Below are 57671 nucleotides of genomic sequence, written 5' to 3'. Positions count from 1 at the left end.
TTTTGTAGCTTTTAAATTGCCTAATCTTTTTAGGAGAATTTTTGGTGAAGGGGCATTCAATCAAGCTTTTTTGCCTAGTTTTTTTCAAGCACGATTCCGCGGTGGATTTGCTTTAAAGATTCTTGCAGTTTTTTGCGGAATCTTATTTGTTTTATCAATGCTAGTTTGGGGCTTTCAAAAAGAAGTTACTAAGGTTTTGGCTTATGGGTTTAGTGATGAGAATATCGTGCTTGCAGCACCTTTGGTAGCGATTAATTTTTGGTATTTACTTTTGGTTTTTGTGGTAACTTTTTTGGGGGCAATGTTACAATATAAGCAAAATTTCACCGCGTGGGCGTATTCTCCGGCACTTTTAAATTTGGCAATGATTGTGGCTTTGTTTTTAGCACGCAATAGTCCTGCTTATGAAGCAGTTTTGTGGCTTAGTTATGGAGTTTTAGCCGGTGGAGTGGCACAGATTTTATTGCATTTTTATCCGATGTGGAGATTGAAGTTTTTTAGGCTTTTGTGTGTTGGATTTAGGGAATTAGAGAGTAAAAAAGAAGCAGTCAATGCTAGTGTGAAATCCTTTTATAAGCAATTTTTTCCTGCAATGGTTGGGAGTTCTAGTGCACAACTAGCTTCTTTTATTGATACGCTTTTGGCATCTTTTTTGACAAGTGGGTCGATTTCGTATTTGTATTATGCAAATAGAATCTTTCAGCTTCCCCTAGCGATTTTTGCCATAGCAACTTCCACAGCACTTTTTCCCTTGGTTGCTAAATATCTCAAAGAAAAGGAAGAATCAAAAGCCCTAAGGGAGCTTTCTCGTTCTTTTTGGCTTTTGTGCTTTTTGCTTGGGGCTTGTGTGATTGGCGGGGTTTTGTTGCAAAATGAAATTATTTGGCTTTTGTTTGAGAGGGGGCAGTTTGGGCGTGAGGATACGCTAGAGACAGCGGCGGTTTTTAGCGCTTATATGCTTGGGCTTTTGCCTTTTGGGCTTTCTAGAATCTTTTCTTTGTGGCTTTATTCACAAAACAAACAAGCCCTAGCAGCGAAAATCACCGCATTTTCTTTGGGTGTTGGGACAATTTGTTCGCTTGTGTTAATGCGGTTTTATGGCGCGGTTGGTTTGGCAATAGCGGGAAGTATTAGTGGTTTTTTTGTGTTTTTTCTAACCTTGCATTATTTTGGTTGGGGGAGATTTGTAGAGATTCTAAAGAAGCCTCGATGGGCTTTTTATATTTTTGTTTTATTGTCTTTGGAATCTATGCTTATTTGGCTTTTTAAATCTTATGTGTTTGCATTATGATTTTGTAGTGTGTTGATTTTTTTGAAGGTGAAAAAAGCGATCAATATAAGAATTGCACCAACTCCAAAAAGGATTAATGTAAGATCCTCGATAGAAAATAATTTATTTTTATTTGCAATCAAAAATAATTTAAGCAAGTTTATTGTAGCTCCAAAAAGGCTTAAATTTATTTATTTTTGATGCTGAAAAATTCCACTCCATTAATGTTGGTTAGAGAAAGAATCCCTTGTTGTTGTAATTCTAAAAGCCTTTGAATGCTTGTTTCATTCCACAGGCTTTGTATGTCTGCTTTACTCATAGGACGCAGGGCTAGGGTTTTTAGAATCTCATCTTTTGAGAGTTCTAAATTGTCTTTTTTGGGGCTTGTGATTCGCTTGGGTAAAAACACAGGTATGCCATAGCTTTTAAAAATTGCTTCAAAGTTTTCTAGCGATTCTTGTGAAATAGGATTAACTCTGTAAGCAGGTGGTCTATCAATACTGCCTATGTCTAGTCTTTTTAGTTGCATTGGTGCTAGGAATCTTGCCATTTTTTGCACTTCTTTTGGATCATCATTCACGCCTTTGACAAAAAGAATTTCTGCATAAAGTTCTCCGCTAAAGTCTGCACTAAATTGGTAGATTCCTTGCAAGATTTGCTCTAGGGAAATATTTTTAATGGGTCTGTCAATTTTTTTAAAGATTTCTTGGGAGATGGCATCAAGAGAGAATTTGACTTTATCAAATAGCAAACAAGCCCTAGAAACACTTAAATCCCAAAGTAAAGAGCCATTGGTTAGCAATAGGGTTTGTGTGTCGCCTTTTATGTCTTCTAGTCGCAACATTAATTCATATAAGTTAGGATAGAGTGTAGGTTCCCCATTTGCAGTAATAGTTAGGGATTGAATATTTTTAAATTTATCTAAAGCTTCTTTTATGGCAGTTAGGATGGTATCAACTTCTAAAATTTCTTGCATAGAATCTTGAGCTTTTTTACCCTCTAGTTCGCAATAGAGACAGTCATAATTGCATTGTTTAGTTTGGGGTGAGAGATCTACACCTAGCGATTCTCCAAACCTTCTTGAAGCAACGGGTCCAAAAATGATATTCATAGCTTTTCCTAATAATTAAGGGATTTTTTGAGATTATAGCATAAAGGTATTAATGTAGATTGATAAAGTAGATTCTAAAGCAAATAAAACTTTAGAGAAAACTCTAAAGTTATTGTGGATTAGCAGTGAGTGTGAGTAGGATTTTAACTTCATCGCCTACAAGGCTATTTTTTAGATTAGATTCCCATACTACACCAAAATCAGAACGCTTAATAGTTGCACTAGCTTGAATTTGCAGAGTCGCACCATTAAGTGTTTCTGTGCTTTGAAGCACGATAGGCTTTGTAGTGTTTTTGATGGTTAAATCCCCATAAATTTTGCCTGCTTCAAACTTAGTCATTTTAAAAGTCATATTTGGATATTTTTTAGAATCAAAAATATCTGCCGCGTTTAAATGCTCATCGCGTTTGGCGTTGGCTGTATCAACAGAGGCAATTTCAACGCTACCTTCTAGCGAATTTAGGACTTTTGTGGTTGTATCATAGTCAATATTGGCACTAAATTTATCAAATTTTCCATCTACTTTAGTGAGTTTGAGATGAGAAATTTCAAAATTCACTTGAGAGTTGTTTGGGTCTAGGACATAAGGTTGAGCCAAAAGTGGGCAGCTAAGTAAAGCAACAAGAGCTGAGATAGAAAGAAATTTTTTCATCAAACAATCCTTTTTTGAGATAAGATGCAAGGATTATAGCATATATTTTAGAAATTATTCTCATTTTTATTTAAAAAGGTTTGGCGGTTTTTTTGTGGGTGTTTAGTTTTGTGTAGAGTGGGGGTTAATTAAGAATTATTTTGTGTAGTAGAATCTTTGCAGGATAGGGCTGAGTGTGTCAAATGTAGCATCTTATAGCCACGATTTGACCTATTTTTTTACTTTGAGATAGGCTCTTTGTGGAGCAGGGTAGCCTTCTATGGTTTTTGTTTTGTCGGGAGTTAGAAAATCTTCCAAACTCTCTGCATTGCTCCAAGGCGTTTTTCTTTGTTCATCAATGCCTGTTTTTAAGGTCGCAATATGCGTAATTTCTTTAAAGCCGCAAAATTCTAGCCAGTTTATAAAGGTTTTTAAGGTTGGGATAAAATAGACATTGGGCATTTTGGCATAGCGCTTGTTGCGTGGGCAAAGGGCGATTTCCTCATCCCCTTCTATGATAATACTATCAAAAATTGCTTCTCCACCTTGTTTTAGGGAATTGTAGATAATCTTAATCGAATCAATGGGGCTTTTGCGATGATAAAGCACTCCAAGGCAAAATAAAATATCAAAGTTAATATCCAAAAAAGGCAAATCTTCAATGCCCAAAAGTTCAAAATCAAGCCTTGAATCTTGGATAAAAAATTGCATAAAGTCAAATTGTAACTTGCATAAGGGCATAGGATCTAAGCCGATGATTTTTTTAGGATTTTCTTTAAGCATTCTAAACATATAATAGCCATTATTGCAGCCAATATCTCCTATAATTTTGCCTTGTAAATTTAGATGAGGTTCTAGGAGATTGTATTTAATGGCACTATTCCACTCGCTAAGAATCTCCAAAGAGTTAATTTTAAAAGGTCCCTTTCTCCAAGGGATAAGGGTTTTTGCTACTTCTGTAATGTGGTGGAGTGAAGATTCTGTGAGATTGGGCAAAGAGAGATTAATAAAATCATCAAAGCTAAAAGTGGCGTTTTCTAGCTCATTTTGGGGAAGGCTTTGCAAGGAGTTTAGGGATTCAAATAAGGGTGCAATGTGTTTGTGATTTAATACTAGATTGCGTTTTGCTTGGATTTCTTTTAGGCTTTGCATCAAAAAGCTTCTTCTCTCATTTGGGGTTGTTTGCCATCTTTGTAGATGAGATTATCAGGGCAGGTCTCCACATAATTCCCTTGAGAATCATAATAATATCCCTTTTCATCCCAATAAGAATTAGAATATCCACATTCATTGCGATAGAGACAACCGCTTAAAAAAGTGGAAATAATTAGGCTTTGAAGTATCAAAAGTTTCATTTTTGCTCCTTTGTTTTAGATTCTAGCAAATAAGATTCCCAAAAAGATTCTAAGCTAAAGTTTTGAATATACCATTTTCCAACCCTTGCATACTCTAAAAAGGGCTGTAACTTAAAGGCTTTCACGCTGCTCTTCTAATTCAAAATATTGCAAAGTTTTTTCCTCGCAAAGGGTTTGTTTAGATTGGAGCTCTAAAGAGAGTTCTTGGAGCTCAGCTGTGCTTAGAGTGTTTGAATAAAGCTTGGATTCAAGCTCTTTAATTTGGGATTCAAGCTCTTCAATTTCTTGGGGTAGAATCTCTAAAAGACGCATTTGGTGATAAGAAAGTTTTGTTTTTTGTTTCTCGGTTTTAGGCTTGTCTTTTGGAGTCTGCAAAGAGTTTTTAAAAATTTGGTAATCTTTAAGTTCCTTTTCTATTTCAAGGTATTCACTAAAGCTTTTGTGGGTTTCTTCAATGTTTCCATTGCCCTTAAAAACAAGCAGTTTTTGAGCGATTTTATCCACAAAATACCGATCGTGGCTCACAAAAATAATCGCTCCATCAAAGCTTTGTAAATATTCTTCTAAAATATTAATCGTAGGAATATCTAAATCATTAGTGGGTTCATCTAAAATCAAGCAATCATATTCCTTGGTAAAAAGCAAGGCTAAAGCAACACGATTTTTCTCTCCACCACTTAGCGTGCCGATTTTTTTGTCTAGGAATTCTTTAGGAAAAAGGAAGTTTTTAAGATAGCCAAAGACATGCATATTTTTTCCTTTGACATCGATTCTATCTCCGCCAAAGGGGCAAAAGGTTTCTAGCAAATCCTTAGAATCATCTAGCATTTCTCTGTGCTGATCAAAATATCCTATTTTCACTTCTCCGCATTCTATTTTCCCTTTTTGAGGTTTTAAGCGACCTAACATTAATTTTAAAAGCGTTGATTTACCGGCACCATTTTTGCCTACAATGGCTATTTTATCGCGTTGTAAAATGCGTGTTGAAAAGTCTTTGATGAGAAGTTTTTTATCAAGACTAAAGGAAATATTTTGCAAATCAAAAAGCATTTTTTTGCGATTCACCCCTTCTTCTTGATTAAAATGCTTTTTTTCGCGTTCTAACTCTAAAGTCATTTTTCGGATAATAGAGGGATTGTTTTTGGCGGTTTGTCGCATTTGCATAATACGCTCTTTTCTGCCCTCATTGCGTTTAACTCTTGCCCTTACTCCACGCGCTAACCATTCTTCTTCGGCTTTTAAGTGTTTAAGTAGCGTCTCATGGCTTTTAGCAAGGCTTTTTAGGAGTTCTTCTTTGGCTCTTAGATAGTCTCCATAGCCGCCTTTGAAACTTCGAATCTTGCAGTCTTCTACTTCAATGACGCGTGTGGCGATTCTATCAATAAAATACCGATCGTGGCTAATAAAAATAAGTGTCCATTTCTCTCTTAAAAGCAAGTCTTCTAAAAATTCCACCATTTCAACATCAAGGTGGTTTGTAGGTTCATCAAGCAGTAAAATATCAGGCTTTCTTAAAAGCAAACAAGCTAAAGCTACGCGTTTTTGCTCTCCACCACTTAAGAGATTGGCGAAGTTGTCTTGAAGCTCTTTGAGAGCAAAAGTTTCTAGAATCTGGTTGATTTTATTTTCCAAATCCCAAGCATTGTGATGATCAATAAAATTGCTTAAAAGCGAATGTTCTTTGATAAGTGATTCATCATCTGGGTGATTTTGGAGTTTTTGAGCGATTTCATCTAGCCTTTTTCTAGCTTGTGTAAGCTCTTCTAAAGAATGCAAAATAACTTCCTTGACACTCTGCCCCTCTTGAAAAACAGGCTTTTGGATTAAATGTTTAATTTCTAAATTGCCTTGGAGGATTCGGTTTCCCTCATCGGCTTCCACTTCTCCGCTAAGAATCTTTAAAAGCGTGGATTTTCCTGCACCATTTTTGCCGACAATAGCCATTCTCTCTCCCTCTTGCACACTAAGGGAAATATCGCTTAAAATGGGCTTGTAGTCGTATTGTTTGGAGATATTTTGCAAAGAAAGATTAGCCATTTTTTTCCTTAGGTTTAAAAAGTAATGCAAAGCATAGGGCACCAATGATTAGTGAGAGAAGTTGCCCTTGTGTTAGCCAATTAAAGGCTACAAAGCCAAGCTGTGAATCGGGTTCTCTAAAGAATTCTGCAATAAAACGCATCAGCGAATAAAGCACACCATATAAGATTCCAATCTGTCCTATAAAATGCGCCTTTTTTCTCCATAAAAAGAGAATCACAAAAACAACAATACCCTCTAAAAAGGCTTCATAAAGCTGACTTGGGTGGCGTAAGATCCCATTTACATAAATCCCTAAGGCACTTGAAGTTTCTCTACCAATTAGCTCTTGATTAAGGAAGTTTCCAATCCTGCCAAATACATAGCCTAAAGGAATGCTAAGTCCAGCCAAATCCATAAAAAGCCAAAAATTGATTTTTTTAACCCTTGCAAAGATTAAAGAAGCAATCAAAAAGCCAATGACTGCCCCATGATAGCTCATTCCGCGAATCCCAACAAAATTCCCATCTTTATCTAAGGGGTTGAAAATTTGCCAAGGATGAGTGAGATAATAAGTGGTAAAAGGATCATAAAAAATGATATATCCAAGCCTAGCACCTAGAATAACGCCAATTTCCACCCATAAAAAATAACTCTCTAAAAGTGCATTTGAAATAGGATAAGAATCTTTTTTGGCAATCCATTTTGCTACACCAAGTGCTACAAGTAAAGCTAAGACATACATTATCCCATACCAATGCACACTAATGCCAAAAAGATTGAAAGCAACGGGGTCAAAAGTGCTATAAATATTATTCCATTTTTCCATTAATAACCTCAAAAAATTCATGTAATCCCAAGTATAAAAAGCGTTCATACAAAAGATCATCAGAAAGATAAAAATGAAATTTAAATCCATCTTCCTTGGCAAGTTTTAGCCAATATCCTAAAATATATAAACTAATATCTTTTGCTTGTGGAATGCTAAAAGAGATTTCATTTATTTGGGTTTTTCGTATTTTTTCTAAAAGTAATTTCATATCTTGATAATCGCTAATATCTTTTAATTTTCCATGCAAGACATAAATATTTTCTTGAATTTCTTCAATTCGCAAGCCTAAACCTTCTTATTGGAATTTGCTAAAAGCAGATTCTAACAAAATAAAAGTAAAATTCAAAAAGTAACTTTTAGATTTTTTTGGGATTTAGTTGAATTATTTTTAAGAAAAACCTAAAGGCAGATTTCTTAATGATAGAAAATTTATAAAGATTTTTTGTGATTCTTTTGGGTAGAATTCTTATTTTAGAAAATTAAATAGTTATGGCAATATTTTTAGCTTTCTTAAAATAAGGAAGCAAAGGGCTTTGATGGAGAAATTTGCAATTGTTGGTGCTGGTGGGCATGGAAGAGTAGTAGCTGATATTATTTTGGCGTGTGGAGGCGAAATTGCTTTTGTGCTTGATGATTCTCCGCAAGGTAAAATTTTGGCACATAAAAATGCCATTTCTCCCAAAGAATTTTTAATATTGGCTTTACAAAAAAAGGTTAAGATTGCATTGGCTATTGGGAATTGCCAAGCAAGAAGAGCCTTTTTTGAAGTTTTTAAACAGCAGGGTTTTGAGATACCAAGCCTTATTCATCCAAGTGCAATTATTTCTAAAAACGCTAAAATAAGTGAGGCTTGTGTGGTGATGCCAAATGTCGTAGTGAATGCAGGAAGCACCATAGAATCAGGTGTGATTTTAAACACAGGTTGTGTGGTAGAGCACGATTGCAAGGTGGGAGAATTTTCTCATCTAGCTCCCAAAAGCACACTTTGTGGTGGTGTTAGTATTGGCAAAGATTCGCATATTGGAGCAGGAAGCGTTGTGATTGAGGGCAAAAGTGTGGGTGATGGTTGTATGATTGGAGCAGGAAGCGTTGTGATTAATGACATTCAATCTTTTAAAAAGGTTGTAGGAAATCCAGCAAAAAAGGAGTTACAATGAGTTTTAGAATTTTTTTATCCCCGCCACAAATGGGAAAAAATGAACAAAAGTATGTTGATGAAGCTTTTAGAAGTAATTATATTGCACCACTAGGAGAGTTTGTTAATTCCTTTGAATTAGCAATGCAAGACTACACTAAAAGCCCTAATGCACTTGCACTTAGTAGCGGGACAGCAGCTTTGCATTTGGCTTTAAGAGTAGCAGGAATCACCAAGGGTGATTTAGTTTTGGCAAGCACTTTTACTTTTATAGGTTCGATTGTGCCAATCTTGTATCAAGGAGCAACTCCGATTTTTATTGATAGTGATTCTTCGTGGAATCTCTCTCCGAAACTTTTAAGAGAAGCACTAGAGAGTTTAAAAACAAAACCCAAAGCTTTGATTTTGACACATCTTTATGGGCAGTGTGCTAAGATTTCTGAAATTGCAGAAATTTGCAAGGAATATGGGGTTTTATTGATTGAAGATGCAGCAGAATCTTTAGGGGCATTTTATAAGGGGCAACATACTGGAACTTTTGGAGAGTTTGGCGCATTGTCTTTTAATGGTAATAAAATTATTACAACAAGTGGTGGAGGAATGCTGCTAGGTAAAGATTCAAGCCAAATGCAAAAGGCAAGGTATTATTCCACTCAAGCAAGAGAGAATCTGCCTTATTATGAGCATTTAGACTATGGTTATAATTACCGCCTTAGCAATATTTGTGCGGCAATTGGTTTGGGGCAGTTAGAAGAAATAGAAGATAAGGTTGCAAAACGACGAAAAATTTTTGATTGGTATCAAGAAAATCTTTCTAGTGAATTTGTAGAATTTATGCCGGAGATTCCTGATTCAAGAGGAAATCGTTGGCTAAGCACTTTGATTTTTAAAGAGAAAAAAGTCAATGTAATGGATCTTGTGCAGATTCTAGCTAGTAAAGACATTGAATCACGCCCATTATGGAAGCCTATGCATTTACAGCCTTTATTTAGAGATTCTTTAAATTTTTGTGATGGCACTTCTCAAAATCTCTTTAATAATGGAATTTGTTTGCCTAGCGGTGGAGCCTTAGAACGCAGAGAGATTGATGAGGTATCAGGCTATATTTTGGATTATTTAAAGAGTCTTTAAGTGATAAAATCTGCTATTTTTCGCCCAAGTAATCTCAAAAGAATCCTATTCTTTTTGGTAATTGATATAGTTGTTTCATACTTTGCTTTAGTTTTGTCATATGATTTGCGTTTTAGCTTTCAGGTGCCCTTAGAATTTAATAGTGGAGTGATTCTTGCTTTTTTGGTTTTAATTGTCTTAAAAATTGGGGCTTTGTGGGTTTTTAAAATTTACTTAGTGCCGTGGCGATTTTTTGGATTAAGCGAAGCTTTAAAAATCATTTATGCCCATATTTTAGCTTATGGAATCTTTACGCTTTTATTCTTTTTGGGTTTTTTTGATAAATTTCCTTTGAGTGTGGTAATAATTGATTTTGTTATATCAGGGATTTTGATTGGGGGGATTAGAATCTCTAAGCGAATTTATTTAGAGAATTCTCCTAAAAATTCTCCTAAACCTGCTTTGATTTTTGGGGCTAATACACAGGCAGCCACACTCATTAAAAGTTCCCTTAATAGCGAAATTCCCTTTTATCCTTTGGCAATCATTGATGAAGATAAAAAGGAGCAAGGCAACTATATTTCAAATCTCAAAGTCTATCCTAAAACAGCGCTAAAAGAGCTTTTAGAGAAGCATAAGATTAAAAGTGTGATTTTAACCAAACCTTATGCCAAACCGCCCTTAGAAAAGCTTTTTAATGAATTAACGCAAATGGGGATTGAAGAGATTAAAATCGCTTCAATGCTTAAAGAGGACAAACCGCTAGAAGATATTTCAATTGAGGATTTACTCTCGCGACCTAGTAAGGATTTAGATAAAGAAGTGATTGGAGAGTTTATTGCTAATAAAACGATTCTAATTACAGGAGCAGGTGGGAGCATTGGCAGTGAGATTGTGCGGCAGTGCGTGGAATTTGGAGCAAAGCGATTAATTTTGTTAGATCATAGCGAATACAATCTTTATGCGATTACAGAGGAGCTCACAAGAAAAATTTCCTCTAAAAATGATAAAAAAAGTTTATTACGAACAGCAATGTTTTCAATCTTAGAAAAAGATCGACTTTTAGAGCTTATGCAAGAAGAAAAGCCTGATATTGTGGTGCATGCTGCAGCTTATAAGCATGTTCCGCTTTGTGAATATAATCAAAAAAGTGCTATTGAAAATAACATTTTAGGAAGTAAAAATGTGATTGATTCTGCTATAGAGATAAAAGTCCCTAAAATCGTGATTATCTCAACAGATAAAGCAGTGCGTCCAACAAATGTAATGGGAGCAACTAAGCGAGTTGTCGAGCTATATGCACAAAATGTCGATTCAAAACAAAGTGAGATTGTGGCAGTGCGGTTTGGAAATGTGCTTGGGAGTAGCGGATCGGTGGTGCCAAAGTTTAAAGCACAGATTCAAAGTGGAGGACCAATCACCGTAACTCATCCAGAAATTACGCGATATTTTATGCTTATTCCTGAAGCGTGTCGGCTTGTTTTACAGGCTTCTGCAATTGCTAAGGGTGGAGAGATTTTTATTTTGGATATGGGAGAGCCTGTTAAGATTGTGGATTTAGCTAAAAATATGCTAAAACTCTATGGCAAGGAAGAGGAAATAGAGATTGTCTTTAGCGGATTGCGACCAGGAGAGAAGCTCTATGAGGAGCTTTTGATTGGCGAGAGTGAAGGCAAGACAAAATACCCTTCAATTCAAGTAGCTCGTCCTACAAGTTATGATATTAATAAGCTTAATCAAGATATTAGCGAACTTTTAGAAACACAAGAAGTGGTAGCAAAATTAAAAGAAATTGTAGTGGAGTTTAACCATAATGCACACGGACAATAAACCAACTCTTGCTTTGGTGGTGTCTTCGCTTAGAATGGGTGGGGCTGAGAAAGTGGCGAGTTTTTTGGCAAATGCCTTAGTTGATTCTTATCGAATTGTTTTGATATTGTGGAGCGATAAAGATCGTTTTTTTAGCTTAGATGAACGCATAGAAGTGGTGGTGATTGCAACAAAAATGCGTGGAATGCTTGGAAATATAGAGCGTATTTTTAGACTTGGGCGTTGTTTTAGAGAGTATAAGGTGGATTTGGTAGTTAGCTTTATTCATCAAACTAATGTTTTGGCGATTTTAGCTGCTAGAGCAAATAAGATTCCAATTATTGCAACAGAACATAGTATTTATGCGAGTTTGGATCATCTTAAGATTTGGAAGTTTTTACGCCAAAGAGTGTATCCTCTAGCTAATCACATCACCACACTGACCCAAAAAGATTTGAAGCATTATAAATTTTTAAAAAATGTTAGCGTGATGCCTAATCCGGTTGTTATCCATAAAGCCCTAAAAGCAGATCAGCAAGATTTTAGTGTCCATAAGCCTTATATTTTGAGTGCAGGGAGAATGATAGAATCAAAGCATTTTGAAGATCTATTAGAAGTTTTTGGGCGATTTTCTAAAAAAAATCCTCAATTTTCATTGCTTTTAGCAGGTGATGGAAAGTGTCGCGATTCTTTAGAAAAACAAGCCCAGAATCTAAAGGCAAAAATTGTCTTTTTGGGGAAAGTTGAGAATCTTTATAATGCCTATCAAAATGCGGAATTTTTTGCATTAACTAGTCATAGGGAAGGCTTGAGTAATGTTTTAATTGAATCTTTAATGTGTGGAGTGCCTGTGATTAGCTATGATTGCCCTTATGGACCTAGTGAGATTATAAATGATGGAAAAAATGGAATCTTGGTTAAAATGGGCGATAAAAACGCCTTATTAGAAAGCTTTGAAGTGATGCTAACTAAAAGGCAAGAATTTGCCAAAAATACACAGGTAATTTATGAAAAATTTGGAGAAGAAGTGGTTTTGAAAAAATGGCAAAAGCTTATTGCACTAACGCTTTATAAAAAGAACTAAAGAGCCAAAGAGTATCAAAAATCCTCCAAAATATTGCAATAAATTAAGATTTTCTCCTAAAAGCCACAAAGAAAGCAAAACTCCCACAAGAGGTTCTATCATCCCTAGAATTGCCGTTTTGGTTACATTGATTCTAGGCATTCCAAGGAAATATGCCATCATAGGAAAGAGCGTGGAAATAAAGGTGAGCCCAAGAAGAGAAAGGATGCCATTAATATTAAAATTATCAAATTGCGGTGGATTTGGAATCATAAAGCCAAGAATCATCAAAGCTGCAAAAAGACAAATATAAAAGCTATAAACAACAGAGGAAAGATTGCTCGTATAGGATTTGCTAAAAACCACATAAAGCCCATAAAACAACGCACCAATAAGTGATAAAATCACACCATAAACGCTAAGCTCAAGATCTTTTGGGGGTTGAAGTATGATTGCCAATCCTGCAAAACACAAAAAGAGCGAGAAAAGTGTCTTGGCTTGTAACTTTTGTCTCAAAAAAATAAGAGCAATAAGTGCGACAATAATAGGATAAATATGATAAATAAGCACAGAAAGTGAGGCAGGAATATAACGCAAAGAATCAAGGTAGGCAAAAGATTGAATGATGTATAAAATACCACCAAGGAAGAAAAATTGCAAATATTGCAATTTCGTGAGTTTAAGAGAGATTTGCCTATAAAGTGCCCACAAAAATAGCAAAAAGGCGCTACAAAGGAAGCGAAAAAATAAAATAAAATCTGTTGAGATTCCGTTATTTTGAGATATTACACTCCATATAGGCATAATCCCATAGGCAATACTTGCGCTAATGATCCATAAGATTCCAATTTGTTCGTTACTTAATTTTTGCATTAAAAAATTCTCAAAAATAAATTGTATTATTGTAATATCTTTAGAATAAATTTTTGAAGTCTTGTGTAAAAATTTTTTAAAGTGATTGATTTATATCTATGAATATAGTATTTGTATAAAGATATATCCATAGTAATCAAGCTTTATTTTTAAAAAATTGATTAATGGATTCTAATAAGATTCCAATTTGTTCGTTACTTAATTTTTGCATTAAAAAATTCTCAAAAATAAATTGTATTATTGTAATATCTTTAGAATAAATTTTTGAAGTCTTGTGTAAAAATTTTTTAAAGTGATTGATTTATATCTATGAATATAGTATTTGTATAAAGATATATCCATAGTAATCAAGCTTTATTTTTAAAAAATTGATTAATGGATTCTAATTTAATCTCCCCTTAAGCTTAAGCTGCTATAATTCCACTTCCTTTTTTGCATAAAAAAAGTGTTCTTTTGGCTTTATATACATAAACATTGATTTAAAGTTAAAATGATCTTTGACAACTAAGCAGGAATATAAAAAAGACAACCTAGAAATTATTTCTATTCTTTTTATATTTCTAAAATCATACAACATAAACTCATTTATGACTTTGTAGTTTTATAACCACAAATCTATAAAACAGAGATTTTGAGATTTTAGGACAAACAATCCAATTTATTTTTATGGAGAGTTTAAGTCTTTTTATTAAGATTTTTAACTCCCCATTTTCTATGGAGAGTTTGATCCTGGCTCAGAGTGAACGCTGGCGGCGTGCCTAATACATGCAAGTCGAACGATGAAGCTTCTAGCTTGCTAGAAGTGGATTAGTGGCGCACGGGTGAGTAATGCATAGGTTATGTGCCCTTTAGTCTGGGATAGCCACTGGAAACGGTGATTAATACTAGATACTCCCTACGGGGGAAAGTTTTTCGCTAAAGGATCAGCCTATGTCCTATCAGCTTGTTGGTGAGGTAATGGCTCACCAAGGCTATGACGGGTATCCGGCCTGAGAGGGTGATCGGACACACTGGAACTGAGACACGGTCCAGACTCCTACGGGAGGCAGCAGTAGGGAATATTGCTCAATGGGGGAAACCCTGAAGCAGCAACGCCGCGTGGAGGATGAAGGTTTTCGGATTGTAAACTCCTTTTGTTAGAGAAGATTATGACGGTATCTAACGAATAAGCACCGGCTAACTCCGTGCCAGCAGCCGCGGTAATACGGAGGGTGCAAGCGTTACTCGGAATCACTGGGCGTAAAGAGCGCGTAGGCGGGGTAGCAAGTCAGATGTGAAATCCTATGGCTTAACCATAGAACTGCATTTGAAACTGTTACTCTAGAGTATGGGAGAGGTAGGTGGAATTCTTGGTGTAGGGGTAAAATCCGTAGAGATCAAGAGGAATACTCATTGCGAAGGCGACCTGCTGGAACATTACTGACGCTGATGCGCGAAAGCGTGGGGAGCAAACAGGATTAGATACCCTGGTAGTCCACGCCCTAAACGATGAATGCTAGTTGTTGTGAGGCTTGTCCTTGCAGTAATGCAGCTAACGCATTAAGCATTCCGCCTGGGGAGTACGGTCGCAAGATTAAAACTCAAAGGAATAGACGGGGACCCGCACAAGCGGTGGAGCATGTGGTTTAATTCGAAGATACGCGAAGAACCTTACCTAGGCTTGACATTGATAGAATCTACTAGAGATAGTGGAGTGCCCTTTTAGGGAGCTTGAAAACAGGTGCTGCACGGCTGTCGTCAGCTCGTGTCGTGAGATGTTGGGTTAAGTCCCGCAACGAGCGCAACCCTCGTCCTTAGTTGCTAGCAGTTTGGCTGAGCACTCTAAGGAGACTGCCTTCGTAAGGAGGAGGAAGGTGAGGATGACGTCAAGTCATCATGGCCCTTACGCCTAGGGCTACACACGTGCTACAATGGGGTGCACAAAGAGAAGCAATACTGCGAAGTGGAGCCAATCTCTAAAACATCTCTCAGTTCGGATTGTAGTCTGCAACTCGACTACATGAAGCTGGAATCGCTAGTAATCGTGAATCAGCCATGTCACGGTGAATACGTTCCCGGGTCTTGTACTCACCGCCCGTCACACCATGGGAGTTGTATTCGCCTTAAGTCGGAATACTAAACTAGTTACCGCCCACGGCGGATGCAGCGACTGGGGTGAAGTCGTAACAAGGTAACCGTAGGTGAACCTGCGGTTGGATCACCTCCTTTCAAGAGACATCACTAAATATTCATTTATTTAGTTGAATAAGGAAGTCTTTTTTCCTGCTTAGTTTTCAGAGATCATCCAAGCTTTAGAGTAGGGGCTTATAGCTCAGGTGGTTAGAGCGCACCCCTGATAAGGGTGAGGTCGGAGGTTCAAGTCCTCCTAAGCCCACCATTGGGGAATTAGCTCAGCTGGGAGAGCGCCTGCTTTGCACGCAGGAGGTCAGCGGTTCGATCCCGCTATTCTCCACCATTAAAAGGTTTAATGTGAGTTTTTTTAATCTTAAGATTCACATTAGACTTTTTAAGTCTAAAAGTTATTTAAAAACTCATTGTTAAAGCCTATATAAGTAAATAACTACAATCACGCAAACAAATAACTAAAGATTTGCCTAAAGATTGTTAATCTTAGAGATTTACATTCTTTAAGGCAGTGGCGTTAGAATAAAGTCAGTTAAGCTTGTGAAGGGCAAATGGTGGATGCCTTGGGTAGTAGAGGCGATGAAGGACGTACTAGACTGCGATAAGCTAGGGGGAGTTGTCAAGAAACTTTGATCCCTAGATTTCCGAATGGGGCAACCCAATATGTAGCAATACATATTACCTTAAATGGAGCGAACCTAGTGAAGTGAAACATCTCAGTAACTAGAGGAAAAGAAATCAAACGAGATTCTCTTAGTAGCGGCGAGCGAAAGGGGAATAGGGCAAACCGAATGCTTGCATTCGGGGTTGAGGACTGCAATATCCACTAAAATACTCTAATAGAACATTCTGGAAAGGATAGCCATAGAGGGTGATAGTCCCGTATATGAAAGAGTATTTTTAGGTAGCAGGATCCAGAGTAGGTCAGGACACGTGAAATCCGGGCTGAAGCTGGGGGGACCACCCTCCAACCCTAAATACTACTACTACACCGATAGCGAACCAGTACCGTGAGGGAAAGGTGAAAAGAACCGCAGTGAGCGGAGTGAAATAGAACCTGAAACCATTTGCCTACAATCATTCAGAGCCCTATGATTTATCAGGGTGATGGACTGCCTTTTGCATAATGATCCTGCGAGTTGTGGTATCTGGCAAGGTTAAACTAATGTGAAGCCGTAGCGAAAGCGAGTCTGAAAGGGCGCTTAAGTCAGATGCTGCAGACCCGAAGCTGAGTGATCTATCCATGGCCAAGTTGAAAGTGGGGTAACACCCACCGGAGGACTGAACTCGTACCCATTGAAACGGGTTGGGATGAGCTGTGGATAGGGGTGAAAGGCCAATCAAACTCAGTGATAGCTGGTTCTCTTCGAAATATATTTAGGTATAGCCTCAAGTGATAGTAATAGGGGGTAGAGCTCTGATTGGGCTAGGGCTGCTCACCGCGGTACCAACCCCTGTCAAACTACGAATACCTATTACCGTATCTTGGGAGTCAGGCGGTGGGTGATAAAATCAATCGTCTAAAGGGGAACAACCCAGACTACCAACTAAGGTCCCAAAGTTCTATTCTAAGTGGAAAAAGATGTGAAGTTACTTAGACAACCAGGAGGTTGGCTTAGAAGCAGCCATCCTTTAAAGATAGCGTAACAGCTCACTGGTCTAGTGATTTTGCGCTGAAAATATAACGGGGCTAAGATAGACACCGAAGTTGTAGATTGTGCTGATGCACAGTGGTAGAAGAGCGTTCACATCAGCGTTGAAGCCATACCGGTAAGGAGTGGTGGAGCGGTGTGAAGTGAGCATGCAGGAATGAGTAGCGATAAAAGTGGTGAGAATCCACTTCGCCGTAAATCTAAGGTTTCCTACGCTATGCTCGTCATCGTAGGGTTAGTCGGGTCCTAAGACAAGTCCGAAAGGGGTAGTCGATGGAAAATTGGTTAATATTCCAATACCAACATTAGTGTGCGATGGAGGGACGCATAGGGTCAAGACAAGCTAGCCGATAGAAATGCTAGCCGAAGGGTGCAAGTTAGGAGATTGGCAAATCCGCTCCCGTATCCCAAACCCAACAGGCTTTCTGAAGTCTTCGGATGGATGAGAGAATTGTTAAGATCGTCGTGCCAAGAAAAGCTTCTAAGTTTAGCTAATGTTGCCCGTACCGCAAACCGACACAGGTAGATGAGATGAGTATTCTAAGGCGCGTGAAAGAACTCTCTTTAAGGAACTCTGCAAACTAACACCGTAAGTTCGCGATAAGGTGTGCCTAAGCAATTAGGTCTCAGCAAAGAGTCCCTCCCGACTGTTTACCAAAAACACAGCACTTTGCCAACTCGTAAGAGGAAGTATAAGGTGTGACGCCTGCCCGGTGCTCGAAGGTTAAGAGGATTAGTCAGCCGCAAGGCGAAGCTTTGAATTGAAGCCCGAGTAAACGGCGGCCGTAACTATAACGGTCCTAAGGTAGCGAAATTCCTTGTCGGTTAAATACCGACCTGCATGAATGGCGTAACGAGATGGGAGCTGTCTCAAAGAGTGATTCAGTGAAATTGTAGTGGAGGTGAAAATTCCTCCTACCCGCGGCAAGACGGAAAGACCCCGTGGACCTTTACTACAGCTTGGCACTGCCGATGGGAGCATTATGCGCAGCATAGGTGGGAGGCTATGAAATCTTTACTCTGGTAGAGATGGAGCCATCGTTGAGATACCACCCTTAATGTTTCTGTCTGCTAACTAGCTAGAGTTATCCTCTAGTAGGACAATGCCTGGTGGGTAGTTTGACTGGGGCGGTCGCCTCCTAAAAAGTAACGGAGGCTTGCAAAGGTTGGCTCAAAATGGTTGGAAATCATTTGTAGAGTGTAATGGCATAAGCCAGCCTGACTGTAAGACAAACAAGTCAAGCAGAGACGAAAGTCGGTCATAGTGATCCGGTGATTCTGTGTGGAAGGGTCATCGCTCAAAGGATAAAAGGTACCCCGGGGATAACAGGCTGATCTCCCCCAAGAGCTCACATCGACGGGGAGGTTTGGCACCTCGATGTCGGCTCATCGCATCCTGGGGCTGGAGCAGGTCCCAAGGGTATGGCTGTTCGCCATTTAAAGCGGTACGCGAGCTGGGTTCAGAACGTCGTGAGACAGTTCGGTCCCTATCTGCCGTGGGCGTAGGATTGTTGAGGAGATCTGTCCCTAGTACGAGAGGACCGGGATGGACATACCACTGGTGTAGCTGTTGTCCTGCTATGGGCATCGCAGCGTAGCTACGTATGGATGTGATAAACGCTGAAAGCATCTAAGCGTGAAGCCAACTCCAAGATGAACAATCCCTGAAGGTCGCAGGAAGACTACCTGCTTGATAGGGTAGGGGTGTAAGCATAGTAATATGTTTAGCTGACTACTACTAATAGACCGATTGGCTTAATATAAAGACTTTAAGCCACTGCCTTAATGAGTGTAAAGCACTCTTAAATCTTAGTTAGTGATTGATACTAATAGGCTTTTTTTACATTGTCATCTTCGTGCTAATAGAGAAGAGGTTCCACCTAGCTCCATTCCGAACCTAGAAGTTAAGCTCTTCTTCGCTGATGATACTGCAACTTTCAGATGTGGTAAAGTAGGACGGTGCGGAGATGAGAGTGTAAAAGAAAATGAGTTAAACTGCTTTTTATTTCTCCCTTGTAAAACTTATATTAACTAAATCATTGAATAGATAGAAAAGAATTATAAGATAATATAGATAATAAGTGTGTGAATGGATATAAGAAATATAAGATTTAGATAATAAAAATAAAAATACTTGAAAACTATTAAAGAAAAAAGTTATTTTAATATAAGAGATATTGCTTATTGTTAGCGGTAAATTTGTCTTAAAAAAGAGAAATAGTATTTGGTTTAAAGATAATAATATTATTTTATATTTTTAAATAGTCTTATTATATGCAAATAGGTTGCTTAATCAATAATGTGTGAGTTGTGTATTGGAAGGTAATAGAATAAAATATAAATATTTTAAAATGGTAAATTTAAGGTTTGTATAGGTTTTTGTATAGGTTTGTGGGTGTTTGATGATGAGCTTTGTAATTTTTAACATTAGGATTGTTGGGGAGAAACTGAAAAAATAAAAGATAGAAATTCTAGTGTAAAAGGGAAAGGGTGGGATAATAAAGAGTTGCTAGAGATTGAAAGACTTAATAAATAAGGTTCAATAAATAAAGATCTAGATTATTGATGATTGGTGTTGATGTGATTCTGCTAAAGGGGTGTAAAAGGGTTTAAATAGGTTGGAATTGGTGCGTTTGTTTGAATGATTGTTGGGTTTAAATTTATTATTGAAAGACTTAATAAATAAGGTTCAATAAATAAAGATCTAGATTATTGATGATTGGTGTTGATGTGATTCTGCTAAAGGGGTGTAAAAGGGTTTAAATAGGTTGGAATTGGTGCGTTTGTTTGAATGATTGTTGGGTTTAAATTTATTTGGATTATTGGTGGCTAAAGAAATTGAAATAGCATTAGTTCTATTAAAAGTGTTTGTAAAATCTTAATGGTGTAAATTTTTACTCAATAAATCTATTGGATTCTTTGTTTAAATAAGTAATTGTGGTTTAATTACATTATTTTTAGGAAATACTTTTTAAATGGAGCGAGAAATACAAAAGATTATAAATATTCTAAAGAAAGCATAAAATAAAGATTCGGTTTTAAAAGGAATTTTAATCCTGCGTGGCTTACCGAAAACCACTTATTTTAGTCCCTTTTTAAATTTCTTTAGAAAAATTTTAGCATATTTTTCACTAATTTTTCTACTTAAATCCCTAAATTTCTTGGTTTTTTAGGTATAAATTTTACCATAAAGAAATTTAAGAAGGAACTAAAACCTTATTCTTTCATTTACTAAATCATCTAGAATTTTACCATAAAGAAATTTAAGAAGGAACTAAAACATCAAAATGTTCCTCTCTTTGAATAACTCCACCTTGTAGGGTAACTTGTGGGACAAAAATACCTCCGATAGTATCCCCTGTATAAATTCCACCAATCCATAAAGAATCAAAATCAAAACTTCTCTCACTTTCAAAAGAAAAACCAAAATTGCTTACATATTCGTTTTGTTTATAGCTTCCATTACCAGCTACAAGAATATCAAATTTAGGTGTAAGAGTGTAAATAAAAGTTTGACTAATAGAGACTTGTTTTGTATCTGTCCAAGTTTTTGTGTCAGGCTGTGCCACAAGTGTGGGATACATATTATAAATGTAGGCATTACCACTACTTAGATAACTTACGCTTGTAATACTTCTTAAGCCAATTTGTTTTTTAAAAAGCGAATCCAAAGTAATGGGGTCAGAAGCGAAACTAATTGAAATTAATCCAAAAAAAGAGACTAAAATCCTTTTTAACATTGTAATCCTTTATAAAAAAATTATAGCTAAGGATTAGCAATGAGTATTCCATATTTGGTTTTAAAGCGATAAATTTTAGAATGGAATTGTAAATTACTTGAAAAATGCTTCGTTAGGAAATTCTAAATCTTTTATCATAGGTTTGGAGTTTTCATTTTTAGCAATTACAAGAGCAAATCCACCTGTATGATTCCTATCCCATACAGAATAAAACTCTTTTTTGGTTGCTTTATATTGTCCAAAATTAGGGTCAAAAACTTGAATAAAATCGCCTTTGTGATTGATAATTACAACAAAATGAGGGAATCTAGGGTCATTTTCTATTCTTACAAGCAAAGGATAAGAAGTTTGTTCTAATATTTCTCTTTGGAGTTGAAAGCCTTTAGTTGCATAACCTAGAGTATTTGCCACTTCTTGCAATTCTTTGAAGCTTAACATATCGGTTTTTTGATTTAAAAAAGCAAGTATATCTTGTTCGCTATATTGTCTAAATTCAAAGAAATTAAGTAAAGTAGCTAAAGCAGAAGCCCCACAAGATTCCTCATATTGCTGCCTTATAACATTTTGATTGTGGAGTTCTTGTAGAGATTTAACGCTAAAAGCAAAAGCAAAGTTTGTTATAAAAACAAGCAAAAAAATGCGCAATAAAAGCATTTTTTGCATTATGCTTTTGCTTCCTTGATCATTTGATTAATGAAACTATCTATTTCTTTAGAAGTTTTAGAAGTTAAAGTGCTAGAATATCCATTGCCATAACTATATGCCTCTATGGCTTGTTTGTTTTTCAAGTCTTGATTTTCCTTTTCTAGTTTTTCTTTTTGATTGAGTATATCAAAAATGCTTTGGGTAGTATCAAAGTTAGAGGTAAGAGAGGCAAGGAAATCATTAGATGTGGATTGTGAAGCAATAGAGATTTTAGAGCCATTGAGGTAAGCATTAAATAGAGTGCTATTACCCTCCCAAGAAATAGTGAAATTTTCAATTTTAAAAGAATTTCCAATATTGCCACCCTGAGAGCCTAGATAGATAGCACTTGTTTGTAATTCTTGATAAATCTTGTTTTCTTTGTCTTTGGAGATAAATCCAAAATCATTAGCCATAGTGAAAAAGTCTTGTAAATAGCTAGATATTAGAGTGGCATTGACATTATAATCTCTCAAAAAACCTTGCTCTTCATTAATTTTTGAAAGTCTATCAATCTCTTCTAAGGTTTGTGTGTTAGAACCATTAGCTTTTGTAAAAAGCTTATGATAAAACTCATCGCTTGTGGCATATTCTAGGCTACTTTGCCCTTGTTTTAACAGGTTTAACAATTTTTGTTTATTGTTACTAAAATCATTAATAGAATCTTGTGCGAATGAAAAAATTCCAAGTAAATTTCTAAATTCCTCGCTATTAGGTTGTTTGTTATAAGCAACGCTTAAAATTTCTTCTGCTTCTTGCATAAGGAATTGTATTGATTGTTTGGCTTCCAATTCTGTTGGAAGCACTCCATTATATGTTTCAATAAATTGAAGATGAGCTTGTGCTAGATTCTGTAATTTTTCTATATTGTCAATATTTTGATGATAAGAATGACTTATATAAGCTGGCAATTCCTCTTTGTTGGAAAGAATTTCGGATATTATTTGTTTGGTATCTCTTTCTACATTATTTTTATTATTCTGTGATAAATTTTCTGTGGTATTAAAATTTTGACTTATGGATTGCGTAGATTCTTTAGAATTGATATTATAGGAATTAGAATAAAGGTTCAAGTAATTAGAGGTGTTAATTTGCATAGCTTACCTTTGATGATTCTACTGCAATTTGTTTGGGATTTTGCATCAAATCATTTTTATAAAAAGGTAAGCAAAAATAATTCCAAGTTATTTGAAATATTTAATATTGATTTTATCTTGTTTTATCCAGCTTTCAACCGCTTTATAATTTTTAATTCTGCCTATTACATTATTTTGAAAATCTAAAGTTTTAACATTGCTAGGATTATTTTTGTTAATTTTTACCACTTCCGATGTAATTTTGTTAGTTTTGAAATTATAAGTTGTGGCAATAGCAGCGTAATAATCTGAACCAAGATTAAAATAAGCAGAATCTCCCGTTTCCAATCTAACTTCATAATATGCAGTGTAATAAATATTATTTCCAAAATTATCTACAACTCCATATTGCTTTCTAATTGCTTGTTGTGCATAAGCTCCGCCCAAAATCTCACTCATCTCTTGATTATTGAGTGTTTTAACACCCAAAGAATTTTCATTAGATTTTCCATTAGTAGCCACAGAAATTAAATCAATAGCAAAAGCATTGCTTAAAAGACCAGCAATTACAGATAAATACTAATTTTTTATTTAGTTTTTTATTATATTCCTTGTTTTACCAAAATTTATTTATAGATTGAATATTTTGTATGAATCAGTAACACATAATCTAAAATTGTAGCTAAATAAGTGTTTTGAAAACGAGCAACTCCTATTTTACGAATCTAGAGAGCCTTATTTTTTCTCAAAAAAGGCTTATCAATAGCGTTGAAATAGTCGTTTAAGGTTTTTCACATTAAAAAAGTTACCTTTAGCCATTTTTACACCTCTCAAATGCCCTAAAATACGACATCGATTTTTTTCTAAACAAGATATATTAAACAAGAATCTATATTAAACAAGGGAAAATGGTTTAAGGTTTAAATCCTAAAAAAGATGAATTTTTGCTATAATTATACTTAGGGCGAGGTTACTCTTTGTAGCTACAAATGCTAACGCTTTTGGTTTTAGTCCCTTCTTAAATTTCTTTATGGTAAAATTAAACATTGTTATAAGTAGGTCTATGAATGGTTTTAGTCCCTTCTTAAATTTCTTTATGGTAAAATTAAAGATATTCTAAAACCTGCTATCAAGGAGTTTTAGTCCCTTCTTAAATTTCTTTATGGTAAAATTTATACCTAAAAAACCAAGAAATTTAGGGATTTAAGTAGAAAAATTAGTGAAAAATATGCTAAAATTTTTCTAAAGAAATTTAAAAAGGGACTAAAATAAGTGGTTTTCGGTAAGCCACGCAGGATTAAAATTCCTTTTAAAACCGAATCTTTATTTTATGCTTTCTTTGGAATATTTATAATCTTGTGTATTTTCACTCCATTCAAAAAGTGTTAAATTCTTGCTATTATTTATCTGTTCATTAAAGGATGCTTCTCCCAAAAGTATTTGCATATTATCAAATTGCTTCTCTGTTATTATTAAAACCCTTATATTTCCACAAGGTGGTAAAATCTTTTCTATAGATTTTATGGTGCTTTTGGCAGACATTAGCCCTTTGCAGATTCTTACATAAACGCTAAATTGCATCATAAAAAAACCAAGCTTTATTAATGCGTTTCTAAATTTTGTAGCATTTTTTTGATCTTTTTTGCTTTTTGTTGGCATATCAAACATTAGTAATATCCGCATAAATTTATCCTTCACCATTAGAATTTAACCTTTATGAGATTTTCATTTTCTAATAAAGCATTTTTAAAATTTTGAACATAGAAATTTATAGCTCTATTTAATGGGTAGGTTTTATTTTCTAATATTACTTCTTTTTGCAATATGTTGATTAGTTTTTGCTTATTTTCTTTGTCTAAAAATTCACAATCTTTTGGGGCTTTTAAATGCAATACATAAAAATCTACCAATGGTCTAAAAACTTCAATTAAATCATCACAAAGATTAAAATCATTATAGATATTATCGTGTTTTATTCCATACCAAGGTAGAAGCCCACTTATACAAACTGCTCTAATAATATTAGCCCTTACAATGGCGTAACCATAATTAAGTGCAAAATTAATAAAACATATCTTTTCTCTTGTAAAGTCTTTTCCAAATAAAGTTTTAAAATATAAAATTGCAGCTTTTGCTTCTGTATTCTTAGCATCATTTAGAGTAACATCTTTTGCTAGTTTAAAAAGATCATTAGATTCTGTTGTGTGATGAGCTTGTCTTAGGATATGGGCTTGATTGGAGATTTTATTTTTGATAATTTTTTGCCATAAAATCGCTTTTCTCTGCAAACTGACTTGTATTTGCATCTTGGCGATTTTTGCACTCATAAAATGTCCTAAAAATGGAGAAAATATCCCATTTATATGATGAAATTCATCACAAGTTAAAAGGATAATTTTATGTTTTGCTAAAGTGCTAAGTAGTTTTGAAGTAAGGGTTGCTTGGAGTGATTCTAATATAATGAAATTAATATCTTTAAGAAAAATTTTGGCTATATTTTTATCTTGTTGAATCACAAGATGTTCAAGTTCAAGGCTCAATTTAACCTTGCTTGAAACCAAAATGCTCTTAAAAGCCTCATCGTAAGCCATGTTTTTTTCTTGGTTGGATATTTTGTCTTGCTTCAGTTCTTGTTTCTTGAATCTCTCCTAGCGGTGTTACCATATATTTTTTAAAGACTTTTAAGCCTTGTATTCCTATACCTCTTACTTCGACATCCCCTTCTTTGGCTTTTGGGAATAGGAGTTTTTGATTTTCTGTTAAATTTTCAAATTTATTGTCGTGTTTTTCTAGGGAGATACTTGCACTTGAAATATCAAAACCATTATAATAAGCAAATTCTGACTCTTGCATTTCCTTTTTTTGAATCAATACCAAATCTCCTTTGTATAAAGAAAAGCAAAATTCATAGGTTTCATCTATGGTTTTCCATTCTTTTTTGATTTTGTCTTTGTCTGTTCCAATGGTAACTACCTTATTGGGTAACACTCCTAAAGCAAAGTCCATTGTGTAGATAGGTATTCCATAGAATTTATTATCCTTTTTGAAAATATCTAGCCTTACCATTCTGTCATTAACGACATATTTTGTCCCTATTTTTCTTACTTTGCCACATTCTAAGGCTCTTTTTAGTCCTTCTTGTGTTTTGTATTCCTCTAAAATATCCTGATAACTATAAAAAGTTTGTTCATGCAATGCACCTTTTGTGTTTTTATTAGGCGGTTTGGAGACAAAGATTGAATCAAGCTTTTCTAGTATCTTGGAGCGATATTTTTCAAATCCAGTAAATTTGGATTGATTTTTGTATTCTTCGCTTGTAAGCTTTTTGGCATACAATTTTGCTTTTAGGATTTCTTGATTTTTCTTAAAGTCTGAAAATGCTTTGATAATGGAGTTTGTGCTATAAGCAATAATGATGGCATCTAAGGCGTGATGAAGGTGGTTGTTTCTATCTTTTTGTGAAAATCCCCAAGCGTGTCTTAGCACAGAAGTAAGCATTCCATTCATAGTTTGCACATGTGTTTTGCTTCCTTTTTCTCCACTTTTTAAGCTTATATCTTCATCATCACTTAGGGGTAAAAACTCTAAATACTCTTTTGTGTATTTAGCAATAAGGGAAGTGGCGTATCTTGTATCATTTAAATTTCTGCTGATAAATTCAATTTGATCTTTGTTTTTAAAATTTTCATCTAAGATTCTGTTTTTCTTTTTGTAGGGAAGTTTTTGAGCTAAGACTTGAATCTTGCTCCATTTTTCTTGATTAGATCCAAAAGCTTCATAAGGGGTTTGATTTAATTTGAGTTGATTCTCTTTTATAAAAACTAAGACTTTGTTGTTATAAGAATCATCATAGCTTCTTGAATAAGGATAAATATGATCGACTTCTAATGCCTTATCTTCTTTTAAATCATCAATGGTAATTTTTTTGCCACTATAGGCACAAATTTCACCTTGTTCTCTCCAAAGTTTGATTTTTAGGATATTTTTTGCATTGGGTTTTAAGCCAAATTCTTTGCAGGTTTTTTCTGCTTTGTCATTGATGTCTTTGTTTTCTTTTTGTTCTTTTTCTATCTTATTTCTTGCTTCTTTGCTTAAACCCGCATCTCTTGCTAACTCAATGTGGATTTTATGCATTTTCCCATATTTTTTTAAAAGCCTATTTAAAACTTTTCTGTATTCACTAATTGCACGATTGACAATAGGATTTGTGAGTTCTTGAGCAAAAATAGAATCACAAAAGGCTGGTAAAAATTCACTTTTTTGATTGCTAGTTTTAGCCTTTAAGCCTAATTCATTACAAGCTTCATCATATCTTTTTCCCTTTTCCATTAAAGGCAGGATTTCATAGAGTGCTTTAAAGCTAAGATTAATATGATCGTTAAAATCAAGTTCTGCAAGAGCGTCAATTTGGTTTTGTGATAGTGCGTATTGTTCTAGTTGTTTTTTGAGTTGATTCTCATCTTTTGTGAGTGTTATGTGTGTTGCAATTTCATCGAGAGTTTTTCTCTCTAAGTTGTGCTCTCCTAATGCTTTTTTAAATTCTTTTAGTTTTTTAAATTCTATTAGATTAGTTTTTTCTACGCCTTCTTTGTCATATTTAAGCCCTTTGAATTTCACTTTTTCATCTAAATTGATCATTTTTCTAAGTTTTGTGTAGCTTAGACTTCCTTTGTCTAGAACTTCCTTTAGAATCTGTGTAATAATTTCATTGGAAAATATTTCTCCTGTGTCTTTTTTGATGCTTTCTAAAGTGTTGATGATTTTTCCTAAGGCAATAAACTCCCAAGCACTATATGAATTCTTACAAGCCCTTTTTTCGTTTTCATAAAAAGTGCAAGATCCTACCAAGTGTGAAAAATCCTTTAGCGGTCTTTGATAAAAAGCTATCTCCAAGACTTCTTTGATAAATGTATCGCTATAGTTATGATAAGCTTGTTGCTTCTCTAAAATCAGCTTCAATTCTTTTTCTAAATCACTTGCTAAAATGGTATTGTAATAAGTTGATTCCATATTGCCTGTTTTTTCGTTTTTCATTGCTTTGTTGCGGATATTTTTGAATTCCTTAGTTCCATCTCTTAGGTTTTCAAAAAGTTCTTTGTAGAAATATTCCCCAGCCGTTTGGTAGTGTTTAATCTTGTTTGAATTTTCTTTTATGGCACTTAAAATAGCACCTTTTTCACTATCTTGTGATGTCTTTTGATTTTTATTCATATAACCACGATGTTTGGCGATGTGTAAAATAACTCTTGCTAAATCTTCTTTGCTAATTGCTTGGCTTAGGGCTTCATATCTTAGTTTATAAATGCTTTCTATCTTTCCTGTATAAGCCTTGGGTAAATTCCCATCTAAGGCTATGTAATCTTCATAGTGCAATCCAAATTCTTTAGAAATAATATGCTTTAAAGAAAGAAGCCGACTTCTTCTCCTCCTTAATCGCACACGACTGCTTCTTGCATTTCTGCGTGGAAGTGCTAGAGATTCTTTGGTTTTTGGATTTTCTGCCTTAGTGAATAGCCTAACACCGCAATCTTTTAGTTCATTGTTTTCTACAAATGCCCAACCAATGGAATTAATACCAATATCAAACCCCAAAACTTTCATTATTAATCCTTTTTTGTTTTGCAATTTCTGTCTTTTTAGATATTAACATAAAATTTAAAAGAAAAAAGCAATTAGGATTATATTTGTTTAAAAGTAATAAAAACTTTGTTGATTTTGCACATTTGATATTTTTGTGTAGTTTGTAGAGTGATTAATTTTATTCTTTGAATGCAAAAGCTATTAAAATATTTTTGATTTAATGGCTATTGCTAATAAAATAAGCTTAAAAGATTCGGTTTTAAAAGGAATTTTAATCCTGCGTGGCTTACCGAAAACCACTTATTTTAGTCCCTTTTTAAATTTCTTTAGAAAAATTTTAGCATATTTTTCACTAATTTTTCTACTTAAATCCCTAAATTTCTTGGTTTTTTAGGTATAAATTTTACCATAAAGAAATTTAAGAAGGGACTAAAACGTAAATTAATGCATTGCTATCGGATTTAAAATTTTACCATAAAGAAATTTAAGAAGGGACTAAAACGTAAATTAATGCATTGCTATCGGATTTAAAATTTTACCATAAAGAAATTTAAGAAGGGACTAAAACCCTTGCAATGCCATTCTAAAAGCAGTTTTTATTTTACCATAAAGAAATTTAAGAAGGGACTAAAACATAGACTTTTTCTACTCTAAGCTCTGTAATATTTTACCATAAAGAAATTTAAGATTTGTATTTTTTAAGATTCTGCTTCTATCAAGTGAAACTTCAAAGATTCTTTATAGCAGTTTTATATCTTTTGATGCTTTTTAGATAAAGACTCATTTAAAATCCATATAAAACTAATAGCCTAAGTCCTTTTTGCTTGGTTGGTTTGTGAATGTGAAATTGATTAGTTTGTCTTTGTTTAACTGTTTAGTGAATTGTAAGGCGAATTTTGACAAAATATAGAATTTCAAAGTCTCTAAAGGGAAAATTTGCAACAAACAATATTGGAATTAATGGAAAAATGGGAAGTCTCCAAAGAAGATAGGGAGATTTATTGCAAGAGAGTTTATTCTAAGAGTTTCGCAAAAGGACAGAGAATCGCTAGTGGAGAAGATGAGTGTCGCGGGTTAGTTTTGATTGAATATGGCGCACTTAGGGCTTATATTATTTCTTCTTATGCAAAAGAAATTAATCTTTTTACACTCCATAAGGGCGATTATTGCATTCTTTCGGCTTCTTGTATTTTTAAAAATATCACTTTTGAAGTGAATTTAGAATTTGTAGAGACTTCTAGCGTGTGGATTCTGCCTAGTAAAGTATTTGATCAATTGAGCTTAAAATACCCTAAGGCAAAGCAATTTCACTTGGATTTGGTGTCGCAGAGATTAAGCAAGGTAGTTGATTCGCTTAGTTCTTTGGCTTTTGAATCTTTAAATCAAAGAGTCTTTAACTTTTTGCTTGATGCACTTAAAGCTAATGGGGATAATAAAAAGAGACTTTATATCACGCACGGAGAAATTGCCAATGCACTAGGAAGTGCTAGAGAGGCTGTTTCAAGAGTTTTAAAAGATTTAGAAAAGCAAAATAAAATTATCTTAAAACGCGGAATTATAGAGTTTTTGGATTAGTCTTATTTGGCTTTGAGCGCTTTTTTTATCTCTTCTGAATCATCAAAGTGTAAGGTGCGATCACCAATAATTTGATAAGTTTCATCGCCTTTTCCAAGCACAAGCAGCACTTCATCTTCTTTGAGTTCGGCAATGGCTTTTTGGATAGCCAAAGCACGATTTTCTTCTAAAATAACTCTTGAGCGTTTGCTTTGTGGGATTCCACTTAGAATCTCTTGCATAATGGTTTTTGGATCTTCATTGCGTGGATTATCGCTTGTGATATAAATTTTTTGTGCGTATTTACTTGCACAAAATCCCATTTTTGGGCGTTTTGTTTTGTCCCTATCGCCACCTGCTCCAAAAAGTACTGCGATTTTTTGATGTAGAAAAGATTGAAAAATTTGCTCCATTCCATCTTCGGTGTGTGCAAAATCAACGACAATAAGAGGCTTTTGGTTGATAATTTGCATACGCCCCATAACTCCCCCAAAATTTTCTAATTGATTGGCAATTTCTTGCAGGGGTTTTTGGGTTAGCATTTGCACTGCGCCAATGGCGGCAAGTGCATTATAGAGATTGTGCTTGCCAAGGAGTGGCGAATCCAAAGTGGCTACTTGGCTACCATAGGTTATTTGTGCGGTGATTCCACCTTTTAGGCTATAGGCTTTGATGCTAAAAGTGGAGGTTGATTCGATTCCATAAGTCAGGGTATTTTGTAGTGGATATTGGGCGTTTTTTTCATCTTTGTTGATAAGTTTTTTGTCATTTGGGTTGCTAAAAAAGGAGTTTTTAGTTGCGATATAATTTTCTAGGGTTTTGTGATAATCTAAATGATCGCTTGTGATATTAGTTAGGATTTTTAGTGCAAACTCTAAGCCCTCGATTCGGTTTTGGGTAATAGCGTGGGAGCTTACTTCCATAACAAAAAATTCACAACCCTCTTGTTTGGCTTCATTGATAGCAGTGTAAATTTCTAGTGTGGAGGGAGTTGTAAGCCCTTTTGGGCGTTTTTGGATTCCATTAATAAAAAATCCTCGCGTTCCAAGCAAACCAACTTTATAGCCCATATCTAAAAGGATAGAATAAATCATTGCAGCGGTGGTAGTTTTTCCGTTTGTTCCTGTGATGCCAATGCATTGCAAATTTAATTTTAAATAGCTTGATAATTCTTTAGGGGTAACAAAAAACTTACAGCCTTTTTCTTGAGCTTCTTTGAGATATTTTTTGGAGCTTTGTGTAACAAAAAAGGCACAATCTTTAGAGACTTCTCTTGAATCATCGCTTAAAAATTTAAAATCTTTAGAATCCTCTAACACAATTTTCATTGATAATCTCCTGTTTTAAGAATCTGTTTGTAGATTCTTAGAAAATCTTTATCCAAAAAGAGAATATTGCCAATATTTTCAAAATAATTCATTGCAACTTCTTTGAAGCCATAATCAACGAGATTTTGCATAAAAAATAAAAAATCGCCTTTGTGTGTAAAAATAATTTTCGTGCTAAACATTAAATCTTCAAAAGCTTCTTTGAAACCAATATCATCAGCTATTTTTTGAAAATCCTTATACAAGATTCCGTCATTTTTATCAATATCAGATTCTTGAATACTTTGAATGGCAAGATTAAGTGCAAAAATATTCTTGTCAAAATTTTCTATCATTGTAATAATTTCTTGTTGTGCATTGGGAGTTTTGGAATCTTTAATAATTTGGTAATAATCAAATAAACTTGTTGCTTCATCTTTATGGTCTAATGCCATATCAGCTAACATTGTCAGCATTTGTAAAAAAACTTTATTTTTGGCAATAAAACTAGGATTATCTTGAATTTCAGAGAGAATCCCACTAGCTAAAGAACAAAATCCTAGGCATTCTGGATATTTTCCTTTTTTAAAAGATTCTTGAGCTTTTTTTAAATATTTTGAGCATTGTTGGGTTAAGCGCATATTAGCCTACATTAATTAATTCAATATCGGGATGAATTTCATTTTTTAGCGCACTCTCAATCCCAAATTTAAGTGTTTTTGAGCTGCTTGGACAGCCTTTACAAGCACCTTCTAAACGCACATAAACTTTACCATTTTCAATTTTAAGCAAAGTTACATTTCCGCCATCATTAATAAGCATCGGACGAACTTTGTCAATCACAATTTCTACTGGCTTTAATAATTTTTGATCGCTAAAGGGAAGCATTTTTTCTCCTAAGTAATTTTTAATCTCTTTATATTCTATAAAAACTTAATCTTTTATTAGTTTTAAGCAAGAGTGATACTTTTTGTTTGATTTGTGATTGAAGCATTTTTGCAAATTCATAAAAAGTAAAATATTTATGGAATTTTTTCATTTTTTGTTTTATAATTAGTTAGGTTTATAAAATAAGGGGCGGTTGTGCTTGTTGGCACTTGGCATATTCACTACTTTTAGGAGGATTTTATGCAAAATGATGAAGTCGTTATTCAAAGTTATCTTAAAATAACTTCAGAAAGAAAAAAAAGAAAGAATCCGGCGCGTTGGGATAAATGGCAAAGTATCACAGGTCTAGTTTTGGCGGTGTTTATCTTGTTTCATATGTGTTTTACATCGTCGATTCTTTTTGGGGTTGAAGCATTTGATGCGGTAGTTGCTTTTAGCGAAGGATCTTTGATTTTTGGAAAAGGTATTCCTATAATCACTACTTTTGTTGTGATTATAATTAGTGCATTTTTTGTAACACACGCCTTTTTGGCAATGAGAAAATTCCCAGCGAATTTTCAACAACTTATGCTTTTTAAAACACATAAAAGCTTAATGAAACATTGCGATACAACACTTTGGTGGATTCAATTTCTCACAGGCTTTATTTTGTTTTTCTTGGGAAGTGCGCATTTAGTAACTATTTTATTTAATTCTACAGAAATTAATGCGATTAATTCAGCAGCAAGATTTGTTCAAGGTAATTTAGCAGAGTTTTATCTTGTTTTGCTTGTGGTTATGGTTTTGCACGCAAGTATTGGATTGTATCGCGTGATTATCAAATGGGTTCCACTTGAAGCGCCAACAACAGCACAAAGCAATATCAAAAGACGCAACATTAAAATTGCGATATTTTCAATTTTTATTATTCTTGGAGTTATTGCTTTTATCGCGGATTTCACTTGGATTGCGCTTGGAAAAAGTTTATAGGAGTTTTTAGATGAAAATAATATATTGTGATTCATTGGTAATTGGCGGAGGATTAGCTGGACTTAGATCTGCAGTTGCCTGTCAAGAAAGAGGTTTGAGTACTATTGTTTTAAGTCTTGTCCCTGTTAAGCGAAGCCATTCTGCCGCAGCACAAGGGGGTATGCAAGCTAGTCTTGGTAACTCAAAAATGAGTGATGGAGATAATGAAGACTTACATTTTGCAGACACGGTAAAAGGAAGCGATTGGGGTTGTGATCAAAAGGTAGCAAGAATGTTTGTAACCACTGCACCAAAAGCCATTCGGCAATTAGCTGCTTGGGGGGTGCCTTGGACAAGAATTAAAAAAGGCGATAGAACCGCAGTTATTAACGCACAAAAAACAACTATTACAGAAGAAGAATTCCGCCATGGATTAATCCATTCAAGAGATTTTGGTGGAACTAAAAAATGGAGAACTTGCTACACAGCTGATGCTACAGGGCATTCAATGTTATTTGCTGTAGCTAATGAAGCTTTGAAACATAATGTTGATATTCACGATAGAAAAGAAGCGATTGCTATTATCCATAAAGATGGTAGATGCTATGGAGCAATCGTGAGAGATCTTATTACTGGAGAACTCATTGCCTATGTTTCAAGAGGAACGCTGATTGCAACAGGTGGATATGGTAGAATCTATAAAGACACAACTAACGCAGTAATCTGCGAAGGAACAGGAAGTGCCATAGCGCTTGAAACAGGGATTGCAAAGCTTGGTAATATGGAAGCAGTGCAATTTCACCCAACAGGACTTTTCCCAAGTGGAATCTTATTAACCGAAGGTTGCCGTGGAGATGGTGGAGTATTGCGTGATGTGGATGGATACCGCTTTATGCCAGATTATGAGCCTGAGAAAAAAGAACTTGCAAGTCGCGATGTGGTTGCTCGAAGAATGCTCCAAAGAATACGCGAAGGTAAGGGTGTAAAATCTCCTTATGGCGAACATTTATGGCTAGATATTTCTATTTTGGGTAGAAAGCATATTGAAACTAATCTAAGAGATGTAAAAGAGATTTGTGAATGTTTTGCAGGTATTGATCCAGCCGAAAAATGGGCTCCAGTTAAGCCAATGCAACATTATTGTATGGGTGGAATCCGCACTAATCATAAGGGAGAAAGTGCTTTAAAAGGGCTTTTTTCTGCGGGAGAAGCAGCTTGTTGGGATTTACACGGATTTAACCGATTAGGCGGAAACTCGGTGAGTGAAGCGGTGGTGAGCGGTATGATTATTGGAGATTATTTTGCAGAGAGTTGTCAGCAAACTTATGTGGATATTCAAACAGAATTTGTTGAAGAATTTTTGAAAAAACAACAAGCTTACCTTGAATCAATTTTGGCAAGAGAAAATGGAGAAAATGTTTTTGAAATTAAAGACAAAATGAAACAAATTATGGGTGATAAAGTTGGTATTTTCCGAGATGGATCGCATTTGCAAGAAGCTGTTAATGAATTAGAAAAACTTTATATTCGCTCTAAAAACATTAGCATTAAAACTAAGAGAATGCACGCTAATCCAGAATTAGAAGAAGCTTATCGTGTGCCAAAAATGTTAAAAATCGCACTTTGTGTTGCAAAAGGTGCTTTAGATAGGACAGAATCTAGAGGAGCACATAGCCGAGAAGATTTTCCAAAACGCGATGATTTGAATTGGCTTAAGAGAACTTTGACTTCTTGGGAAAATCCTGATCAAACTTTGCCAACCGTTACTTATGAGCCATTAGATATTGCCACAATGGAAATTGCACCAGGATTCCGTGGATATGGAGCCAAGGGAATGATTATTGAAAATCCAGAGAGTTTGAGACGACAAGAAGAAATCGACAATATCCGCACAAAAATGGAAGCAGAAGGCAAAGATCGCTATGAGATTCAAGAGGCATTAATGCCATTTGAATTGCAACCATATTACAAAGCACGCAATCAAAGAATAGGAGATAAACAATGAGTGGAGCAGTAGAAAGTAGCAACAGAACCTTAACTATTCGGGTTTTGAAATTTAATCCAAATAGTGCAGTTTCAAAACCACATTTTGCAGAATACAAATTGCAAGAAGCACATTCGATGACAATTTTCATTGTCTTAAATATGATTAGAGAGCAATATGATCCTGATTTGAGTTTTGATTTTGTTTGTCGTGCAGGTATTTGTGGAAGTTGTGGAATGATGATAAATGGTCGCCCTAGACTTGCTTGTAGAACCTTGACAAAAGATTTTCCAGATGGCGTAATCACACTTATGCCACTCCCTGCTTTTAAACTTATCAAAGATTTATCGGTGGATACAGGAAATTGGTTTAATGGTATGAGCAAACGCGTTGAGAGTTGGATTCACGCACAAGAAAAAAGTGAAGAACATATGAGTCAGATTGAAGATCGTGTTGAGCCAGAAGTAGCACAAGAGATTTTTGAGCTTGATCGATGTATTGAATGTGGTTGTTGTATTGCCGCGTGTGGAACAAAGCTAATGCGTGAAGATTTTGTGGGTGCGGCAGGATTAAATCGCGTGGTGCGTTTTATGCTTGATCCACACGATCAACGCACCGATGCGGATTATTACGAGCTAGTGGGAGATGATAATGGCGTGTTTGGTTGTATGAGCTTACTTGCATGCCACGATGTTTGCCCTAAAAATCTACCCTTACAAAGTAAGATTGCTTACTTGCGTAGAAAAATGGCAACAACTAAATAACTTTTAGAATCCCTTTGTGGGATTCAATGCTTTCTTATTTTTAATAGTGTAAAATTCTGCTTTTATTTTTAGAGAGGTGTCCGAGTGGTTGAAGGAGCACGCCTGGAACGCGTGTAAGGTGCAAGCCTTCGAGGGTTCGAATCCCTTCCTCTCTGCCATTACTGCAACACTATCATTTTCATATATTTTTACATTTTTAATATTAATATTTTTATTTTGAAACTTAACCAAGTGATATTGAGTGAAATTGTGGTGATGAAATTTTTAATATGATGCTTTAGGAATATATTTGGAAGTCGCAGTTTATTTGCACATTCCTTTTTGTGATAGCAAATGTGGATATTGTGCGTTTAATTCAAAAACAAATAAAAATCATCTCAAAGAGCAATATATGCAGACACTTGTTAGGGATTTGCAGAATAAGTTGCTTCATTTTGGTGTTTCTAAAGTTACTTCTCTTTATATTGGCGGAGGCACTCCAAGCGTGGTAGAATCGCGCCAATATCGTAGCATTTTTAAGATTCTAGAGCCTTATTTCACTCAAGATATAGAGATTAATATTGAAGCTAATCCTAATTCACTAAGCTTAGAGTGGATTAGAGAATTAAAACAAATGGGGGTTAATCGCTTAAGTCTTGGAGTGCAGAGTTTTTTTGTTGATAAATTACGATTTTTGGAGCGTAATCATAGAGTAGATTCTGTGTTTGAAGCTATTGATAATGCAACCAAAGTGGGCTTAGAGAATCTTAGTATTGATTTAATTTATGGGACACCTTTTTGCAATCAAGATCTTTTAAAACAAGAAATACAAATGGCTTCCAAGTTGCCTATTAATCATATTTCTGCCTATCAACTAAGCATTGATGAGGGAAGCCGATTTTTTACCCAAAAGAAACAAGAATTTAGTGGCGAGTTTGCAGGATTTGCAAGTATGGGGCATTTTGTAAGAGAGGAATTAAGACAGGCAGGATTCTTGCAATATGAAGTGAGTAATTATTCACGCGGTTATCAATCTAAACATAATTTAGCTTATTGGGAACAAAAGGATTATTTGGGCGTTGGAGCAGGGGGTGTGGGTTGCATAGCGGGTGTGAGAAGCTATGGAGTTTGTGGGATTGAAGATTATTTAAAAGGGGCGGAATATACGCAAGAGACTTTAAGTCAAAGGGATTTAGACTTAGAGCATTTGTTTCTTGGATTTCGATCTTGTATTGGGGTGCTAGAGGATAGAATTACCAAAAAAAAGGAATTAGAGATTTTATTAAAAGAAAAAAAGGTTGAAAAAAGGGCAGGGAGAATCTATGCTAAGGATTATTTTTTAGGGGATGAATTAGCACTCTTTCTTTGGTAAAAGCCATAGGGCTAGATCATTTCTGATTGGCTGACTATGAAGGAGTTTAAAATTTGCATTGAAATGAGGTGCTAGATCATAGGTGGATAGAGTAGGGCTTAAAAAGACAAGTAACATATCTATTTGAGGTAGGAGGTTTTGGAGAAGATTTATTCCCCCCTCACACATTATAAAGCCTGAAAAATTTGGAATAGAATGTAGTATTCTAACTTGGCGATTTGGGATAGAAAAAAGTGGCGCAGTCTGAGGAAAATCGTTTTTGCGTGTAAGAATGGTTATATTGGGATTTTTTTGGCTTTGTAGGGAATTGAAACGCGAATCAAGTATTGGGTTATCAATTAACACACTTTTACCTGAAATAACGAGTTCATCAAGTTTGCAACGCAGATTATGCATAAAAATTTGTGTTTCTTTGGAGCTAATTTGCCCTCCATTGATACTGCCATTTAATCTACAGGCGTATTTAAAAAGTATAAAATTCCCTTTTTTTTGTAAGGAATTAAAGGGTAACAATAAATCATTAGCTAAAATTGAGCTTTTTTGAAGTTCTTTATTTTCCCAAGCTTTGATAATTTTACATCCCCTTTGTTGTAAATATTCTGCTCCACCCTGTGCTTTTGGGTTAGGATCTTTTGTGCCAATAATAAGTTTTTTAATTCCTAATGATTCTAGTAGTGCGGCACACGAGGGCGTTTTGCCTTCGTGCATGCAGGGTTCTAAAGTAACATAAAGAGTGGCATTATGGAATAAGCTATGAGCTTTTTGTTTTAAATATTCGTGTATTTGAATGGATTGTTCTAAAGGGAGTATATTGGAATCTTGTGTGAGATTAAAGTAAGCCTCTTTAAGCGCTAAGACTTCAGCGTGAGGCTTTCCTGCTTCTTGGTGTGCTTGTAGGGCTAGAATCCTGCCATTATGATCTAAGATTAAAGCACCAACAGCTGGATTGGGTAGGGTTTGGCATTGAGTTTTCCAAGCCTCCTTGATAGCAAGTTCTAAATAAAAATTATCATCTACCATATAAAATAAGTTTGCGCTTTTTTAATAGAATCAAGGGGAATGATGATGTTATTTTCAAGTTCGAGATTGTCGCTATTGACAGCTAAAAGCTTACCTTTAAACTCTTCTTTAGCAAAAGTTTTTACTTTTAGTAATTCTCCAATGGCATCGCAGTAATGTTCTTTGGTTTTTAATGTGCGTTCAATACCTGGAGAACTCACTTCTAAAAAATAACTTTTTGATTCAGGGATTTCAACATCCAAAAGTGGTGAAAGTGCAAGGCTAATTTCTTGACAATCATCAAGGCTAACTGATGATTTTTTGGTTACAAAAATGCGTAGAATTTGATTATCATTTTCTTTGAGTGTTACAATATCATAGAGTTTGCAATCAAAACTTTCAACAAGTTTTTGAATTTTTGTTTGTAGATCTTGGCTAATTAACATCATTCTTCCTTTTTTCTTTTTCTAGAGCGATGGTATGAAAGATTTGATCAAGGCGGTTCTCTTTCTCTAAAGAATCATCAAAAAAGAATTGAAAATCAGGACATCTAAACCAACCCGTCTCTTCTAGGCAATATTCTTTGATAAGACTTCTAGCTTTTTTGAGTTGATTGAGTATTTCTGTTTGTTCTTTTTTGGTTAAAAAAGAGGATTCCAAGAAAACTTGGGCAGAATATTTACCCTTAGAGCATTTTACTTCAATCACATTTAGCGAATTAAGTCGCGTGTCATTGAGATTGGCTAGTGCCATTGGAATTAATTCTTTTAAAAGCGATTGAGTGCGCTCTAATTTAATATTTTTCATTAATTAAAAAGTCCTTTGCTTTGCAACCTCTTTGTAAGTTTCAAACACATCGCCCACTTGAATATCATTGTAATTTTCTAGCATAATACCGCATTCAAAGCCTTTTTGCACTTCCCTTGCATCATCTTTGAATCTTTTAAGCGAGGCAATATTGCCTGTGTGGATTACCACACCATTGCGGATTAAGCGGACTTTGATGCCTCTTTGTATTACACCATCGCTAACAAAGCAACCCGCAATTGTCCCAACTTTTGCGATATTAAATGTTTCTCTCACTTCAGCTTGTCCCGTATTTTCTTCTTCAAAGACAGGAGAGAGTAAGCCACCAAGTAAGGCTTTAATATCATCAATAAGCGCATAAATGATAGAATAAGTTTTAATTTCGATTCCAAGTTCTTTGGCTTTGTTTTTTACGCTTCCTGTTGGACGCACATTGAAACCTAAAATCACGCAATTGCTACTTGCTGCAGCTAGTGTAATATCACTTTCAGTGATTCCACCCACACCTTTGTGGATAATATTAACTTTCACTTCTTCATTTTGCAATTTTTCTAGGCTGCCTTTAATGGCTTCTAGACTTCCTTGCGTGTCTGTTTTAATAATCACAGGTAGATTTTTTAGTTGTCCTTGTGCTACCATAGAGCTTAGTTCATCAAAAGAAACTTTTGTTGAATGTGAAAGTTCTTTTTGTCGTAAGTGTGCCGCACGCTTTTGTGCATAATCGCGTGCGATATTATCATTTTCTACTGCCAAAAGGATAGATCCAGCAGGTGGAACTTCATTAAGCCCAGTGATCACACCCACTCCAGAAGGAGTAATGGTGGTGATATTTTTACCTAAATCATCACTAATTGCCCTAACTCTTCCATAAGCTGTGTCAGCAATAATGCTATCACCTATTTTGAGTGTTCCATTTTGCACAATGAGAGTAGCAACAGGTCCTTTGCCTTTTTCTAGGCTGCTTTCAATGACAACAGCACGAGCAGGTTTGTTTGGATTGGCTTTTAGCTCTAAGATTTCAGCTTGGAGTAAAATAGTCTCTAATAAATCATCAATCCCTTCGCCTGTTTTGGCAGAAATATGCACAAATTCATATTCTCCTCCCCATTCTAGCGGAGTAAAGCCAAGCTCGGCTGCTTCAGCTTTAACCTTATCGGTATTGGCTTCAGGCTTATCAATTTTATTTACTGCAATAATAATAGGTGCGTTTGCTGCTTTTGCGTGGTTTAGCGCTTCAATAGTTTGAGGTTTGATACCATCATCAGCCGCAATAACAATAATGGCAATATCGGTTACTGAAGCACCTCTTGCACGCATTTCACTAAAAGCTTCGTGTCCTGGAGTATCAATAAAAGTAATTTGCTTATTGTTTTTAGTGATTGTATAAGCTCCAATATGTTGCGTGATTCCCCCTGCTTCTCCTGAAGCAATTTTGGTATTTCTAATATAATCAAGTAAAGAAGTTTTACCATGATCAACATGCCCCATAATCGTAACTACTGGAGCGCGTTCCACTAAGTCTTTAGAATTATCTTCATCTTCATGAAGTTGCGTATAATCAAGCTCTTGAGCTGTGTTTTGTAGTTCAATTTGGATTCCAAATTCTTCTGCTAGAATCTCAATAGCATCTTTTTCTAAAAAATCATTTTTAGTTACCATCATTCCAAGATTAAAGAGAACTTTAATCACATCGCCTGTGCTACGACCAATCTTTTCTGCAAATTCATAAGCTCTAATTTCTTCTGGAATAGTAACAACACCTTGCACAGCTTCTTGTGTTTTTTGCGGCTTTGGAGCTTTTTTGCGATTTGATCGGCGTGTGCTACCTTGCTCCATAAAAGGATTGTGGCGTTGAATCTTGATTCGTTCTGTGGTGGCTTTTTTTTCGTTTTCTTCTTCATCCATATCCACTTCATCTTGCACACTCAAATCAAATAATATAATTCCTTCATCTTCATCTTCATCAGAACTTTGAAATTCGCGATTATCCAATAAATCCATTTTGTGCTGATTGTGTTTTTTAGAAACAAGGGAAACCTTTTCTTTTTTCTTTTTTCTTTCTTTCTTTTCGGCGTGATCATTGTCTAGATTCCCTAGTAAATCTTGTAAAGTTTTGGCGGGTTCTTTTTTGTCTTCTTGAATTTTAATGGATTCTTCTTGGATTTCACTTTTGAGATTATTTTTCTTAACAATACGCAAACCTGTGCGTTTAATTGTTGGATTATCTTGTGCGGTTGTCTTTGGAGATTGGATTTCATTTGTGGGTGTAGTTTCTTTTGGAGATTCTAGAGTTTCTATAATTTCTTGATTTTCTTTTGGAGTAATTTCTTTAGCTTTTTTATCTTTTGAAGTTTCTTTGGTAGTTTTGGTGCTTGTTTTGGTTTGGGTTTTTTTAGCACCTGATTCTTTGGCAGTTTTTTGATTTTTTGATTCTTCTTTTATTTTCTTTGCTTCAGTTTTTGTTGCTTTGGTTTCTATGCTTTTCCCTGATAAAACATAATTGTATAATTCTTCTGCTTGTTCGGTAGTTACGGCACTAGAAGCAGTTTTTGCTTCAAATCCTAATTCTTGTGCTTTTTGAAGAATCTCTTTGCTGGTTTTTCCAATTTCTTTAGCGATTTGACTAATGCGGATTTTCTCCATTATATAAAAATCTCCTTTAATGATTCTTTTAAATTTTCTTTGTATTTTTTGTCAATTTTGCAAATTCTAGCGATAGAATTGATAAGTTTTGGGGTATTTTGGCAATTTTTACAAATATAAAAACTTCTTCCTTGTCCATTAAAAAGACTAAGTTTTGAATCCTTATATTGCAAACGGATAAGCTGCCTTTGCTCAAATCTTTCCCTGCAAACCACACACATTCTAATTGGATTAGACATAAAATCTCTATTATAACAAACTAGAACTTAAATTCATCATCAAAAACCACTCCAAAATTATCAAATTTTAATGGTAGCACTTTTAATCTTGGGAATTTATCATTTAGGGCTTTTTTGAGATTTTGGGTGTCTTCTTTGAAGCAAAGATTAAAAAAAGTTGAACCACTTCCTGAAAGAGTGCTCATTAAAGCTCCGTTATTGAGTGCGGTTTTTTGCACTTCAAAAAGAATGGGTATTTGCTTCATTCTAAAAAATTGATGAAAACGATCCATACTAGCTTCTCTTAATAAATCCCATTTTTCTTCAAAAAATGCACTAGCTAAAAGGGTGGAGTGAGAAAGATTAAAAATAGCATCTTTTTGAGAATATTTTTGGGGAAGGGTTTTGCGTGATAAATGTGTGGATATAGATTGATTGGGTATGACAACAATAGCTTCAATAGTGCTTGGCAGATTTTTTTTAATAAAACGCACTTGATTGCAAGAAAGCATACAGGCATTAAATCCCCCCACACAAGCAGGAGTAATATTATCTGGATGAGATTCATAGCGCAGTGCAATATCAAGAATCTTTTGTCTATCTAGCGGAATTTGTGCAACTTTAAAGGCAGCACTAATAGCACCAATAATAACAGCCGAACTACTTCCTAAACCCCTTGAAATAGGGATAGAATTTTCAAAGGTAAATTTAAAAGGAAGAGTTTTGCCAATGAGTTTTTTAAGTTGTTCATTGAAGATTCTAACAAAGACATTGTCGATTCGTAATTTGGGATTTTTAGATCCTTCTCCATGGATTTGAATGGAAGAAAATTTGGAAGGTTTTAAACTAAAGTAATTATAAAGCTCTAAGGCAAGTCCTAAGCTATCAAATCCTGGACCTAAATTAGCACTTGTAGCAGGAACGCGTAATAGCATCAAAATCCTTTTAATCTAAATTGGCAAATTTCAAAGTGAATTCTACTTCGCCCTTGCCAATTCGTAATTCTTTGGCAATTGAATCTACACTCCAACCATCTTTATACATTGCTACAATTCTTCCTTCATCAATGTTAGTAGGATTGCTTGGGGTGTAAGCAAATTCCTTGATTCTTTCTTCTAAGATAATGGTTTTGTTGTCCATTTTTTCTTGATAATCTTTCCATTCTTCTTGAAGGTTTTGTAAAGTGGATTTTAGGGGAGAGATTTGTGCAAACAGATTAGAATCAAGGACATTTTTCATCTCTAAGCGTGTTTCTTGATAGATTTGTTGCTTAAGAGATTGTTGGAATTTTTCTAAGTGATTTTCAGAATCTTTGAGTTTTTTTTGGAGGCGATAGACTTCTTTGTTTAATTCTTCAATAGAATGCTCATAGCGATTAAATCGTTTGGTGTTTTCTCTTTCTTTGAAATAAAGATAAAACACAAAAAGAATGAAAACAATTGCAATTCCAATGATAATCCAAAGCAAAATATTTTCGTCATTGAGCATTATTAAACTCCTTTGTTGGATTTGATAGAGCGAATGAGAGCCCTTTCTTTTGAAGCAACATAGCTATCCCATTCATTTTCATCGCGTGCATGAATTTTTTCAATTAATGCTAAATTAGTATGAAAAACAAAATAAATAGGAATAATGCGGGTAGGAAAAGTGGGCAATTCTACTCTGCCATAATAAAGGGTATCTTCTTGTAATGTGGAATCTTTTATTTTAAAGCAGCTATGCCCAATGGTGGTAATGAGTCCTTCATTGCTTAAAGGAATATAAGATTTAGTTTCACCTTGAATCTTGTGTTCTAGTAATTCAATCTTACGATAAATTTCAACTAAAAGTTCTAGGACTATTGTGTTTTCATTATCAAAATTTCCCTTTTTAGCACGCATTAAACGCAACCATTCACCTATTGGATCTTCATCGCTTTGCGTGAGTTTATTAAATTCAATAGCAAATTCTTCTGCGTTGCTATGTGCAGTGTCATAGTGAATTTTAAGAGCAGTATTAATTAAGCGACTTTTTTCCATTTTAATTCCTAAAAATCAAATCTAAAACACAAAAACCAAAGAATACGATTCCTAAATAACCATTAACAGCAAAAAAAGCTTTGGGGATATTTTGAAAATTCCTTGAAACTAGGAATTGTTCATAGCCAAGTGCTATTGTTGAAATTAAAAGCCCAATCCACATAAAAACGCCAGAATCTGAACTAATAATATACAATGCCCAAAAAATTAGTGTTAAAAGATGAAAAATCCGCGAAATCCAGAGTGTATTTTGCACTCCAAAAACGCTTGGGATAGAATATAAGCCTTCTTTTTTATCGTGTTCAATATCTTGCAAGGCATAAAGCAAATCAAATCCCGCTACCCAAAATAAAACGCCACAGCAAAGCCAAACACTCCATAGCGGAATCTCTCCACTAACGGCAGCTACCCCAGCAATAGGTGCCAATCCAAGTGAAAGTCCTAAAACTAAATGCGCTGCTGAGGTTAATCGCTTCATTAAAGAATAACTTGCTAAGATGAGCAGAATCGGAAAAGAAAGATAAAAGCATAAGGGGTTAATAAGCCAACCCATAAGGATAAAAATCAATGCATTAATAAAAATAAAAATAAGCATCGCAAAAGGAGAGATTCTACCATCAACGCTTGGGCGATTCTTGGTGCGTGGATTTGTGCTATCAAATTTCCTATCTGCATAGCGATTAAACGCCATTGCAAAATTTCTTGCACTAATGCTTGCAATCACACCAAATGCAAGCAGTTTCCATCCAAACCAACCTTGTGCGGCAGTTAGCATTGCAATAAAAATAAAGGGCATAGAAAAAATGCTATGCTGAAACATGACAAGTTCGCTAAAATCTTTTATTTTTTGCAACACTATTTAACTCCTAAAGAAATGATTTTTTTAAATCCATCACTGACTGATAAATCTGATATTCTTATGTTGTCCTTGTGGATTCTTAGGATAAAGCCTGAAGTGGGATTGGGAGTAGTGGGGACAAAAACCCAATAATGATCCCCATCTTCTTTGGTGATAAATCCCATAAGCTCCATATTTCCCATATCAACATAAGCTACACCTAAATAGCCCTCTTTATTCTTTCCAGAAAAAATATTTAAAACTTCTTTGATTCCAGAATAAATGCTTTTAACCACGGGAATCTTGCCAATGATGATTTCTGTAACTCTAATGAGTAAGAATTCCTTGTTTTTATCCACTAAATGCCCGATATAATAAAGTAAAGCAAGGCTAATTGCAAAGATTAAGAGCGTAATGGCTAAATTTGCATTAGTGATTCCAAAAATAGAATAAAAAATCGCAGCACAAAAATCATAAACAAAAGAAAAAATCCAAAATAGCAATAAAAAGGGTAGAATAACAAAAATTCCTTTGCTAATTTTTGAAATTAATTCATTCACAATCTTCCTTTGTAAGGGTAAAATAATCTAGGAATTTTAACCGATTTTAGAAAAAAAACCAAATAGAATTTTTTAATGTGTAAAAATTGAATCTTATAATATTTGAAAATACAAAATAATGCCATATAAATAATAAATAAAATTAAGCAAAAAAAGTGCAAAAAAAGCACTGCGGTAGAAAATAGCTAGAATCGTTAGGAAATTGCAAAATATAAAAAGATAAAAGCTAGGTTGTAAAATAATCGTGTGTGTTTCTAGGCTAAGCCACCACAAAAGCATAGAATCAAGCAATCCTCCAAAACCAAAAAAATGTGCAACAAAAATAAAAGGATAATACAAGCTAAAAAGGGGAGTAAGCAGGATTGAGCTAAGGGAGAGCGGAGAAAAAGGCGGAAAGAAATAATAAACCACAATGCCCATAAGAAAAAAAGTGGAAATGTTAATGCTAAGACCATAGAGAAGTTTTTTGAAAAAAGAATGCGGAATTTTAAAGTATTTAAAAAATAAAAAAATATATAAAACTCCAAGGCAGGAAAAATAAAATCCGATTGAAAAAATCAAAGAAGGAAAAAAGGCAAGAAGGATTGCAATGCTCCAAAAAAATGATTCCAATCGTAAAATATCTAAGCCCCTAAAAAGCAAAAAAAATGCAATGCAAGACATTGCCAAAGCTCTAAGATAAGAGGGGGATTGTGTGAGGAGGAAATAATAGCCAACAAGCAAAGACAAAACAATAATGCCTAAATCAAAATAGCGATTCCGATAAGGGAAATAGCGTCTGTGCAAGGGAGTGTAAATCCAGCCTAAGATTAAAAATCCTAAAGCACTTAGGATTCCAGTGTGATAGCCAGAAATGGCAAAGATATGGGCGATTCCATAGCTTTGGGCTAGTTCTCTCCAAGGCAGTGGCAAAGGATCAGATAGAAAAAGTGAGAGATAGTATTCTCCCATTAAAAGCGTTTTGTGCTGTTGTAAAATAAAATCCCTAAGGGGCTTTCTAAAATCTTCTTCTTGCATTAAAGCAAGTTGAAAACTTGGCGCATAAAAGCCTTTTATAAAATCCCAAAAATTAACCTTTTCTAAGATAATCTTTAAAGAGACTCTTTTGTTTTTTAGATTTTTTAAATCCTCCCAAGAAGTTGTGTAAAATGTCCCAAAGTTGCTTTTTAGTTTCAAAACAAAATAGCGTTTTTGCCCTTTGGTTTTTTGGTATTGCAAAATAACATTGGCTTGAATTTGGGGAAATTTTTGAGATTTTAGGGTGTGGAATTGATAGTATTTATAGCTTAATGTGCAAATTAATACGCCAAGCAAAAAAAGAGAAAAAACAAGGCGTTCTTTGTAATTGATAAAAAGCGGAGGGCAGAGATTTTTCATCTACCCATAAGGCTTAAAATTTCCAAATAAAGACATCAATTTTGGAATTTTCCAAAACATCCAATGCAAAAAAGCTTACTTTTCCGCTAGTGGGAAGAGCTATGAGTGAAGCATTTTTGTTTTCAGCAACACTTAAAAGTCTTGTATAAGAAAGAATTCCACTATCAAGCACCACTTCATTTTTATGTTCAGGGAAATTTTTAAGAAATTTTTTAGCCAATTCTTTGGTTTTGTTTTCTAAGGTTTGATTGAAATTTGAGATTTGTTCGTCATTGGCACCATAATGCCCAAGTCGAATTTCAAAAGGACGGCTAATCATATGATAGAAAATGAGATGAGCGGTAGGGAAGAATTTTTTGGTAATTTTAGCAATTTTGCTAGAAGCTTCACTAAAATCAGTGGGTGAAAAAATATTGGTATAATCAGGTAGCGTTTCATTTTTAGCCACTAAGACTGGAATAGGTGATTTTTTGACAATTTGTTTTGTGACAGACCCAAGTAAAATATCGGTTAAGTGTTGAGTTTCTCCTGTTGCGCCTATGCACAATAGACGGCATTCGCGTTCTTTAATGTGTTGATTGATTTCTTTATGGATTGTTCCTACATAACAAAATTGCTGCATTTCGACTTCTGGATTTGGGAAGTGGTTTTTAAGAAATTTTGCTAAGGCATCTTTACCGGCTTTTTTGTCTTTTTTGGGATTGTGAAATATGGAGTATTCTACAACATGTATAATATCTAAAGTGTATTGAAGTTTTTTAGCTAAATAGATAGCTTTAGTAAGTGCCATTAAGCTTTTTTGGGAAAAGTCTGTTGCAACTGCAATTCTGTTTTTCATTTTGTTCCTTCTTGTTTTAATGTCTAAAAATTATACCTCTCTAACTTTAAAACAAAGAAAAAGGATTGCAATTGCATTTCTTTTTCTTAATGAATTTGAAAATATTGTGAGAATTTAGGCGGTTTAGGATAGGATAGTGTGAAAAGTTGAAACAAATTAATACAATTGGATTTATTGGGTTAGAAATCCCCAATAAATCCACCGCCTAAAACTTCATTACCATTATATAAAACTAAGGCTTGTCCATTGGCTACGCCATAGGCAGACTCTTTAAGATTAGCGGTAATAATATCTTGATTGCCATTGCTCATCAAAGTGATTTGTGCTGGAATCTTATGACTTTTGTAACGGATTTTTACTTCGCAGTCTAAAACTTTGTTATCCTGAAACCATTCTTTAGGTAGTGAGAGATTGAGAGCTTGGACTTTATTTGTTGCTAATTCTTCCTTGCTACCTGCAATAATGGTATTATCCTGTGGATTAATTTTTAGCACATAATGAGGGGTGAGTGCGCCTTTAATGGTGAAGCCTTTGCGTTTGCCAATAGTGTATTGCATATAGCCTTTATGGGTGCCAATCTTATTGCCCTTAGAATCAAGCACATCCCCTTTTTGTTCGGTTTTGTGATGTTTTTTTAAGACATCAATATAGGAATTTTCAACAAAGCAAATTTCTTGAGAATCTTTGTAAGTCTCTAAAGTTCCAAGCCAAGGTAGTTCTTTGAGTGCAATAGGTTTAATTTCTTCTTTCTTTTTATCACCTAAAGGGAAGATGATTTTTTCGATCCATTCTGGTTTTAATCCAAAGAGAAAATAGCTTTGATCTTTGTGCGTATCAACTGCTTGAGCGATTCTGCCATTTTTAATTTGGGCGTAATGTCCTGTTGCTACAAATTCGCAGCCTAAATCTTTAGCAAGTTTAAAAGCAATATTAAATTTTACATTAGGATTGCACATTGCACAAGGATTAGGCGTTAAGCCTTTTTTGTAAGAATCGACAAAATAATCATAAACGCTTTTTTTAAAAAGTTCGCGTTCATCAACGATTTGATAGGGAATGTTAAGGGATTCTGCGCATTTTTGAATATTTCTAGTGTAGTAATCGTGTTTTTCTTCTTTATCGTGGAGTTTAAGATAAATTCCATAAACACTATAACCTTGTTTTTGTAGTAAATAGGCACAATAGCTTGAATCAACACCTCCACTCATCAACAATAACACTTTTTTCATAATTTTTTCCTTGTAGTATTTATTTTGAAAAAGACTCTTTATTTTGGGGAGATGAAATTGTAGCCAAAAAGGCTTAAAAATAGGTTTTTCTAGTCAAGATTTTTGGGAGTTTTTGAAATAACAAAGCGATTGTTTTCTAAGATAATAGGAAATTGTTCTTTGGTTCTTAGATCGATTAAAAAACATTCTTCGCCATTTTCAAGTTCATAGCGTTCTTTGGGGTAAAGAGAAAGTCGTCTTTGGACTTCTTCTAAATCTTCACACAAGGCACTAAAACCAAACATTACAAGTTTATAATCAAATTCTTCCATTTATAAAGCCTTTATTCTTGCGACACCACTATCAATAGCAGCTTGTGCTACAGCATTAGAGATAAAATCTTTAAGTCTCCAATCAAAAGGAGAGGGGATAATGTATTCTTTGCCAAATTCAAATTTTCTTTGGTGAATTTTTTCTAATTCTGCTTTTAGGGCTGGTGGTATTTCTTCTTGTGCGAGTTGTGCTAGAGCATTGGCTGCGGCAAGTTTCATTGATTCATTAATGCTTTTTGCACGTGCTTTGAGCGCACCTTTAAAGATATAAGGGAATCCTAAGACATTATTGATTTGATTGGGGTAATCGCTTCTGCCTGTAGCAATAATTGCATCAGGACGCACTTCCCTTATAAGTTTGGGATCGATTTCTGGGATAGGATTGCTCATTACAAAAATCATTGGATTTTTATTCATTCCTTCAATATCCTTTGCTTCCAAAATATCTCCTCTTGATAATCCAAGCACAATATCAGCACCATCTAAGGCTTCTTTGTAAGTGTCAATTTTTCTATCAATAATAAAATCTTTTTTGAAGCCATTAAGGGAATCTTTGCGGTGTGTCGTGATAGCACCTTTGCTATCAAACATAATAATTTCTTTTACGCCAAGTTTTTGTGCGATTTTTGCACAAGCAATTGCTGCACCACCTGCTCCTAAAACAACCATTTTTAAATCTTGAATATTTTTATTGGCAATTTTTGCACCATTGATAATGCCTGCAGCCGAAATAATTGCAGTGCCGTGTTGATCATCGTGCATAATGGGAATATCAAGAATCTCTTTAAGGCGACTTTCAATATAAAAGCATTCTGGTGCTTTAATGTCTTCTAAATTGATTCCGCCAAAAGTAGGGGCAATGGCTTTAACAATTTCAATGAATCTATCAGGATTGGTTTCATCAATTTCAATATCAAAGGCATTAATGTCGGCAAATTTTTTAAATAAAACCGCTTTTCCTTCCATAACAGGTTTTCCTGCTAGAGCTCCAATATTACCTAATCCCAAAACAGCAGTGCCATTTGAAATAACAGCAACAAGATTGCCTTTTGAAGTATATTCATAAGCTAAATTTGGATCTTTTTGAATTTCTTTGCAAGGCACTGCAACACCAGGAGAATATGCAAGAGATAAATCGTGCTCATTTTCAACTTTAGTTCTTGGGATGACTTCGAGTTTTCCACCTTGATGGTAAGGGAGTGAATCAGGATAGGTTTGCTTTAGATCTTCCATAATATTTGCCTTTAGTAAAATAAGTATGGAATTTAAACAAAAAAGAGATAAAAGTGAATTTAAATATGGCTAATTTAAAGATATTGTCTTATTGAATGGGTTTGATTCTTGGATGAGAAGTTTTGCCATAGATTGTGTATTTTGATTCTTTGGATTTTGTTTTAAGGGTGAAATCCCCTTCAATCTCTTTGGTATTAAGATTAGTAGTGATTTTTTGGGATTGGATTTTAAAGTTCTTGGATTGTAAAGAGATACGGCTTTGGAGAATCTCATTTTGTAGAGTGGTGTTATAAATATAGCCATTAAAGTTTTCTTTTGTGAAATTTTGTTTGCTTTTGTTTTGTAACTCTTGAAGCAAAGGAGTTGATTGGAATGAAAGACTATGAATATCAAAATTAATATTATTGATATGATTAATAAAGTCGCTATTAAGGCTAAAATTGCCTATTCCACTAAAATAGCGTGGAGCTTGATCAAAAAGTGTATAAATTTGACTAGAAGGGATTTGTTGGATTCTAAGTGCGAAGTTTTGGGGAGTTAGCATTAATGAAAAAGGATTTTGGTTTTGATTGTAATTAAGTGTGCCTTGGAGCTCAAAAGAATCTTCTGTGTGAATGCCTTGAGTGATTAAAGAGCCTTGAAGGGCGGTTTTATTGCGATAAGAAAGGTTTTGAAGTTTGGTGACTTCTAGTGTAGTTGGGAACTCAAATTTTAAGGACTTTAAGGTTAAATTGCCTTTTTGTGCTTGAAGTTTTAAGAAATTAGATTCTAAGAGATAATTAACTATTCCGCTTCCATTGGCAAGTTCAATTTGTGAATTAAAGGTAAAATTAGTTGAAGGGAATCCAATTTGTGTTTTTTCTTCTAAAAGGGGGCTATTAATAAAGAGATTTTGGCTATCAAGTGCAATAATACCCGAAATTCCTTGGGAAAAATCTCGTAAATCTACTTTTAAATCAACTTTGCCTTCAAAATAGGGATTTTTATTGAAAAGCAAGAAGAGAGATTGAGCTTTAAGATCTTTTGATGAAATTTTTAGAGTTTTTGGCTTTAGGTTTTGTAAATTGAGATTGTAATTAAGGGGAGAATGAGAAAGTTGTATTTCTCCATCTAAAAGCATATTTTTAAAATCTCCCTTAGCGATTCCTTTGGCATCAAAAGAACCATTGAGAGGAATTTTAAAAAAAGGTGAAAGAGGTGAGAGACTAGCTAGATTAATTTTAAAATTCGTGTTAGTAGCTAGAGAGTAGATATTAGTAGTTCCTTTTATAAGGGCATCGCCAATGGTAGAATAGATTTTTAAATAGTGCGTTAGAGCATTGTTTTGTAAAGTTGTTTCAAGTTTGCCTATAAAGCTTGTGTTTGGAATTTCTAGGTTAAATTCAGATAAAAAGAGGTTTTTATCTAATTCACCCCCTTCGATTTCTAGATCAAAAGTGCCATCATAGGATTTTTGTAGATGAGTGAAATTGGCATTTAAAGTAATGATTCCATCGCCATAGGGCTTTTCATTTAAGGTTTCTAAAAGGGAAGCTAGTGATCCATTGGTGAGATTAAGGTTGATAGTTTGTGGAGATAAATAATGAAGTGTAGCGGTTAAGTTGCTTTGAGAAAGAAAAAGATTGCTTGATGCATAAAGTGTGTAGTGGTGAAAATTTCCTTCAAAATTTCCCTCAATCCATTGATTGTCTCTAAAAGATAAGACTTTTTGATTAAAAAGAGTTTGAAAGCCTTTGGAGTTAATATAAAAATCACCCTTTAGGGTTTGTAAAAAAAGTGAATAATCGCCTTTTAAAAAAAGTTCTAATTTGTCATCTTGGGTGCTAAATTCGAGCGTAATAGTGCTTGGTGTGAGCTTGAAATTATGGCTTTTCCACTGCATTTGCGTGTGTGTTTCAAGCTTTGCTAAAAGGGCATTTTTGATAAAATAATTTCCTATGGGGGAGAATATCAAGACTGCCAATATTAAAGCAATAAGAATTAAACCAAAAAAACTAAGAAAAATTTTTGAAGATAAGACTTTTTTCATAACTTGAAGTCTAGTGAAAAAATAGTTAAAAAGACTTTAACAAGGTAATTAGTTTATAGAATAATTCTTGTTTAATACAATTTGGAGTAAAATCCCAAGAATTTTTATTTTTTAAGGGAATGCAATGGATTATAAGGATACTTTAGAGTTGCCTAATACGACTTTTCCAATGAGAGGAAATTTGCCTCAAAATGAGCCTAAAATTTATCAAGAATGGGGTAAAAGAGAGTATTATGAGAGGATTTTGAAAAACAGAGAAAATGCTAAAGAAAGCTTTAATTTACACGATGGACCGCCTTATGCTAATGGGCATTTGCATATTGGACACGCATTAAATAAAATCCTAAAAGATATTATTAATAAGTATCATTATTTTCAAGGTAAAAAGATTTTTTATACTCCAGGTTGGGATTGCCATGGGTTGCCTATTGAGCAGCAAGTAGAAAAAAAACTAGGCAAAGAAAAAAAGGATTCTCTACCTAAAAGCAAAATTAGAGAGCTTTGTCGCAAACACGCACAAGAGTTTGTAGAGATACAAAAAAAAGAATTTTTAGAGCTTGGAATCTTGGGTGATTTTGAGAATCCGTATAAAACAATGGATTTTGCTTTTGAATCAGAGATTTATAAAGCTCTTTGCGAGGTGGCAAAAAAGGGATTATTAAAGGAGCGTAGTAAGCCTGTTTATTGGAGTTGGGCTTGTCAGACAGCTTTAGCAGAAGCAGAAGTGGAGTATGAAGAAAAAGAAAGTGATTCTGTTTTTGTTGCTTTTGCATTAAAGGAAGATGCATTAACTGCAATTGGTGCAAAAGAGCTTGGATTGGATCAAGCTTATTGCGTAATTTGGACTACGACTCCTTGGACACTTCCTGCTAATAGTGGTATTGCATTAAATCCAAATGAAACCTATGCTTTAACTAGTGATGGTAAAATTGTATTGCATTCAGAAGTTGAGAAGCTATCAGCAATTAATGTGGTGGAGAATCAAATCTTAAAAACTTTTAAAGCGTGTATTTTAGAAAATACTCACGCTATCAATCCTTTAAATGGTAGAGATTCTAAGATTATTTTAGGAGAACATGTCGCAAGTGGCGAGGGAAGTGGTTGTGTTCATACTGCCCCTGGACACGGAGAAGACGATTATTTTATCGGATTAAAATACGATTTGCCTATGTTAATGCCCGTTGATGATAAGGGGTGTTATGATGAAACTTTAATTAGGGAAAAATTATTTTTTAATCCTGATGAATTTGTAGGGAAATTTGTTTTTGATGCACATCCAAGAATTTTTGAATTGTTGGGAAAAAATTTACTAAGACATGCCAAGATTAGACATTCTTATCCGCATTGTTGGCGTTCTCATCAACCTATTATTTTTAGGGCAACTCAACAATGGTTTATTGTAATGGATGAACCTTTTAGCAAAGAAGGGAAAACTTTGCGAGAGGTGGCATTAGCCGAGATTGATAAAACAAAATTTTTCCCCGATCATGGTAGGAATAGAATTAGGGCAATGATTGAAAATCGTCCTGATTGGTGTATTTCAAGGCAAAGGGATTGGGGTGTGCCTATTGCCTTTTTTAAAGATAAACGCAGTGGAGAGGTGTTATTAGAGAGTGAAGTGCTAGATTTTGTCGCAGAAATTTTTGAAAAAGAAGGCTGTGATGCGTGGTGGAATAAGGAAGTTAAGGATTTATTGCCACAAAAATACCAAAAAGATTCCGATCATTTTGAAAAAATCTATCATATTTTAGATGTGTGGTTTGATAGTGGAAGCACATGGAAAGCAGTTTTGCAAAGTAATTTGTATAGAAGTGGTGGCTATCCTGCTAGTCTATATTTAGAGGGAAGTGATCAACATAGGGGCTGGTTTCATAGTTCTTTATTGGTTAGTTGTGCAGTTAATGAGAAGGCGCCTTATAAAGCAATTGTAACGCATGGTTTTACAATGGATGAGAAGGGCGAGAAAATGAGTAAATCTAAGGGCAATGTTGTTGTCCCTAAAGAAGTTTTAAAAGAGTTTGGGAGTGAAATTTTGCGGCTTTGGGTCGCAATGAGTGATTACCAAAATGATCAAAGAATTTCTAATAATATTTTAAAACAAGTGGGAGAGAATTATAGAAAGATTCGCAACACCATCCGATTCTTATTAGCTAATACTAATGGCTTAGAGAGTTTGGAAGTTACGAGTTTTAATCCTATTGATTTATGGATTTTAAAAAGCGCTAGAGAATGTTTTGAAAAAGTAAATGCCCTTTTTGGTGAATATGAATTTTCTAAGGCGATTCAAGAATTAACTTATTTTCTTAATACTGAACTTAGTGGGATTTATTTAGATATCTGTAAAGATAATTTATATTGCAATGCCCTTTCTTCTGAAGAACGCAGGGCTTCTCAAAGTGTGATGGCGTTAATTTGTGGTAGGCTCTTTGGACTTTTAGCTCCAATTTTTACTTATACGATTAATGAAGCCCTAAGCCATACGCAAAGTAGGGTAGTTTTAGAATCTTGTGGGATTATCAAAGAGGGAGATGTTTTTGAGATTCTTTATACTCCTTTACCAAGTTTTGAAAATCCTAATTTAAACTTTGATGAATTGCTTGAATTGCGTGGAGTGTTTTTAGAGCAGATTGACATACTTAAAAAAGATTCAAAAATCAAATCCACTTTGGAAGTGGATTTGGCTGTTCCGCAAAAAATGGCTGAATTTGCAGAGTTAAATCTATGGCTTATGGTAAGCAATGTAAGAAAGGAAGCAGAAGGCGAAGTGTTAGCAAAATTTACCTTTGGGGGAGAGAATTATAGGATTTTAAGGGCACAAGGACATAAATGTCCTAGATGTTGGCAGTTTGTCTCACAAAAAGCCGATGAACCTTGTGAGCGATGCCAAAAGGTTTTAGAAGAGCGATAATGTTTGAAGATTTTTTTGATTTGAGTAAGCCTGTTGGGCTAGATGAGACTTGGATTAGTATTTTTGTTGTTGTCTTTTTGATGTGGCTTGGGTATAGGATTTTAAAGCAGAAGTCAAAGCATTAAAAAAACACAAAAATATTGTAAGCGCGGATACACTAAGCGTTGATGCTTGGTGTATTTTATATTATTTTGGATTTTTTAAAGGCTTTAGGCTTTCTTTTAAGCAAAAATTAAATAAAAAATTATATAATTCCCTTTCTTAAAAGGCTTGATAGCTCAGTCGGTAGAGCAGGAGACTGAAAATCTCCGTGTCGGTGGTTCGATTCCGCCTCAAGCCACCACTTCATTTTCTTCTTTTATGTTTTTTTATTTTTGAATACAATATTTAATTTTTTGAAGTTGCAATATTTCTTTTAAAATTCTAGTAAAATTCTAGTCAATTTATTGTAAAATGAAATGATTAAATTGCAAATTTTATATTCATTTTATGAAAAAAGGATATGATTGCAAAGTAATTTTTGATATATGAGGAGTAAGATTATGAAAAAGATTTTATTAAGTCTTGTATTGGCAACAGGCTGTTTAATGGCAGCTGATGGTGCGACACTTTATAAAAAATGTATCGCTTGTCATGGTATGAATGGAGAAAGAGTAGCACCTGGAAGCAAAGGTAATGTAAAAATCGGCGGTATGGATAAAGCTGAGCTTGTTACGCAATTAAAGGGCTATGCTGCTGGAACTGCTGATAATGGTGGTGCTAAGCAAATTATGTATGCTAATATGAAAAACTTCAAATTCACAGATGCAGATATTGATGCAGTAGCAGACTATATTTCAAAACTTCCAAAAAACTAAATCTAATTTCCCCTTTATTGGGGAGTAAGATATGGCATATTTACAAATTAACTCCCAACATTTTTTTTCTAATTATCATCAGATCGCTCAATTTATAGGGCAAGAAAACATTCATAAAATTGCAATTGTCTTAAAAGATAATGCTTATGGGCATGGTTTAAAAGAGATGGCACAACTTGCAAAAGAAGCTAAAATTACTACTTGTTTTGTAAAAAATACCAAAGAAGCCTTAGAGATTGCTGCAATGTTTCGGCATATTACAATACTTTATCCTCAAAGTCTGGAAGATAAAGAAGCTTTGCAACAATGTCTAAAACAAGATAATATTTATTTTTGTGTTGCTAGTTTAGAAGCCTTGAAGCTTTATCCTAAACAAACTAAAATCGAATTAGAGATTAATTCTGGAATGAATCGCAATGGAATTCAAGCGCAACAACTACAAGAGGCATTTGAAATTATTAATAAAAGGGAATTAGAATTAATTGGTGTTTTTAGTCATAATGGTTTTGGAGATGATTTTGGTAGTGAGTTTTATACGCAAAATAATGAATTTTTAATGGTTAAAAAAAAGGTTTTAGAATTGTGCAATCAATATTCCTTTAAAAAGCCGCGTTTCCACTTTTTTTCTTCTTCGGGTGCTTTGAGGGCAGTTAGATATAATGAAAGCTTGCCTTTAGAGTTGCAAGATGATTTGTTTCGAATAGGGATTGCTTTTTATGGCTATTTATGCCAAGATATTAGATTTTGCGGATTGAATGTAAAGCCTATTGCCTCTTTGTGGGCTAGAAAAATTAGCACTTATTTTTTGAAAAAAGGTAGTAGAATTGGATATGGTGGTGTTTCAGAAACAAAAGAAGATACTCTAGTTTCTAGCTATGATGTGGGTTATGGTGATGGTCTTTTTAGGCTAAGGGAAGGAATGGAATTAAAAACAAAAGAAGGATTTAAAATTTATCCAAGATCTTCTATGGATTGCTTGAGTATCCAAGGGGATAGAGAGGAATTGTGTATTATTGAAGATGCGAATCCTTGGGCAGAGGCTTTTGGCACAATCCCTTATGAAATTTTAGTGCATTTGCAACCAACAATTCCCAAAAAGATTGTTTGAGATTGGTGGGAATATTAAAATTTTGGTATGATTTTATAAAAATTTAGCGGTATAAGGATAGGATTTTGAATTTTTGTTTTTTATTTGGTGGAAGCTCTTATGAACACGAAATTAGCATTGTAAGTGCGATTGCTTTAAAAAAGCTTTTAGGTAATGTGGAATATTTTATTTTTTTAGATGATACGCATACTTTTTATTTGATACCAAAAGATAAGATGCAATCGAAGTTTTTTAGCACAAAAGCATATTTAAAGGCAACAAGAATCTACCCTAAAAATGGAGGATTTTATCAAAAAACATTATGGGGTGAAAAAAAACTTCCTTTGCCTATTGTAGTAAATTTGATTCACGGCGCTGATGGTGAAGATGGCAGAGTAGCTTCTTTGCTTGATTTTTATGGAATTAATTATATTGGTCCTAGGAATCCAGCGTGTGTTTTAAGCTTTGATAAAGAGCTTACTAAAATGCTGGCTAAAGAATGCGGGGTTTTAAGTTTGGATTATCAAATGGTGCATAAAGATTCTATCCCTAAGGTTACCTTGCCTTTTCCGCTTATTGTGAAACCTGCAAGACTTGGAAGCTCCATAGGTATTTCTGTTGTTTATGAGGAAAAAGAATTGGAATATGCGATACAAGAGGCTTTTGAATATGATGATAAGGCAATTATAGAGCCTTTTGTTAGCGGCATCAAAGAATATAATATTGCGGGTTATAAAAGTAAAGAAGGAATGCATTTTTCTTTTATTGAAGAGCCACAAAAAAAAGAATTTTTGGATTTTGAAAAGAAATATTTGGATTTTTCACGTACAGAAAGTGCCAAAGAAGCAGAGATTTCAGAATC

The 57671-nt window shown here is 34.6% G+C and carries 49 protein-coding genes, 4 tRNA genes and 3 rRNA genes (2 of these 56 only partly in view); 22 read left to right on the top strand and 34 right to left on the bottom strand.

Features of this window, described 5'->3' with window-relative positions:
- Positions 1-1291, top strand: partial view of a murein biosynthesis integral membrane protein MurJ gene (gene murJ / locus HCAN_RS07830; protein ID WP_006656215.1) — the 3' portion only. 119 nt of this gene lie to the left of the window's left edge; only the last 1291 of its 1410 coding nucleotides appear in the window; its start codon lies off the left edge, out of view; the stop codon is at positions 1289-1291.
- A gap of 166 nt (positions 1292-1457) precedes the next feature.
- Here murJ and HCAN_RS07825 read toward each other — a convergent pair whose 3' ends face one another.
- The 7 genes from HCAN_RS07825 to HCAN_RS07795 all read right to left on the bottom strand — a co-directional run bounded on the left by HCAN_RS07825 (position 1458) and on the right by HCAN_RS07795 (position 7498).
- Positions 1458-2381, bottom strand: coding sequence for a radical SAM protein (locus tag HCAN_RS07825; RefSeq protein WP_006656217.1), 924 nt, complete (start codon positions 2379-2381; stop codon positions 1458-1460).
- A 109-nt stretch (positions 2382-2490) separates the two neighbouring features.
- On the bottom strand, positions 2491-3033 hold the full coding sequence (locus HCAN_RS07820; protein ID WP_006656994.1) for a YceI family protein: 543 nt from the start codon (positions 3031-3033) through the stop codon (positions 2491-2493).
- Between the two features lie 210 nt (positions 3034-3243).
- Positions 3244-4164 (bottom strand): tRNA 5-methoxyuridine(34)/uridine 5-oxyacetic acid(34) synthase CmoB, encoded by a 921-nt coding sequence (gene cmoB / locus HCAN_RS07815; RefSeq protein ID WP_006656219.1) that lies wholly within the window; start codon positions 4162-4164, stop codon positions 3244-3246.
- The gene (locus HCAN_RS07810; protein ID WP_006656220.1) at positions 4164-4367 is read right to left on the bottom strand and encodes a hypothetical protein; all 204 of its coding nucleotides are present in this window, start codon (positions 4365-4367) and stop codon (positions 4164-4166) included. Before HCAN_RS07810 ends, cmoB begins: the two co-directional genes overlap by 1 nt.
- A gap of 111 nt (positions 4368-4478) precedes the next feature.
- Positions 4479-6404 carry a ribosomal protection-like ABC-F family protein gene (abc-f, locus tag HCAN_RS07805; RefSeq protein ID WP_006656993.1) on the bottom strand — a complete coding sequence of 642 codons (1926 nt, stop codon included), beginning with the start codon at positions 6402-6404 and terminating at the stop codon, positions 4479-4481.
- Positions 6397-7212: a prolipoprotein diacylglyceryl transferase gene (lgt, locus tag HCAN_RS07800; RefSeq protein ID WP_006656223.1), complete on the bottom strand. Its 816-nt coding sequence runs from the start codon at positions 7210-7212 to the stop codon at positions 6397-6399. The genes abc-f and lgt overlap by 8 nt, the downstream gene beginning before the upstream one ends.
- Complete coding sequence (locus HCAN_RS07795) at positions 7196-7498, bottom strand: hypothetical protein (protein WP_034556403.1); 303 nt, start codon at positions 7496-7498, stop codon at positions 7196-7198. Before HCAN_RS07795 ends, lgt begins: the two co-directional genes overlap by 17 nt.
- Positions 7499-7751: 253 nt before the next feature.
- Between HCAN_RS07795 and HCAN_RS07790 the strand changes: the two genes are divergently transcribed.
- The 4 genes from HCAN_RS07790 to HCAN_RS07775 are packed head-to-tail and all read left to right on the top strand — an operon-like array spanning position 7752 to position 12353.
- Positions 7752-8372 (top strand): acetyltransferase, encoded by a 621-nt coding sequence (locus HCAN_RS07790; protein ID WP_006656992.1) that lies wholly within the window; start codon positions 7752-7754, stop codon positions 8370-8372.
- Positions 8369-9481, top strand: a complete 1113-nt coding sequence (gene pglE / locus HCAN_RS07785; protein ID WP_006656991.1) for a UDP-N-acetylbacillosamine transaminase — start codon at positions 8369-8371, stop codon at positions 9479-9481. The genes HCAN_RS07790 and pglE overlap by 4 nt, the downstream gene beginning before the upstream one ends.
- Positions 9482-11290 carry a UDP-N-acetylglucosamine 4,6-dehydratase (configuration-retaining) gene (gene pglF / locus HCAN_RS07780; protein ID WP_006656990.1) on the top strand — a complete coding sequence of 603 codons (1809 nt, stop codon included), beginning with the start codon at positions 9482-9484 and terminating at the stop codon, positions 11288-11290.
- Complete coding sequence (locus HCAN_RS07775) at positions 11274-12353, top strand: glycosyltransferase (protein WP_006656989.1); 1080 nt, start codon at positions 11274-11276, stop codon at positions 12351-12353. The genes pglF and HCAN_RS07775 overlap by 17 nt, the downstream gene beginning before the upstream one ends.
- Here the strand turns inward: HCAN_RS07775 and HCAN_RS07770 are convergent.
- Positions 12330-13205 carry a DMT family transporter gene (locus HCAN_RS07770; protein ID WP_006656637.1) on the bottom strand — a complete coding sequence of 292 codons (876 nt, stop codon included), beginning with the start codon at positions 13203-13205 and terminating at the stop codon, positions 12330-12332. The two genes, HCAN_RS07775 and HCAN_RS07770, sit on opposite strands and share 24 nt — an antisense overlap.
- 711 nt (positions 13206-13916) lie before the next feature.
- On the opposite strand from HCAN_RS07770, the gene HCAN_RS07765 reads away from it, so the two are divergent.
- The 5 genes from HCAN_RS07765 (at position 13917) to rrf (ending at position 18949) form a co-directional block, all read left to right on the top strand.
- Positions 13917-15413 (top strand): 16S ribosomal RNA (locus HCAN_RS07765).
- A 92-nt stretch (positions 15414-15505) separates the two neighbouring features.
- Positions 15506-15582: transfer RNA gene (locus tag HCAN_RS07760), tRNA-Ile, on the top strand.
- A 2-nt stretch (positions 15583-15584) separates the two neighbouring features.
- Positions 15585-15660 (top strand) — tRNA-Ala (locus HCAN_RS07755).
- Between the two features lie 200 nt (positions 15661-15860).
- A 23S ribosomal RNA gene (locus tag HCAN_RS07750) occupies positions 15861-18743 on the top strand.
- A gap of 90 nt (positions 18744-18833) precedes the next feature.
- Positions 18834-18949: ribosomal RNA gene (gene rrf / locus HCAN_RS07745) — 5S ribosomal RNA — on the top strand.
- The 16S, 23S and 5S rRNA genes sit together here with 2 tRNA genes alongside, the layout of an rRNA operon.
- Positions 18950-20244: 1295 nt before the next feature.
- Here rrf and HCAN_RS07740 read toward each other — a convergent pair.
- The 7 genes from HCAN_RS07740 to cas9 all read right to left on the bottom strand — a co-directional run bounded on the left by HCAN_RS07740 (position 20245) and on the right by cas9 (position 28085).
- The gene (locus tag HCAN_RS07740) at positions 20245-20721 is read right to left on the bottom strand and encodes a hypothetical protein (protein ID WP_006656558.1); all 477 of its coding nucleotides are present in this window, start codon (positions 20719-20721) and stop codon (positions 20245-20247) included.
- A gap of 93 nt (positions 20722-20814) precedes the next feature.
- The gene (locus tag HCAN_RS07735; RefSeq protein ID WP_006656557.1) at positions 20815-21384 is read right to left on the bottom strand and encodes a C39 family peptidase; all 570 of its coding nucleotides are present in this window, start codon (positions 21382-21384) and stop codon (positions 20815-20817) included.
- The gene (locus HCAN_RS07730) at positions 21384-22502 is read right to left on the bottom strand and encodes a hypothetical protein (protein WP_006656556.1); all 1119 of its coding nucleotides are present in this window, start codon (positions 22500-22502) and stop codon (positions 21384-21386) included. The genes HCAN_RS07735 and HCAN_RS07730 overlap by 1 nt, the downstream gene beginning before the upstream one ends.
- A gap of 87 nt (positions 22503-22589) precedes the next feature.
- Positions 22590-23003 carry a hypothetical protein gene (locus HCAN_RS07725; RefSeq protein WP_006656988.1) on the bottom strand — a complete coding sequence of 138 codons (414 nt, stop codon included), beginning with the start codon at positions 23001-23003 and terminating at the stop codon, positions 22590-22592.
- Between the two features lie 801 nt (positions 23004-23804).
- Positions 23805-24164, bottom strand: coding sequence for a CRISPR-associated endonuclease Cas2 (cas2, locus tag HCAN_RS07720; RefSeq protein ID WP_231232588.1), 360 nt, complete (start codon positions 24162-24164; stop codon positions 23805-23807).
- A 17-nt stretch (positions 24165-24181) separates the two neighbouring features.
- Positions 24182-25072 carry a type II CRISPR-associated endonuclease Cas1 gene (cas1, locus tag HCAN_RS07715; protein WP_006656553.1) on the bottom strand — a complete coding sequence of 297 codons (891 nt, stop codon included), beginning with the start codon at positions 25070-25072 and terminating at the stop codon, positions 24182-24184.
- On the bottom strand, positions 25059-28085 hold the full coding sequence (gene cas9, locus HCAN_RS07710; RefSeq protein WP_231232594.1) for a type II CRISPR RNA-guided endonuclease Cas9: 3027 nt from the start codon (positions 28083-28085) through the stop codon (positions 25059-25061). The genes cas1 and cas9 overlap by 14 nt, the downstream gene beginning before the upstream one ends.
- A 912-nt stretch (positions 28086-28997) precedes the next feature.
- On the opposite strand from cas9, the gene HCAN_RS07705 reads away from it, so the two are divergent.
- On the top strand, positions 28998-29636 hold the full coding sequence (locus HCAN_RS07705) for a Crp/Fnr family transcriptional regulator (RefSeq protein ID WP_006656550.1): 639 nt from the start codon (positions 28998-29000) through the stop codon (positions 29634-29636).
- A 2-nt stretch (positions 29637-29638) separates the two neighbouring features.
- Here the strand turns inward: HCAN_RS07705 and HCAN_RS07700 are convergent, their stop codons facing one another.
- Genes HCAN_RS07700 through HCAN_RS07690 form a run of 3 tightly spaced genes read right to left on the bottom strand, consistent with a single transcriptional unit; the run spans position 29639 to position 31810 of the window.
- Entirely contained in the window at positions 29639-30943 is a 1305-nt protein-coding gene (locus HCAN_RS07700; RefSeq protein WP_006656549.1) for a UDP-N-acetylmuramoyl-L-alanyl-D-glutamate--2,6-diaminopimelate ligase, read from the bottom strand.
- Positions 30940-31563 carry a hypothetical protein gene (locus HCAN_RS07695; protein WP_006656548.1) on the bottom strand — a complete coding sequence of 208 codons (624 nt, stop codon included), beginning with the start codon at positions 31561-31563 and terminating at the stop codon, positions 30940-30942. The genes HCAN_RS07700 and HCAN_RS07695 overlap by 4 nt, the downstream gene beginning before the upstream one ends.
- Before the next feature lies 1 nt (position 31564).
- Positions 31565-31810 (bottom strand): NifU family protein, encoded by a 246-nt coding sequence (locus tag HCAN_RS07690; RefSeq protein WP_006656547.1) that lies wholly within the window; start codon positions 31808-31810, stop codon positions 31565-31567.
- A gap of 240 nt (positions 31811-32050) precedes the next feature.
- Between HCAN_RS07690 and HCAN_RS07685 the strand changes: the two genes are divergently transcribed.
- From HCAN_RS07685 to hemW, 5 genes are all read left to right on the top strand, one after another.
- Complete coding sequence (locus tag HCAN_RS07685; protein ID WP_006656986.1) at positions 32051-32779, top strand: fumarate reductase cytochrome b subunit; 729 nt, start codon at positions 32051-32053, stop codon at positions 32777-32779.
- 10 nt (positions 32780-32789) lie between these two features.
- A complete protein-coding gene (locus HCAN_RS07680; protein WP_006656544.1) occupies positions 32790-34763 on the top strand; it encodes a fumarate reductase flavoprotein subunit in 1974 nt (657 codons plus the stop codon).
- Positions 34760-35506, top strand: coding sequence for a fumarate reductase iron-sulfur subunit (locus HCAN_RS07675; RefSeq protein ID WP_006656543.1), 747 nt, complete (start codon positions 34760-34762; stop codon positions 35504-35506). The genes HCAN_RS07680 and HCAN_RS07675 overlap by 4 nt, the downstream gene beginning before the upstream one ends.
- A 70-nt stretch (positions 35507-35576) precedes the next feature.
- Positions 35577-35664: transfer RNA gene (locus tag HCAN_RS07670), tRNA-Ser, on the top strand.
- A gap of 131 nt (positions 35665-35795) precedes the next feature.
- Positions 35796-36857 (top strand): radical SAM family heme chaperone HemW, encoded by a 1062-nt coding sequence (hemW, locus tag HCAN_RS07665; protein ID WP_006656542.1) that lies wholly within the window; start codon positions 35796-35798, stop codon positions 36855-36857.
- On the opposite strand, the gene ribD is transcribed toward hemW, so the two are convergent.
- The 16 genes from ribD to HCAN_RS07585 all read right to left on the bottom strand — a co-directional run bounded on the left by ribD (position 36837) and on the right by HCAN_RS07585 (position 51957).
- The gene (ribD, locus tag HCAN_RS07660) at positions 36837-37877 is read right to left on the bottom strand and encodes a bifunctional diaminohydroxyphosphoribosylaminopyrimidine deaminase/5-amino-6-(5-phosphoribosylamino)uracil reductase RibD (protein ID WP_006656541.1); all 1041 of its coding nucleotides are present in this window, start codon (positions 37875-37877) and stop codon (positions 36837-36839) included. The two genes, hemW and ribD, sit on opposite strands and share 21 nt — an antisense overlap.
- Complete coding sequence (locus HCAN_RS07655; protein ID WP_006656540.1) at positions 37871-38302, bottom strand: ribosome maturation factor RimP; 432 nt, start codon at positions 38300-38302, stop codon at positions 37871-37873. Before HCAN_RS07655 ends, ribD begins: the two co-directional genes overlap by 7 nt.
- The gene (rbfA, locus tag HCAN_RS07650) at positions 38292-38663 is read right to left on the bottom strand and encodes a 30S ribosome-binding factor RbfA (RefSeq protein WP_006656539.1); all 372 of its coding nucleotides are present in this window, start codon (positions 38661-38663) and stop codon (positions 38292-38294) included. The genes HCAN_RS07655 and rbfA overlap by 11 nt, the downstream gene beginning before the upstream one ends.
- A 3-nt stretch (positions 38664-38666) precedes the next feature.
- The gene (gene infB / locus HCAN_RS07645) at positions 38667-41306 is read right to left on the bottom strand and encodes a translation initiation factor IF-2 (protein WP_006656538.1); all 2640 of its coding nucleotides are present in this window, start codon (positions 41304-41306) and stop codon (positions 38667-38669) included.
- The gene (locus tag HCAN_RS07640; RefSeq protein WP_006656537.1) at positions 41306-41545 is read right to left on the bottom strand and encodes a DUF448 domain-containing protein; all 240 of its coding nucleotides are present in this window, start codon (positions 41543-41545) and stop codon (positions 41306-41308) included. Before HCAN_RS07640 ends, infB begins: the two co-directional genes overlap by 1 nt.
- Positions 41546-41565: 20 nt before the next feature.
- Entirely contained in the window at positions 41566-42459 is an 894-nt protein-coding gene (gene thrB / locus HCAN_RS07635) for a homoserine kinase (RefSeq protein WP_006656985.1), read from the bottom strand.
- Positions 42460-42469: 10 nt separating this feature from the next.
- A complete protein-coding gene (locus tag HCAN_RS07630) occupies positions 42470-43012 on the bottom strand; it encodes a DUF6115 domain-containing protein (protein ID WP_006656984.1) in 543 nt (180 codons plus the stop codon).
- A 2-nt stretch (positions 43013-43014) separates the two neighbouring features.
- Complete coding sequence (locus tag HCAN_RS07625; RefSeq protein WP_006656534.1) at positions 43015-43542, bottom strand: hypothetical protein; 528 nt, start codon at positions 43540-43542, stop codon at positions 43015-43017.
- Position 43543: 1 nt separating this feature from the next.
- Positions 43544-44398, bottom strand: a complete 855-nt coding sequence (gene mqnP, locus HCAN_RS07620) for a menaquinone biosynthesis prenyltransferase MqnP (RefSeq protein ID WP_006656533.1) — start codon at positions 44396-44398, stop codon at positions 43544-43546.
- Positions 44398-44940 carry a DUF502 domain-containing protein gene (locus HCAN_RS07615; protein ID WP_006656532.1) on the bottom strand — a complete coding sequence of 181 codons (543 nt, stop codon included), beginning with the start codon at positions 44938-44940 and terminating at the stop codon, positions 44398-44400. The genes mqnP and HCAN_RS07615 overlap by 1 nt, the downstream gene beginning before the upstream one ends.
- Before the next feature lie 93 nt (positions 44941-45033).
- Positions 45034-46317, bottom strand: a complete 1284-nt coding sequence (locus HCAN_RS07610) for a ComEC/Rec2 family competence protein (protein ID WP_006656983.1) — start codon at positions 46315-46317, stop codon at positions 45034-45036.
- A gap of 13 nt (positions 46318-46330) precedes the next feature.
- Positions 46331-47155, bottom strand: a complete 825-nt coding sequence (locus tag HCAN_RS07605) for a universal stress protein (RefSeq protein WP_006656530.1) — start codon at positions 47153-47155, stop codon at positions 46331-46333.
- 179 nt (positions 47156-47334) lie between these two features.
- Positions 47335-48384 (bottom strand): tRNA 2-thiouridine(34) synthase MnmA, encoded by a 1050-nt coding sequence (gene mnmA / locus HCAN_RS07600; RefSeq protein WP_006656982.1) that lies wholly within the window; start codon positions 48382-48384, stop codon positions 47335-47337.
- A gap of 89 nt (positions 48385-48473) precedes the next feature.
- Complete coding sequence (locus tag HCAN_RS07595) at positions 48474-48695, bottom strand: hypothetical protein (RefSeq protein ID WP_006656527.1); 222 nt, start codon at positions 48693-48695, stop codon at positions 48474-48476.
- On the bottom strand, positions 48696-49928 hold the full coding sequence (locus tag HCAN_RS07590) for a malic enzyme-like NAD(P)-binding protein (protein ID WP_006656526.1): 1233 nt from the start codon (positions 49926-49928) through the stop codon (positions 48696-48698).
- An 88-nt stretch (positions 49929-50016) separates the two neighbouring features.
- The gene (locus HCAN_RS07585) at positions 50017-51957 is read right to left on the bottom strand and encodes a translocation/assembly module TamB domain-containing protein (RefSeq protein ID WP_006656525.1); all 1941 of its coding nucleotides are present in this window, start codon (positions 51955-51957) and stop codon (positions 50017-50019) included.
- 124 nt (positions 51958-52081) lie between these two features.
- Between HCAN_RS07585 and ileS the strand changes: the two genes are divergently transcribed.
- From ileS to HCAN_RS07560, 6 genes are all read left to right on the top strand, one after another.
- The gene (ileS, locus tag HCAN_RS07580) at positions 52082-54865 is read left to right on the top strand and encodes an isoleucine--tRNA ligase (RefSeq protein WP_006656981.1); all 2784 of its coding nucleotides are present in this window, start codon (positions 52082-52084) and stop codon (positions 54863-54865) included.
- Positions 54865-54990 (top strand): hypothetical protein, encoded by a 126-nt coding sequence (locus HCAN_RS08350; RefSeq protein ID WP_006656523.1) that lies wholly within the window; start codon positions 54865-54867, stop codon positions 54988-54990. The genes ileS and HCAN_RS08350 overlap by 1 nt, the downstream gene beginning before the upstream one ends.
- Positions 54991-55132: 142 nt before the next feature.
- Positions 55133-55208, top strand: a tRNA-Phe gene (locus tag HCAN_RS07575).
- Between the two features lie 199 nt (positions 55209-55407).
- Positions 55408-55722 carry a c-type cytochrome gene (locus tag HCAN_RS07570; RefSeq protein ID WP_006656522.1) on the top strand — a complete coding sequence of 105 codons (315 nt, stop codon included), beginning with the start codon at positions 55408-55410 and terminating at the stop codon, positions 55720-55722.
- A gap of 31 nt (positions 55723-55753) precedes the next feature.
- On the top strand, positions 55754-56830 hold the full coding sequence (locus tag HCAN_RS07565; RefSeq protein ID WP_006656521.1) for an alanine racemase: 1077 nt from the start codon (positions 55754-55756) through the stop codon (positions 56828-56830).
- A gap of 65 nt (positions 56831-56895) precedes the next feature.
- Positions 56896-57671: the 5' portion of a D-alanine--D-alanine ligase gene (locus tag HCAN_RS07560; protein WP_006656520.1), read on the top strand. The gene runs 262 nt beyond the window's last position; 776 of the gene's 1038 nt are visible here — the first part of the coding sequence; it begins with the start codon at positions 56896-56898; its stop codon lies off the right edge, out of view.

The sequence above is a fragment of the Helicobacter canadensis MIT 98-5491 genome, assembly GCF_000162575.1.
Classification (GTDB): domain Bacteria; phylum Campylobacterota; class Campylobacteria; order Campylobacterales; family Helicobacteraceae; genus Helicobacter_D; species Helicobacter_D canadensis.
Note: the sequence above shows the minus strand (reverse complement) of the source record. Positions and strands in the feature narration are given on the sequence as shown.

Coding starts and splice junctions, on each gene's coding strand:
- cmoB (WP_006656219.1), bottom strand. CDS start 4,164: ATGCAAAGCCTAAAAGAAATCCAAGCAAAACGCAATCTAGTATTAAAT.
- HCAN_RS07595 (WP_006656527.1), bottom strand. CDS start 48,695: ATGGAAGAATTTGATTATAAACTTGTAATGTTTGGTTTTAGTGCCTTG.
- HCAN_RS07700 (WP_006656549.1), bottom strand. CDS start 30,943: ATGAAAATTGTGTTAGAGGATTCTAAAGATTTTAAATTTTTAAGCGAT.
- infB (WP_006656538.1), bottom strand. CDS start 41,306: ATGGAGAAAATCCGCATTAGTCAAATCGCTAAAGAAATTGGAAAAACC.
- HCAN_RS07590 (WP_006656526.1), bottom strand. CDS start 49,928: ATGGAAGATCTAAAGCAAACCTATCCTGATTCACTCCCTTACCATCAA.
- abc-f (WP_006656993.1), bottom strand. CDS start 6,404: ATGGCTAATCTTTCTTTGCAAAATATCTCCAAACAATACGACTACAAG.
- HCAN_RS07740 (WP_006656558.1), bottom strand. CDS start 20,721: ATGTTAAAAAGGATTTTAGTCTCTTTTTTTGGATTAATTTCAATTAGT.
- ribD (WP_006656541.1), bottom strand. CDS start 37,877: ATGGTAGATGATAATTTTTATTTAGAACTTGCTATCAAGGAGGCTTGG.
- HCAN_RS07680 (WP_006656544.1), top strand. CDS start 32,790: ATGAAAATAATATATTGTGATTCATTGGTAATTGGCGGAGGATTAGCT.
- HCAN_RS07570 (WP_006656522.1), top strand. CDS start 55,408: ATGAAAAAGATTTTATTAAGTCTTGTATTGGCAACAGGCTGTTTAATG.
- HCAN_RS07565 (WP_006656521.1), top strand. CDS start 55,754: ATGGCATATTTACAAATTAACTCCCAACATTTTTTTTCTAATTATCAT.
- rbfA (WP_006656539.1), bottom strand. CDS start 38,663: ATGAAAAATATTAAATTAGAGCGCACTCAATCGCTTTTAAAAGAATTA.
- cas2 (WP_231232588.1), bottom strand. CDS start 24,164: ATGCGGATATTACTAATGTTTGATATGCCAACAAAAAGCAAAAAAGAT.
- HCAN_RS07810 (WP_006656220.1), bottom strand. CDS start 4,367: ATGAAACTTTTGATACTTCAAAGCCTAATTATTTCCACTTTTTTAAGC.
- HCAN_RS07735 (WP_006656557.1), bottom strand. CDS start 21,384: ATGCAAAAAATGCTTTTATTGCGCATTTTTTTGCTTGTTTTTATAACA.
- HCAN_RS07655 (WP_006656540.1), bottom strand. CDS start 38,302: ATGTTAATTAGCCAAGATCTACAAACAAAAATTCAAAAACTTGTTGAA.
- HCAN_RS07690 (WP_006656547.1), bottom strand. CDS start 31,810: ATGCTTCCCTTTAGCGATCAAAAATTATTAAAGCCAGTAGAAATTGTG.
- ileS (WP_006656981.1), top strand. CDS start 52,082: ATGGATTATAAGGATACTTTAGAGTTGCCTAATACGACTTTTCCAATG.
- lgt (WP_006656223.1), bottom strand. CDS start 7,212: ATGGAAAAATGGAATAATATTTATAGCACTTTTGACCCCGTTGCTTTC.
- HCAN_RS07820 (WP_006656994.1), bottom strand. CDS start 3,033: ATGAAAAAATTTCTTTCTATCTCAGCTCTTGTTGCTTTACTTAGCTGC.
- HCAN_RS07695 (WP_006656548.1), bottom strand. CDS start 31,563: ATGCGCTTAACCCAACAATGCTCAAAATATTTAAAAAAAGCTCAAGAA.
- HCAN_RS07605 (WP_006656530.1), bottom strand. CDS start 47,155: ATGAAAAACAGAATTGCAGTTGCAACAGACTTTTCCCAAAAAAGCTTA.
- thrB (WP_006656985.1), bottom strand. CDS start 42,459: ATGCTATTACGCGTTCCTGCTACAAGTGCTAATTTAGGTCCAGGATTT.
- HCAN_RS07640 (WP_006656537.1), bottom strand. CDS start 41,545: ATGTCTAATCCAATTAGAATGTGTGTGGTTTGCAGGGAAAGATTTGAG.
- HCAN_RS07685 (WP_006656986.1), top strand. CDS start 32,051: ATGCAAAATGATGAAGTCGTTATTCAAAGTTATCTTAAAATAACTTCA.
- mnmA (WP_006656982.1), bottom strand. CDS start 48,384: ATGAAAAAAGTGTTATTGTTGATGAGTGGAGGTGTTGATTCAAGCTAT.
- HCAN_RS07630 (WP_006656984.1), bottom strand. CDS start 43,012: ATGCTCAATGACGAAAATATTTTGCTTTGGATTATCATTGGAATTGCA.
- HCAN_RS07675 (WP_006656543.1), top strand. CDS start 34,760: ATGAGTGGAGCAGTAGAAAGTAGCAACAGAACCTTAACTATTCGGGTT.
- HCAN_RS07730 (WP_006656556.1), bottom strand. CDS start 22,502: ATGCAAATTAACACCTCTAATTACTTGAACCTTTATTCTAATTCCTAT.
- HCAN_RS07610 (WP_006656983.1), bottom strand. CDS start 46,317: ATGAAAAATCTCTGCCCTCCGCTTTTTATCAATTACAAAGAACGCCTT.
- cas1 (WP_006656553.1), bottom strand. CDS start 25,072: ATGGCTTACGATGAGGCTTTTAAGAGCATTTTGGTTTCAAGCAAGGTT.
- HCAN_RS07775 (WP_006656989.1), top strand. CDS start 11,274: ATGCACACGGACAATAAACCAACTCTTGCTTTGGTGGTGTCTTCGCTT.
- HCAN_RS07790 (WP_006656992.1), top strand. CDS start 7,752: ATGGAGAAATTTGCAATTGTTGGTGCTGGTGGGCATGGAAGAGTAGTA.
- pglE (WP_006656991.1), top strand. CDS start 8,369: ATGAGTTTTAGAATTTTTTTATCCCCGCCACAAATGGGAAAAAATGAA.
- HCAN_RS07770 (WP_006656637.1), bottom strand. CDS start 13,205: ATGCAAAAATTAAGTAACGAACAAATTGGAATCTTATGGATCATTAGC.
- HCAN_RS07585 (WP_006656525.1), bottom strand. CDS start 51,957: ATGAAAAAAGTCTTATCTTCAAAAATTTTTCTTAGTTTTTTTGGTTTA.
- HCAN_RS07825 (WP_006656217.1), bottom strand. CDS start 2,381: ATGAATATCATTTTTGGACCCGTTGCTTCAAGAAGGTTTGGAGAATCG.
- HCAN_RS08350 (WP_006656523.1), top strand. CDS start 54,865: ATGTTTGAAGATTTTTTTGATTTGAGTAAGCCTGTTGGGCTAGATGAG.
- HCAN_RS07625 (WP_006656534.1), bottom strand. CDS start 43,542: ATGGAAAAAAGTCGCTTAATTAATACTGCTCTTAAAATTCACTATGAC.